Here is a 57,671-nt window from a genome sequence, read left to right as displayed (position 1 = left end):
CAAATATCCGACAGCGTTGCAATCCACCAATACTTGCTTGGATCAAGCAAAATGTTTTGCGGCTGCGAAATCAGCCCCAGAGCAAGCAATATTTCGTTGAACAGGCCGGATGTCGAGAACCAGGTAATGAGCATGCCGCCCAAAACGATCCAGGACAAGAAGTGAGGCAGATATGAGACCGTTTGGACGAATTTTTTGAATCGCCCCATGCCAACCTCGTAAATCATAATGGCCAGAATGATCGGAATGACAAAGCCGATCGCCAATTTCAAGAAGCTGATGCCCAGCGTGTTGACGACGGAGTCCCAGAAATACTTGTCAGACAAAATAATCTTGAAATTGTCCAGGCCAACCCACGGCGCGGAATCCAGCGTATCGATAACGGTGTAATTTTTAAACGCAATCGTCAAACCGTAAATCGGTATGTAACAGAAGATAAACATGAAGATAACGCCGGGAATGATCATCGATTGAAGCTCCCATTGTCGCTTGTAATCGATGAGGAATTCCTTGATCCTCTGCCCCATCGGCTTCTTCCCGGCGGGTTGAACCGGGCCCGTGCCGGTTGACTGAACTGCAGCTGTTTTGCTCACCTGCTTAGCCTCCTTTGATCAAAAAACGCATAAAAACGTTTTTATTTTTGGCGAAAAAAACCCCTGATTTTTTAAAATCATTTTAAAAAATCGACTTGGTGTGATTTCTTTTCTTCCCTTAACCCGATTCATTCCGATTCATCTTCACATGACTGGAGCCGCGAACGACCAGCTCCCCTGGAAGCTTCTGAATCTTGCCCTTCTCTTTCTTCTGAATCATACGCACCAGATGATCCACCACCAGAATCCCCTGTCTGGCAATCTGATTGCGTACGGTCGATAAAGGCGGCGTAAAATACTGCGCGATATCGATATCATCGAAGCCCACGACGCTGACGTCCTGCGGAACCTCGTAACCATGGGACTTCAACGCCCGAATGCAGCCGATGGCACTCACGTCATTACCGGCAAGAAAAGCATCCGGTACTTTCCCGGGGTGTAAGTGAAGAAACGATTTGACGGCGTTATAAGAGCCTTCTTCCTCAAAATAGCCCTGCAGTATGTAGTCTCCGTCGATCGGGAACCCGCACTCCCGAAGCGCAGCCAGATACCCTTCCTTCCGCTGCACGCTGTCAAACATCGTATCCACGCCGGAGATGTAGGCGATCTTTTTATGCCCCAGGCTGATCAAGTATTTGGTTGCTTCATAACCGGCTACGTAAGAGTCGAATATGATGCTGCCCATCGTTTCGTTCTGAACCTCTCGATCCAGGAAAACGGCCTTAATCTTGTCCTTCTCCATGGCGGCGATGTCTCTATCATCAATCTTCAGCTCTTCGAAGATAATGACGCCATCCACCCGGCCGCCCATAATATTGCTCATAATCACCTGTTTATCCTTGGTCACAAACACGTTCAAGCCATAACCCTGACGGTCACATTCCCGTGACATCGACTCCACCAGTGTATAGAAGTAAGGCCCTGATACGCTTGTCGTAAAGAAGCCCAGCATCTTGGTCTTCCCCGACTTCAACAGCTTTCCGTTCAGATTAGGTACATAATTGAGCCGCTCCGCCACCTTCAGCACATGGGATTTGGTCTCCGGGTTCAATACATCTACATCATTCAATGCATTTGAAACCGTAGAAATGGATACCCCGGCTTCTCTTGCCACATCCTTGATCGTTACTTTGCCCATATAACCATTCCATTCTTCCTTTGCGATAAAAACGTTTTTATGTACATAAGTTACCACATACGTGAGGTGAACACAATGCTTTTTTGGAAGGGGTTACAAATATTTTTTCAGTTATGCTCAACGACTATTGGGGGATGCATGAAAAAAAGCAGACACTCTTCAAATCGGTACCCTTCATCGGTACCACTCTTCGAAGTGAGCCTGCAGAAATCGAATCTCTTTTTCGTAATGGGCCACATGCCCCTCATCGATCATGTTTTGGTAAGCCTTGTTGCCTTGTGCCGCACCAGTTATAAGTGTATCGCATAATGCCTGGATGCGTCTTATCGTCCATTCTTTCAAGTTGGGAGGCGGTGATATGCCATAGGACTTAAAGAACAGCGATATTCTGTGCGTGCGATCCGCAGCATGTAATTCCGATTGATAAGGTATCGATGTCCCTGTAGAGTAATCTATTGCAAAGCTTGCCAGCGGGACTGAGGTATACAGCATATAAACGATGTCCCAGATTCTTGAACCTGGCGCAGCCAAATCAAAATCAATCAGTGCAACCGGCACTTCATCTTGAAAAACGATATTGTATGGCGCGGCATCATTATGACAGATCACTTCATCAGCCCACTCCTCCAGAGCCCGAAAGTTTTGTGCATCCTCCGGTTGGATCGAAGTTGCAGCAAAGCCTTGTACGGCGTCATGATAACGCCCTAACAACGCTGCGCTTTGGATAAGGGCATGGTCTGACCATATATAAGGTTTAAAATCAGGATATTGGTTACCCGGCACCTCTCCAGGAATAAAGGACAAGATCTCGCGACCGCTATGATCAATGCCTATGAACTTGGGGGCGCCTTCAAAACCCTGCTTATCCAAATGTCGAAGCAAGTCATGTACAAAAGAACTCCAGTTTGTAGTACGGTGAACGTTATTTCCGATACGTACGACTTCGTTCACATTGCCTCCAGGAAGTACTTCTTCCTTGTCACACATCCGTAGCCCCCCTTCCCGCTGCTCCATGTGCCATCCCCAGCACCTCAGCCAGTCCTTCCAGATCCAGTCCGTCGGCGGCAAAAGCGGTGCGAACGAGCTTCGGCGGAACGAACTCGTCATATTTGCCGAGATACGGCGCCTCATCCGGATCGAGGAGCGCGCCGGCATCCTCGCAATCCATCAGTTCCTTCTTGATTTCCTCCATCAGCGTCTTATTATCGACTTTACCCGCGACAACCATATAATACGGCTCCATCGGCACGATGGAGCGAAGAGCCAGCCGCTCGGACAGATTATGCTTCAGCAATCGCTCCAGCGTGCGGAACTGCTTGCTGCCCGCCCAAGGCAGAATGAACAGGGAGTCGCCGCCCGCCGGTAGGACCACCTGCTTCAGCAGTCCGCTTTCCCGGGCAAGACGGCGAGCCCGCTCCAGACGATTCACTGCCCCTGGTGCCAGGTACGGATAGATAGCGCTGTCGGCCAGCACCTCCCGCATCTTCTGCACCACGCGGGTATGCACATCGCCGCCTGCGCCAAGCCACAAGGTATCGACCTTGCCCTTGGCCGACTTCACATACAGGGCCTTATGCTTCGTATCGACTTCCTCCACCTTCCACAGCTTGCCTGCCAGCGAAAAGCAGTAACCCGGCGGCGGCACCGTCGTAATCGATCCGATTTCTTCCGACCCGTTATATACGACATGCTCTTCATCGTCCTTAAATACCGCATAGAAGCGGTAGTTGTTCACGATCTTCTCCCCGCCAAGGCCAATGATCAGACTGCCTTCTTCCGTCCGCTGGATATGATCGGTTTGGAGCAAATACTGCAGGAACTCCTTGTATTCCTCCGGCTCAATGCCGCGGAAAGCCGGCAGGGTCAGCACCGCTCTCGCCAGATCCGGCGGCTCAGCCTCGCCCATGCTCTTGAGCGTACTCATCGTCTGATGGTAAAGCACGCCAACGGGTTTCTTCCGCAGGGCCAGCGGTTCGACCCACTTCTCGCGGACATACAGCTCGATGACCGCAATGGCCCGGAGCAGCATCCATGGCATGCGCGCAGGCAGCATGGCCTCCTCGTCCTCATCCTCCGGACAGAGGAACATCATCTCGGAGGCCTGATCCCCGCGCCGGCCGGAGCGGCCCAGCCGCTGAACGAAGCTGGAGCAGCTGTACGGCGCGCCAAGCTGGATCACCCGCTCCAGCTCGCCGAGATCGATGCCGAGCTCCAGCGTCAGGGTGGCCGCCGCAACGGCTGGCCCCGGACCTTCGCGCAGCGCGGCCTCGGCTTCCTCGCGCAGCATCGCGGAGATGCTTCCATGGTGTACATGGAAGACATCCCGCTGCTCGCGCTTAGCCGCAATCCGCCGCAGCTCGAGCGTGGTCAGCTCGGCATCCGAGCGGCTGTTCGTAAAGACCAGCGCTTTTTTCAGATGCGTGTTGTCGTACACGAAGTCGTAATAGGCTTTGCGCGCAAGCTCCAGCTGCTCCGCCTGCTTCTCATCCCGCGCATCCGGGAAGGAGAAATGCTCGACCGACAGCCGCAGCTTCCGGCCTCCTTGCGGGGCAATGACTTCAACCGCGTTCTTCGTGCCCGCTCCCAGCCAGCCGGCTGCGGTCTCGTAATCGCTCAGCGTTGCGGACAGCCCGATGCGGCGAGGCGAGCAGGCAGCCATCCGCTCGATCCGGGTCAGCTGGCTCAGCACCTGGATGCCCCGATCAGCTCCCATAAAGGCATGGACCTCGTCAATGATGACATACCGCAGATTCTGGAACAGCGCCGGGATGGCGTTCGGCCGGTTCATGAGCAGCCCCTCGAGCGATTCCGGCGTAATCTGCAGCACGCCGGACGGCTTTTGCATCAGCTTGGTTTTCTCGGCCTGGGACACATCGCCGTGCCAATGCCATACCGGCACCTGGCCTTCCTTCAACAGATCGGTGATGCGTTCAAATTGGTCGTTGATCAGCGCCTTAAGCGGCCCGATATACAGAATCCCGACCGAGCTGGAAGGCAGGTTGTACAGCTCCGTCAGCGCCGGGAAGAACGCGGCTTCGGTCTTGCCCGATGCCGTGCCCGAAGCGATCAGCAGATGATTGGGCGTATTAAACAGGACGCGGCAGGCCTCCACCTGCGCCTCGCGAAGCGTGTCCCATCTTTTTTTATAGATAAACTCCTGAATGAACGGGGCCAGTCTGGAAAAAGGGTTCGCACTCATAATTCAAACTCCGCCAGCAGATCGTCCAAATCGTCCGAAGGAGCATCGCTTTGCCCTTTGCCCTGCGGCTGCACTGCGGCGCGCTCTCCTAACAGCTCCTCAAACGTGGCCTCCGGATGCTGATGCAGCGTGTGCAGCAGATCCATGAAATCCCGCACCACCTCACGGGTGGTCAGCAGCTCCTCAGCCCCCAGCCGATTCACGGCCGTCTGCATGAACGCGATGAGCTGATCATCCGTTAACTGCGCTTCATATTTGAAGTGCAAGGCGTGAATATCCCGCAGCTTTTGCAGGAGAATAAGAATCTCCTCATACGACAGCATGTCCAGCTTCAGGATGGGCGACGTATAGGTTCTCAGCGAACTGCTGCCGTAGCGTCCGTCGATCAGACGGGAGCGCAGCGCGTCATAACTGAACAGCCCCCGGCGCTCATCCTCGACAAACTGCGGCGTTCCGCCCATGTAGATGCCCAAATGCTCCGCTTTGCCCTGCATCGTGTCGTTGAACATGGTCAGCAGCTTCTCGTAGTTGCTCTGGCGGGACACGCTGTTGGTGATTTTGTAGAGGTTAACCCCTTCGTCAATAAACAGCAGCAATCCCTTATACCCGATGGCAGCTGTAAATTCCGACCACAGCTTCATGTAATCGTACCAATTGTCGTCATCGATTATGACCCCGACGCCAAGGTCCTTGCGGGCTTCCGTCTTCGTCGGGACTTCCCCGCGGAGCCAGCGCAGCGCCGCTCCCTTGCGGTCATCGTCACCAAGCTTATAGCCGTTCCAATAAGCAGCCAGCACCTTCGCAAAATCAAACCCGTGCACCAGATTCTGCATGCCGTTCGTCACTGCATAAATCTGCGTTTCCACCTTATCGTTCAAGGCAGGGTCATCCGGACGCAGGCCCGTCTCCTGCATGATGTCCTGCTGAATCGCCGCGATCCATTTTTGCAAAATGGCTTCCAGCGCGCCCCCGTCCGGACGCGTCCTCGTAGACAGATGGGTCATCAGCTCACGGTACGTGGCAAGCCCTTGCCCTTTCGTCCCCACCAGCCGCCGCTCCGGCGATAGATCCGCATCCGCCACCACGAAATCGCGGTCCATCGCGTAGTTGCGGATGATCTGCAGCAGGAAGCTTTTGCCGCTTCCGTAGCGGCCCGTAATCAGACGGAAGGCGGCCCCGCCCTCGGCGATATTATCCATATCGCGCAGGATCGACTCCACCTCCGGCTTCCGGCCGACGGCGATGAACTCAAGCCCCACCCGCGGCACCACCCCTGCCGTTAAAGAGTTCACGAGGGCGGTTGTGAGCCGTTTCGGTATTTTTAGTTCCGTCATAGTTCCACCTCTTTCAAGCATCTTCCAAACATCTCTCAAAACATAAAGAGCCAGTCTATTTCAACACGTCCGGTTATACGGACTTTAATGTTTCCAGCATATCTATATAATCATCCGCAATTGCCTCTCCATCGATCAAAAGATCACCGATGGTATCCATCGCGGCCTCGTTGATCTCATCGAGCAACAGCGCCGGCATAGAACCAGCCTTATCCGCAATCTGCTGCAGCCCCGAACGGTTCGGTCCCGCCTTGAGGGTGTGGAGAACTTCCAAGTGGATGGGATTGAGACGCTCTGCGAGCTCCTGCCATTCCTCATCCTCTACCTCCCATTGCCACGACTGCTCTCCTGCTGTAGGCATCCCTGTATAGATCTCTTCATCTACAACGTGCGGGTCCATAACATCGATACCCCCAACTTCAGATGAATGATCTTTTAGAGAACCGATGGATTGCATCAAGCTATCATCAGCGCTACCTGACGGCTCCATCGACCTTCCATTAGCTGCTTCTGACTCCGATTCTTCCCTGTTCACGGAACGAACGATGACATCTGCATCGTCAAACTGTTCACGCACCTCTATGGCGCCCGGCTCATAAGGATCCGCATCAAAATCCATCACCGCCTGGAACACGTCCGGTTTCTTCGCCGCAGATTTTCGCGAGGACTGACCCTTGGAAGGCGCAGCCATGTTAGTGTTTATTCTCGCAGCTTCGGCGTGGCCTGAAGAAGCTCCAACCGACGGAGCAGGCTCCAGTGTCGGCTGGCTGTAGATCGCTTCAGCCTGCTGCCCGGCTTCCTCCGTAAGCAGCATCTCGCGGACCTGGTCCGACTCCCGCTGTAATCTGCGCAGCTTCCCCGTGTCGATCTGAACCTCAGGTATCGCCTGTTTGCGCTGAGCCTCCAGCTCCTCCTGAATCTCTTTTTTCAGATAACGGGTGATGATCTCTTCCACTTCGGGCTCAACTGCATCCGCCCCGCGCAGCCGTCCCTTAAAGCCTCTCAATTCCCGCAGCTTATTCTCGGTCAAGCGAACCAGACCCGTTATATAGGAGCGCAGAGGAACGTACTCACTTAAGGACACCACCGTCAGCACGACGTTTCGCCCGTATAACCCATGATCGTACACCGCGCTGCGGAATAAATGCCGTTTCACCTGCCGAGGCCGTGGCTGAAAGCGGTCGATGAAGCGCTGCCCCTTCATTTTGGCTAAGTAGCTGTCCACGAGCGCAATCACCTTCGGGGCGTACTGTTCCAGGTCCTTGCGGCCATTCTCCTGGTAAAAACGACTCTTCTCCACGTCATAATCCAGCAAATCCAGCAGCAGCTCCCACGTCAGCTCCACGGGCTGGAGGGAGAACCGGCGCTTCCATTCCTTCTCCTTCAGCTCAGCGGATAAAACGCGCGGGAAGCGCTGGTACGTTTCCCGAATCGGCATATCCAAGCCATGCACGATCATAAAATCATATAACCACTCCCGCAGGTACGTATCCAGCTTGGCATATCGCTTACGGTAGGCCGTCCACGCCTGCTCCATCAATTCATAGCCCTGCAGGGGTTCGCTCCAGCCCACGCCATGGATCAGCTCGTAAAAATAGACAAACAAATAGGATAAGTCCGTATCCGGGTACCGCCCGGACCTGACTTCCTCCCGCCAGTAAAAATACCATTTGAACTGGTCGCTGGCCATCTGGTCGTAGGTCGGCCAATAGCTTTTGAAAGCCACAAAAGGGGCCTCTCCCTCCACATGCCATGCGAGCTCCCTTGCTTTCTGTACGAATTGCTGCTCCTTGGTCACGTAGCGGAAGTCCTCGCCCCAATTCATATCCAGCGGCTGCTGCGGCTTCACGATCAGGGATTCCTTCGCTGGTGCAGCAGAATCAACGGCTGCCTGCCCCTGATGATCCGATGGCTTGTCCGGTAATGGGACGTCCTGCTCGTCGCCGGCCAGCTCAAATTCGGCAAAACGAATTCCTTGGTCATTCACGAGCGTAGTATGTCTTATATGTTCTATGTGATTGTCGTTGTTAGGCTTATCGTTTTTCATCGAATATGAACCTCCGTCACAACTTCAATTATACCATTTAACCTATAGGGACTAACCGGTTTTCACATGTTTCTCATCTGTATTATAATGGACGGAATGATAGTCTAGCGAATGACTTTATGCTGAAAGGACCTTCGAATGAATAAATGGCTGAAAGCATTGTTATTTCTAGTGGGCGCGGCTATTCTGACAAGGCTGATCCCCTTCTCTTCCTGGTTCCGTATCCTGGATACGATGATCCATGAGCTGGGGCATGCCGTCATGACCCTTCTCATGTCGGGGCGGGTGCTCAGCATCGAACTGAATCCCGATCACAGCGGCGTGACCTATTCCATGCTGGCTTCCGGCGGCTGGAGTCCGATTGTGGTCTCGCTTGCAGGTTATATGTCGGCATCCCTGTTTGCCATTCTGATGTTTTACGGCTATGCCAAGAAAAAACAGGCCACCGGCCTGATCACCATTACCGTGCTTGCCCTCATTATGATCATCTTCTTCGTTCGCGCCGGCTATGGATTATGGTGGCTCATTATTTTTATGATCGTGAATCTGATCTTCTATTTCCTTGGCGAAAAGGTCCGGAATTTCTACTACCTGCTGCTCGCCTTTCTCGTACTGGAAGAGTCCGTGGTCGGTCCGCTAACCCTCCTGACCATGGCGCTGACCCAGCCCAAGCAAGCGGGCGACGCCTCCAACCTGGCCAACATGACCGTGCTCCCGGCCTTTGTCTGGGCGCTGCTGTTCCTTCTGTTCGCCCTATGGTGCGCGAAGATGGCGCTGCAGCTGTTCTGGAAGAAGCGGTGAAATAGGTTCGTCGCAAGACAGGCTATAGAAGCCGGTGTTATCCAACCATTTGGATGACGCTGGCTTTTTTATAACGGCTTGATTCTTATAAAAGAGTCCTTGCTTTTGCTATTCAGATTAACAGGAATCCCCGCCTCTCTGATCAAGAAGGAGAATATTCAGTCGCAGAGACTTCTAAAGAAGTTGGGATTTAGTCAAGTGAGTGAACTAAAGGAAAATTGTAAAAATAAACGACATCTATAAAAGCGTTATAAAATGAGGTATACTGAGGTAAGAATAAGTAAGGAGCCGTGCGGTAACACGACTCCAAAGTACAATAACTGCATAAATAGCAGTCGGCCACGTAAGATGGGTCGGAAATAGACCGTTATCCTAACCAGGGCGGTCTATTTCTTTTTCATGTAGGTGAGCAATGCCAAAATGAACATGCCGAACATGAACATTAAGGAAAGTGCATCTTTGACCTCCATGGGCATCACCTCCCTTCTGGGAGATTAGCCGACCGCCCTTACAGCCGTATATCGTACTAGGAAAATTATAACATATTGAGATATTAAAATACGAAAATCCCGTATGGAAACCCAATAAAAGAAGAAACCTCCAAAAAATGGGCAACCCGACAAGTAGTTATTTGCTACTTGCAGGCAGCCCATTTCATTTATATATGATCACCGACACCGCACCAGCAAATCGATCGGATAACGCCCTGCATTCCGACCATACAGACTGATGCCACCCTTCTCGGCCCGCAGCTCCAGTCGGAAGCTGCGCTTGCGGTCAAGCTCAGCCGCGAGTCTACCCGGAACCTGCGCCTGGCACAGGTATCCGTACGAACCGGCCTCTTCCAGAAGATTATGGACCGGCTGATAGTGCCACGACAGCACGCCCCGGCTATCGGCAGGATCATCCGCGAGCACAGCCTCACCGATTTGGACATCGTCCACCCACACGGAAATACGGGATTCATGCAGCTCTTCATCCGTCATATAGTAAGTGCTCGGGTTATACTCCACATCCGCCGAAGCCCCGTGCATAAAGTCGATTCCGTGCGTGCGATGCCGCGCGCCCTCGATATTTCTGGCCAATAAGCGTTTCGCGCCGGCCTCGAAGAAAATCTCGATATCGCGGATCAACCGCTGTTCGTCATGATCCGGCAGCTGCACCTCATAGACGAATCGGCCCTCTCCGCCGCCATTCACTTTGGAGCCTTGAAGCGCCTCCCACATGTAGCTGAAGCTTTGCTCACGGAATGTGTTAACCGGGATGCTTACGGTTCTGCCTTCCACTCCATCGTTCCCCTGTCCCTGTCCGCCACGCACATCAAACGTTGTAAAGTTGCGCGTTACCACACCGTTCGCTGCATTTAAGAGACGAACTCCGAGGATCGCAACTGCATCGGTCTTCGGCATGCGAAGCTTGAGTTCCGTTAGTGGCGCAACACCATAGCCGTCCCAGGCCACTTCCAGGGTCCCTTGATCAGTTACAACCTTCGTTCCGAGCTGATCATAGGATAATTCCCAAGCCAGAATAAGCTTCTGTCCATGGTACTGATCCGAATAACTGGAACGCAGCAGCGGTATGGTCTTCTCAGCCCCTTGGTCCAGCGTCTGGCAAGGCGGTGCATCGATCACGATAAAGTCCGGCGTGTGCAGATCGGCGATCGTCATGCCCGGCACAAAATCCTCATACCCGAATTTTTTGTCCGTCCCATCCAGACGGTAGTAGCCGTTGAATTCGTTTGTCACGTCGCGGAATTCCGTAAATACGAAACCGCACAGCTTATCATGGCGCCGGAATTCGTTCAGCATGTAACGATAGTGCCACGCGAGATCGCTGTCCCCGGCTCCTCCGTCAATTCCCCACACGTTTCCGCATTCGCTGTTCATGAGCGGAGCGTCGCCTTGCTGATTGCCGCCGATATAGTTATGTTCGGATCCCGGATGAGTCTTCTGGACAATCTCCTCGATATGATTGCGCAGCGGTTCATACCCATTGATGTAAAAATGCCACGTGTTGATATCCGTCTCCACATGATCGTAAGCGCATGGAGAATTGTCCTCTACAATCCGAGTCGGGTCCAGCTCCTTGGCCCATCTGTATTTCTCCCTTACCCACTCCTGCGTCTCCGGAAGATAATACCGATGCTGTCCTTCGCCGCCCGTCAGGCCGGCGGACTCGCTATCCGTACGGAGTCCCCAAGTTTCGTTAAACATGACCCAGGAAAAAATCGACGGATGATTCCGGTCCCGTTCAATCACTTCCAGCGCCTCGCGTTCATAGGCAGAACGTGCTGTTTCATCCGGATTACCCCAGAAGCATGGCATATCCTCCATCACCAGAATCCCGAGTTTATCCGCCCAATACAGCTTGCGGGGCTCCTCCGGCTTAATATGAATCCGCACGAAGTTCAGTCCAAGCCGTTTCATCAGATAGATCTCGTCCCGCATCTCCGTATCCGTCGGGTAGGTGAAGAATCCCGTCTGGTGGTAGGATTGGTCCAGCGTTCCGTTTAAATAGACCGGCTTCCCGTTGAGCGTAATCCAGCGATAATCCCGTCCGCCGAACTTCGCCGTTCCGATCTCCCGAATGCCAAAATAAGTATGGACAACATCTTCGCCGGAGGAACCCGCCAGACGCAGCTCCCCTTCGTATAAATGAGGGGTTTCGGGGCTCCACAGCCGCGGGTCGTGGACTTGGAACACCGTTGTCCGTTCGTTCGCGCCTTCTTGCAGCTCCCACTCCACCTGATGCGTAACCGAGCCCTCCGCAAACGAGAGCTGGAGTGTCACTACGCCTGCTTCTTGAGCCTGGATCTTGGATTTCAACTCGATCTGACCGTCAATGGAAGTCGTAAAAATAGCTTGCTCCATGTAGGTTTGCGGCCGGGCCTCCAGCCAAACCGGCTGCCAAATGCCCCTGATCTCGCCATACCCCTGCTTCCCTCGGGCTTGGTAATTATGGTCGAAGTCCTCTGCACGGACAACGATCGTATTGTCCTTTGCCGTATCCCAAACCGTTGTCACATCAAATTCAAAGGTCCCGTAGCCGCCTTGATGCGAGCCGACATGCTTGCCGTTGACCCATACATCACAGAGATAATCGACGGCGCCAAACCGCAGAAAGATTCGGGACTGCTTCCGGGTCGGCTCCCATTTCACGGACCGACGATACCAGCCTACCCCCTTCTCGTTGCGCTCAATCCCGGACAAGGGGCTGACCCAAGAGAACGGCACCGTAATCTCTGAGGTAAAAAGGCTGGCGTCTCCGCCCTGCAGGGCAGCAGCGTAACCATCGGTGCCCGTACCCGTTTGCTGTCGTACATCATCCGATCCTTCCGGGGCGAGCCGGAACGACCACTGGCCGTTCAAATTCAACCAGTCTTTTCGTTCAAAATCCGGCCTGGGGTACTCCGCGCGCGGAATTTCCGTATGAATGGAGGGTGCTACAGGAGTCTTCATGAAGTGAACACAACCTTTCCTTTTTCTGAATTTGCCCCTATTCTAGCACCTATATATAATAATTGCAATGTACATTATACTTTTACAATATACTAAATTTATTGTACACTTGGAGCTACTACAACTCTTCAGTAAAGGAAGGGGATTATGAACGAATCGAAGCTGGAAACCAACCGTTATCCGGCATCCCGGATCGTGGAAGTGGCCAAAGCCCTATCCAGTGATGTCCGTGTCCGCATCCTTGAAGCGCTCGGCGATAAACCGATGAGTGTCGGTCAGTTGGCGGAGTCGCTTGGGATTTCGCAGCCTACGGTATCCATTAATGTCCAGATGCTGGAGCAAGCCGATCTGATCGTCTCTTCGCAAGGAGCGAACCGGGAAAAAATCTGCGCCGTCACCTGCCGCTCCATTTTTCTCGAACTGCCCTCGAAGCCGGGCGAGGGGCTGCAGCGCACGGAAGAAATCCACATGCCGATCGGCATGTTCTCCCGCTGCTATATCGAGCCAACCTGCGGCATGGCAGCCCGGGACGGATCTCTGATCGGATCGCCTGACGATCCGCGCGCCTTTTATATGCCGGAACGGACAGAGGCTGCGCTGCTCTGGTTCTCGGGATCAGGATATATCGAATATTATTTTGCGAACCCGATGCCTCCCGGAGTGGCTCTCGATGAACTGAGCGTCCGTGCGGAGCTTAGCTCCGAGGCGCCTTCCTTCCAGCAGGACTGGCCATCCGACATCACCGTTAGCATCAACGACCTCCCTGTAGGCACTTGGACAAGTCCCGGTGATTTTGGTGATCGAAAAGGGAAACTCACCCCGGATAAATGGAGAAGCGGCAGTGAGTACGGCATGCTGACAGAATGGCGCGTAACCAAGCAAGGCAGCCAGGTCAATGGCCACGAGTCCAGCGCCACGACCATCGATTCGCTGGAGCTTGCCTTCAACCGGCCGATCCGCGTCCGCTTTGAAGTGAAGAAAGACGCCGAGCACCCGAACGGCCTGAATCTATATGGTTCGGGTTTCGGAGATCATCCGCAGGATATCATCCTGTCTTTTGTGCGGTACACGGAAGCCTAACAGCCGACCACAGCCAGAAGAAGCCAAGCAAGTCAAATCTGATAAATCACCGATTGAGTACAAAAAAAGGCTATCCCATGTCACCTCTCTTGGCGACTATGGAATAGCCTTTTTGGATAGTTCAACACACGACGGTTATTTCTTTTTCAGTTTATTGGTTTTCCCCATCAAATATAACAGGTACGGCGCACCCAGAAGCGCGGTCACGATACCCGAAGGCAGCTCCTTCGGAATCATGACCACCCTCCCGATCCAGTCTGCCCCAGCCAGCAAAATTCCGCCGAGCAGCGCAGCGATGACCATCGATTGCCGATGGCGGGCCCCAACCAGCATTCTGGCGGCATGCGGCGCAAGCAGTCCGATAAAGCCGACCGAGCCGACATTGGCTGCGGCGATCGAAGCCAACAGCACCGCAATGATGGCGACATACATCCGGGTATTCCGTACATGAAGGCCAAGACCGGTGGAGCTTTCTTCGCTGAACGTCAACAGATCTACCTTCCGTCCGAGCCATGCCGCCAAAGGCAGCAGGATGAGAATCGCCGGAACAATCCGCTGCACCTCCGTCCAGCCCCGGTTATACGTGCTTCCCGCCATCCAGGATAATGCCGGCGCTACGTCGACCTTGGCATGAATGATCATCAGATTGATGATGGCGGAACCTAGCGCGGCGACGGCAATGCCGACCAGCGTAAGAATCGTCGGATGAAGTCCTCTTTTCCAGGACACCGCGTATACCAGCGCGGCTGCAGCCAACCCTCCGAGAACCGCACCGGCCGGTACCCAGCCAGCCGACAATTGCGGAAAGCCGATCATCAGGAGCAGTGCGCCCGCACCAGCTCCGCTGGTTACCCCGATCACCTGGGGATCCCCCAGCGGGTTGCGGACCGCATTCTGCAGGAGACTGCCGCTAACGGCCAGCGCCATGCCGGACAAGCCGGCTGTGAGCAGCCTCGGCAGGCGGAACTCCAGCAGAATTTGGCGATACATCGCCTCGCCGCCTCCGGTAAGCACAGCCAGCACTTCCGTGAAGGGAATGCGCAGACTGCCGCTCATCAGGCTGAATACCCAGACCAGCACCAGCAGCACGCTGAACAGCGTTACCAAGACCGGGTACGGAATTCGGCGCAGGCTTGTGCCCGCCATGATCGATCCGCCGGAAGACCCGCGCCCTCCAATCAACGAGCGGGATACCCGCATGGCCAGCCAGATGAGGCACGGGGCTCCGATCATGGCCGTAATGGCCCCGACCGGAAGCTCACCGTAGGCGTTTATGAACATTCTGGCCACCGTATCGGCCCCGACGAGCAGAGCCGAGCCCCATAAGGCAGCCAGGGGAATTAACCCCGCATGCCGGACCACCCCGGATAGGCGGACCAAATGGGGAGCGACCAGCCCGATAAAGCCGATCGGACCGACCACGCTCACGGTCACGCAGGCCAGCACAATGGCTGCCCCCATCGCAAGCAAGCGGGTGGTGCCGACTTTTTGACCAAGGGAACGTGCAGACTCTTCATTAAGAGTCAGAATGTCCCACTGACGTACCGCCAAACACAGCACGATCAATCCGCCAATGATCCACGGCCATGAAAAAGCTACGCCATCCCAGTCATTCTGAATAAGCGAGCCGGAGCCCCACAGAAAAATCCCCTGGGTCGTTTGCTGGTTCAGCAGCACCAGCGCACTTGTAACGGAGGATAAAACCAAGGTGACAATCATCCCGGATAATGCAATCCGCAAGGGTGAACCTTGCGTTTTTCCCGCCAGCGCATAGACGGCGACAGCCGCCAGTGTTCCCCCTGCCACAGCCAAAGGAAGGGCATACTGATGCAGCAGTCCCGGCCAGAAGATCATCCCCGCCACAACGGCCAAATAAGCGCCGGCATTCACGCCAAGCGTCGTCTCCGATGCGAGCGGGTTGCGCGTGACGGTCTGCATAAGCACACCCGACACCGCCAAGGCGGCGCCCGATAATAGGCCCATCACCGTTCGGGGAAGGCGCACGCTGCGGATGAGATGATGGTCTGCAATATCCTGCGGAGACACCAAGGCCTGCACCACCGTTTTGACGGATATATCCGCTAGCCCTTGCGTCAAGCTGATAAACGTGAGAAATAGTAGAGCTACAAGGCCTCCAGCCAGCATCCATAACGGCTTCCAGCCCCTACCTGAGGAAACGGGTGGGGCTGGATGGATGCTCACCGGCGCGGAGCCCTGTGCCAGTTTCCTGCCGAGACTCATTTTGTGAGCAGATCAGCTGTCTTCTGGGCCATGGTTTGGGCAGACAATGGGCCGCCGTATGGCCACATGTCACCGCCAAGCGCATACACGCGGTCTTCTTTAACAAAGTTCAAACCTTTCCATACCGGATTGTCCTTCAATTGGTTCTCGATGACGTTATCGCTATCCTGAATAATATGCAGGAAATTGGCATCCTGAAGAGCCGGCAGCGACTCTACGTCCGCAGTGGTGAATCCGTACACCTCAAATTGATTGGGCTTATGGGCGTTGGTCAGCCCGATGTGCTCCAAAATTTTGACCGCCAGGGAATTGTCCGTCGAAATCCGGAACGTCACCGCATTCTGGTTGCTGTAAGCCATCGCGAGTGCAAACGGCTTTTCTGTCATGCCCGCAGCTTCAAGCTTGGCTTTGGCATCGGCATAGGTTTGATCCAGATCGCTAAGCACTTTCGCGGCTTCGTCTTTTTTGCCAAGCACGTCAGCGATCGTATTGAAGGTATTAACCATCTCTTCATATTGATCCCCTTGTCCCTCGACCGGATAAGGGTCAAACACCAAGGTAGGCGCGATGCTGTTATAAGTTTCATAGCCGGCTTCAAGATTCGATTTCAAACCGATGATCAGGTCCGGCTTCAAGGAAGCGATAAGCTCCAGGTTCGGCTCTTGACGAGTGCCGACATCGGTCACGTCCGAACCGATCTCCACCGGAATGTTTACCCACTGGTTCATCCCCTCAATATCTGCAATGCCGACAGGCTGAACGCCGAGCGCAAGGACATCCTCCGCGTAAAGCCATTCCAGCGACACGATACGCTTCGGAACGCCCGTAATTTTCGTCTCGCCCAGGGCGTGCTTGATGGTTCGGGTCTCCGGCGTGGCTTCGGTGTTATCCCCGCTCTGGGCGGCCCCTTGATCCGAATTCTGTGCTGCGGTGGAGCCGCCTCCCTCATTGGATGCCGCGCCCCCGCCACAACCGGCTAAAACCAAAGCAAATATCAATACGATAAACACGAGCCCCTTCATACTGCGCATTGAATTTCTCCCCCTCTTACCCTCTATGTATTGTAGATATTGTTTATTAATAATAATTATTGAGAACAATTATCATTATCAACACTCAGCACAATGATAATTATTCTCATTAAGAATGTCAATAGAATTTATGAAGATTGTCTGAACCATCCATGAATCTGTCGATCTATCATGAACATAGGATTTAAACTTTACAGAACATTTGATGTATACCATAATCTTACTGATTATTCCTACAGATTCAGCCTCTACTATTCATTCATTCTTGTGCCTTGTATCCGCATTAACAAAATAACCGAAAAGAGAGGGATCCCCATGCGTGAAAAAATCCCCGCTCCTACTGCAGAGAGCGACTTTCCCGTTAAGGCCGGCAAACCTGCACGGCAAGCCCTTATCGTTGCAGGCTATCGTCAGCTTGCCGACCTCACCCAAGCATCCGAGAAAGAGCTGCTGGCGCTTCACGGCGTAGGACCCAAAGCGATCAGAATACTGCGCGAAGCCCTTGCCGAGAAGGGCCTAGCCTTCAAAGAATAAATAAACACGGCTCAAGTTCTTCATGTAGAATAAAGCAGCGCACCAATCCTGGGATTGGTGCGCTCATTGATGTTCCATATTCCATATCATCTTTGACATTGGGACTTCGACTAAATGATGTTATACCGTTTCAGTAAATCTTCGATGACGGTTCCGGAGACTTTTTTCAAAGCCTGCTTTTCTATTAAGTTCATGATCAACGGAAGCTTCAAATCGGTTAGCTTTTTACCATCCATCATTTTGGAAGTGGAGTCCAGCAGTACACGGACATCGTAGCAGGAGCCAAATACTTCAGGCACGCCGCGGTCCACATTTAATAAGGTGTACACGGCTTCCATTGCCGTTCTGACCGAATATTCGGTTGTAAATACGGTGTCGCGAACCGTGTCGGCAAACTGCCCGATAAAAGCGAAGTTGACGCAACCGTCCGGAACTACTTTCGGCCGGTCTCCTGCTGTTCTCGGCATGAAGAATGCCGTAATATAAGGCATCATGGTGGGGATGCAGCGTGCAGAGTTCGCAGCCATGTCAGGAATTTCATGAACAGGCACACCCAGATGGTACAGCCACTCCATCGTAATTTCCTCGCCTGTGCATTCTCTCATCGGCTTCTTGACATAATCGCCCGGAACATCAGTGAATAAACCGTATACCCATACCACAAGCTGATCTTTTGGCTGCTCTTTGAAATGCGGTTGGCGATTTAACGTATAACTCATCATCCACTTGGAATCCTTTACGGACACGATGCCGCCTGTAACGACCTTTCCGCTGAACGGGTCGCGTTTACATACTTTCTCGATATAAGGCGGGATTCTGTCATCAAGTGTCGTAACGGTTGCCGATTCCCAGTTCGTCGCTTCCGTATTCGTGCAGAATTTATCGGGACGCCCAAAGGATGGATCCTGCCTGGCGATATTTCTCCAGAGCTCCCAGCAGCCGCCTGCGGAACGATTGAATGCAGCCGCGCGGTGATGGTCGCCTGAAGCGGAATTTTCCGTGCAGCTGCCGTTTGTTACAAACACCAAATCATCTTCCGTCAAATCGATATATTCCTCTTTGCCGCCACGGAGACATACGATTTGCTTGGCAACCTTCTGATTGCCTTGAATATCAAATACGACATTCGTAACCGTCGTATCATATTGGAAATGAACGCCATGCGCCTGCAAATATTTCATCATGGGCAGAATCAATGACTCATATTGGTTATACTTCGTAAATTTCAACGCTGAAAAATCAGGCAGTCCGCCAATATGGTGAATGAATCTTTGAATGTAAAGCTTCATCTCCAAGGCGCTGTGCCAATCTTCAAAGGCAAACATCGTTCTCCAGTAAAGCCAGAAATTCGAGGCAAAGAAATCCTCCGTGAATACATCGGTAATTTTCTTATCATACAAATCTTCGTTTCGAGTAAAGAATAACTTCACGATTTCCAGCGAAGCTTTTTCGCTCAGAGCGAATTTCCCATCCGTATGGGCATCCTCGCCCCGGTTAACCGTGGCTCTCATTAGAGAGTAGTTCGGATCCTTCTTGTTCAGCCAGTAAAACTCGTCCAAAACCGATGCGCCTTCAATTTCAAGAGACGGAATGGAACGGAACAAATCCCACAAGCATTCAAAATGATCTTCCATTTCCCGACCACCGCGAATAATAAAACCTTTATCGCTGTCATGAATTCCGTCGCAGGCACCTCCGGGAAGACTAAGCTCCTCCAGAATGTGGACCCGCTCTCCCTTCATTTGGCCGTCGCGCACGAGGAAGCACGCAGCTGCCAGAGAGCCTAAACCGGCTCCAACCAGATACGCTGATTTTTTGTCGACATCGACCGGTTTTTCCGGGCGGGCAAACGCTTCATAATTTCCATTGCTATAATACATTCCCGTCACCTCCGAATTGATTCTAGCAACTACATCATAAAAAAATATTCGGAGGTCTCCCATAGACAATGTCCGCCTAATGTCGAAACTTTCGACACAAGGCTAATATTGTCTAATGAGAGTGGTGCAATTTAAACTTTTCCAGCGCGAAAAAGATATCGCCTTGAATCAAAATGCTCAGCCGGTCCACAATCGCAGAGGGCTCTTCCTTCATCCCTTTAGCAATCCAATCCAGCATCAGCCCTACAAACGCATATTTATAAAAGTCAGCGATAAACGACTTATCCTCATCCCTGATCGACATCGTAACGGCCTTTTCCTCAATAACCCCTATCAAAAGATGATACGTTACGTTAAATAGGTACCTTTCCAGCTGCTCTCGTTTAATAGAATGATAGACGCTCGTCACAAACGCCTTGTTTTTTAGCACATACTCAAATATTTGCAATAGGCCCTGCTGCCACGTGTCATACGTTTTCTTGCCATCCAGCGCTATGGTAGCCTCGCTTGTGCAAATCCACTCCACAAGATCATAAATATCCCTGAAATGATAATAAAACGTCTGCCGATTCACTTCACAGTCCTCGACAACATCAATGACGGTAATCTTATCAAGCGTTTTTTTCTCAAGCATTTTTTTTAGCGATAGGGCAAGCGCTTTTTTTGTTGTTTGTGCCATAAAACTCCTCCAATCCAGAGCGTAATCATTCACAAAGGCCATTAGTCAGACGATACACCTTCATTATAAAGGAACTCAACGCGAAAAAGCGGTGACCCTATGAAGGCAAATAGATTGGGAATGCGCAGAAGTCGAGAAAATCGCAACCCGATGGCATCGTTGTAAATAAAAATTAAGTTTATATTGTGAAATAATTCACCACTTAATTAACAGCCCTATATTAAAATGAAGTGGACCTAACGAGGCTGACGGAGGGAGGCAACCGGGGAAGATCTGAGATTCGAAGAATAAAGGCCACGCTCGCATACCCTTTCGTTTCTCGTTTTTCTACGTTAAACCTCCTTTTTCGTTTGACTCTTTATGGTCAACTAAATAGATACAGAGAAAGTGGAGGGCTACACAGTGAAAAAGAAGGTTGCAGCAACGCTTATACTCATTCTCTCTTTCATGCTCACCATCGCGGGATGCGGCGGCGGGACCCAGGATCAGAGTCAGGACAACGCCAAAAAAGAAGAAGCCCCAGATACGGCCGTTTCGGGTGCGTCCCAAACCAGGTATACGCCGATCGATCAGCTAAAAGAAAAGTATGATATCATCATCGTCGGTGCAGGCGGAGCCGGTATGTCTGCTGCCCTTGAGGCAAAAGAAAAAGGCATGAACCCGGTCATTTTTGAAAAAATGCCGATTGCCGGCGGGAATACCATAAAATCATCCTCGGGCATGAATGCTTCCGAAACCAAGTTCCAACAAGAGCAAGGCATTAAGGACAGCAACGATTTATTTTATGAAGAGACTTTAAAGGGCGGTCATGGAACCAACGACAAAGACATGCTTCGTTTCTTCGTTGATCATTCGGCAAGCGCAATCGATTGGCTGGATTCCATCGGGATTCGGTTGAACAATATCACCATTACGGGCGGCATGAACGAAAAGCGCACGCACCGTCCTGAGGACGGCTCGGCGGTAGGACAATACCTTGTCAACGGTCTGGTGAAAAATGTACAAGAACAAGAAATTCCGCTATTCGTCAACGCCAAGGTAACGGATATTACGGAAAAAGAGGGCAAAGCAAACGGCGTCAAAGTCATCTTCAACGGGAAAGACGAGAAATCTATTGCAGCGGATGCCGTCGTTGTGACAACCGGCGGTTTCGGAGCCAACATGGACATGATCTCCGAAGTTCGGTCCGAGCTGAAAGGTTACGTGACCACCAATCAAGAAGGCAGCACCGGTGACGGCATTACCATGATTGAAAAACTCGGCGGCACTACGGTCGATATGGATCAAATCCAGGTTCACCCTACGGTTCAGCAGGAGAAATCTTATCTTATCGGGGAAGCCGTTCGGGGAGAAGGGGCCATCCTCGTTTCCAGCCAAGGCAAACGTTTCACAAACGAGCTGGATACTCGGGATAACGTCACCGCCGCCATCCATAAGCTTCCTGAAAAATCGGCTTATCTTGTGTTCGATTCCGGTGTAAAATCCCGCGTCAAAGCCATTCAGCAATATGAAAAAATGGGCTTTGTTATTCAGGGCGATACCATCGAGGCCTTGGCCAAAGAAATGGATGTTCCGGCCGATCAGCTCCAAGCTACCCTGGATACATGGAACAGCTCGGTTAAGGATAAAGAAGATGCCGAATTCGGCAGAACGACAGGCATGGATAACGAATTGTCCGGCGCACCGTACTATGCCATCCAAATCGCCCCCGGTATTCACTACACCATGGGCGGCGTAAAAATCAACACGAACACGGAAGTGTTGAACAAAGACGGCAAGCCAATTCCCGGATTGTTCGCAGCTGGCGAACTAACAGGTGGATTGCACGGTCAAAATCGAATTGGCGGTAACTCCGTTGCCGAGATCATTATTTTCGGCCGCCAAGCCGGCATTAAATCGGCTGAATTTGTAGGAGCACGGTAAGCTGTAGCCGGCATCTTTCATTCGGCAAAACAACAAACGCTCGGTCTCGTCCTGATCCTCCGGTAGCCATCATTTTCAAAAACCATATTTACATTTCTATAAAAATAGATATAATAAGCGTATGGATACCTTACAAACCATCAAAGCACTATCAAACGAGTCCCGATTTAAAATCCTGGAGTGGCTGAAACATCCGGAGGTACATTTTGATCCGCAGGATCACATGCCTTCCAAATGTGATTTTCAGGGCGGTATCTGCGTGGGCTCCATTTCAGAAAAAACAGGACTCGCTCAGTCGGTCGTTTCTGGCTACCTCGTCAAATTGCAAAAGGCTGGTCTACTGGAATCCCATCGAGCGGGCCAGTGGACGTATTACAGACGTAATGAGGAGGGCATTCAGCGTTTTATCGAACAACTCAAGGAAGAGCTTTAAGCTTAAAAAGCAAATCAACCTGAAGATTAGGCTTAAAAGCTCTTTCTTTTTATCATATATATCTATTTTTATGAAAATACAGAAAAGCATATTAAACATATTGGAGGATTCCATACATGAGCAACCAAAATCAAAGCGTCCGATCTACCGCATCCCTATTCGAGCCCTATACCATCGGTAACCTTACCCTTCCTTCCCGCGTGGTGATGGCTCCCATGACCCGAGGCTTCTCCCCGAATGGCGTTCCGGGCCCGGATGTGGCCGCTTACTACCGCCGGCGTGCGGAGAACGGCGTCGGATTGATCATTACCGAAGGAACGCTGATTAACCACCCGGCGGCTACCGATAACCCTAATATACCTAATTTCCATGGAGAGGCCGCATTGAACGGCTGGGCTGAGGTGGTCCGTCAGGTCCATGAAGCCGGCGGTAAGATCATGCCGCAAATTTGGCACATCGGCATGACAAGACCAATAGGAGCCGAGCCAAATCCGGAAGCACTTCCGATCGGACCATCCGGACTTGACCTGGACGGCAACATCGTCACGAAACCGATGACCAAGGATGAAATCGAGCAGGTTATTCAAGCCTATGCCGATGCGGCTGCGAATGCCAAACGCCTTGGCTTTGACGGCGTAGAAATTCATGGTGCCCACGGATACCTGATCGACCAATTCCTCTGGGAAAGAACGAATCAGCGTACCGATGAATACGGAGGCGACATGCTGAAGCGTGCCCGCTTTGCGATCGAAGTGGTAAAAGCAGTCCGTCAAGCAGTGGGTCCTGACTTCCCTGTTGCCATCCGCCTATCCCAATGGAAGACGACCCAATATGAAGCCAAGCTGGCGGATACGCCTGAAAAGCTGGGACAGTTGTTAACCGCGCTGTCTGACGCTGGTGTCGATATATTCCACTGCTCCACCCGCCGCTTCTGGGAGCCTGAATTCGAAGGTTCTGACCTGAACTTTGCTGGGTGGGCCAAGAAACTGACTGGAAAAACGGTCATCACCGTCGGTTCTGTCGGCCTCGATGAAGTGTTTACCAGCCTCTTCACCCAAGGTAAGGGTGCCGGCCAGAGGGACCTCGGGGAGCTGCTGAGCCGCCTTGAGGAACATGAATTTGACCTGGTTGCCGTAGGTCGTGCCCTGCTGGCCGATCCGGAGTGGGCGGCTAAAGTTCGAGACGGACGTTTCGACGAGTTGGCACCATTCACGCCGGACTCCTTGAAAACCCTGGTTTAATGCGATATCAGTCCTCCCCCCTGGACTTAAAGCCGCATTGAATCTTTAAATATAAGAAAAACGTCTATCGACGTACTTTCACAATAGACAGACCGCATTTAGTGGAAGTTTTTCATGCGAGATAAGGATGCTAAGCCTCGGATGATTATACTTACTTATCTCTTAAATCAAAAACCGGAAGAAAGACTTCAGTCTTCTTCCGGTTTTTTTGCTGTATAGTAACTAGCTCTTACCGCTGACTTGGAAGACAGGCCGCTCATGGAACGGCCCCTGCCAGCTCAATTCAACGGACCGTTCCGAAGAATCAACGTGGCAAATGTATCGTCCAAAATAACGATGGCTGAGATGACGACACTGCTGGTGCTCTCGGGCCGGCTTCATCCATACTGTTCAGTGCTATTCGTCCCGCAAGGCGGCTTGACGCTTGTAATGATCCTCGAGGACCATGCAAGCCATCGCTTCAATCACGGGTACGACGCGGGGACAGATGCATGGATCGTGCCTGCCGATCGTCTCAATCTCCCGTTCGTTGCCGTCTACATCGACCGTCTGTTGAGGGATAGAAATGGATGAAGTCGGCTTTACGACGACTCGGAACACGATGTCCGCCCCGGTGCTGATACCACCGATGATCCCGCCGGCATGGTTCGTCTTGAACCCTCCCGCGTCCATCTGATCGTTGTGTTCGCTTCCCCGCATAGAGGCCGCTTGGAAGCCAGCCCCGAATTCAATGCCCTTAATCGCGCCGACAGACAACATCGCCTTCGCCAACTCGGCATCAAGCTTGTCGAATACGGGTTCCCCCAGTCCCGCCGCAATGCCGCTAATTCGGCATTCGACAATCCCCCCGCAGCTGTCGCCCTCTTCGGCCAGTCGTTCTATCCTCTCGATCATGCGAACGGCCGCTTCGGGATCACACGCGCGAACGGCATTCCGTTCGATAGCATCGGCGTCAAATTGCTCGCATCGGATGCCGCCAATCTCCGTCGTATAAGCCATGATGGAGACGCCCCGACGTTCCAAAAGCCTGCGCGCCACGGCTCCGGCTGCCACTCGCGCAGCCGTCTCCCTTCCCGAAGCTCTTCCGCTGCCGCGATAGTCGCGGATGCTGTATTTTTTCTCATACGTGAAATCCGCATGCCCGGGCCGGTAGGTTGATTTGATTGTATCGTAAGCCGACGGGCGCATGTCGGTGTTGTTAAGCATAATGCACAGGGGCGTCCCGGTCGTTCGCCCCTCGAAAAGACCAGATAAAATGCGGATCTTATCGTATTCCTTGCGAGGAGTCGTAACGGAGGACTGCCCGGGCCTTCTTCGATCCATCTGAATCTGAATATAGGTCTCGTCCAGCTCTACACCCGGCGTGACACCCTCCAAAATGACGCCTACCGCTTCTCCGTGTGATTCCCCGAACGTAGTCATTTTCAACCGCTCTCCAAACGTACTTCCTGCCATGTCCATTACCTCCCGAAAACTTTCGATTCCTTCTCCTTCAGTTTAAAGGTATATTTGAAATAAATGAAATCGCAATATTGAAGAGTTGCCATAGAGAGGATTGATAACATATGATCGCAAACACGGAATGGTATCGAGTGTTCCTACATGCTGCAGAGACTTCCAATCTGACGAAGGCTGCGCAAAACCTCCATATGACACAGCCTTCGGTGAGTTATGCCATCAAGCAGTTGGAAGAAGCGCTCGGTGTGGGGCTGTTCGACCGGTTATCCAAGGGCGTCCGCTTGACGCAAGAAGGTCAGGCCTTGTATCAGCATGTCCGGCAAGCTTTCGAAGAACTTGATTCAGCCGAGCGCCGCTTGAAGAAGCTGAAGCAGTTCGGCGAAGGCAGGCTGAGGATCGGCGCGAACGGAGCTATCGTTAAGGACTTTCTCCTCTCCCTGCTCGACCGATTCCATGCCCGCTATCCCGACATCCGCATTCAGCTGTCACAGGAACGAACAAGCAGCATCGTGGAGCGCTTAAAGAAAGGATCGTTGGATCTCGGCTTTGTTCACCTTCCCGTATCGGACGAGGAAATCCATATCATCGACTCCCGTACCTCGCCTTATTGCGCCGTGGTCGGAGCGGCCTTCGCAGATTGGACCCGCAGGCCTCTACGGACGGAAGAATTGACGGAGCTTCCCCTCCTGTTGCTATCCCCTGGCAGCTCGACGCGGTCCTTCATCGAAGGATGGTTCCGATCGCAAGGGGTAGAAGTGGAAGCCGATTTCGAGTTAAACAGCCTAGACATGTTAGCGGAATTTGCCGAGCGCGGTTATGGAACAGCCTTCTTGCCGCGGGCCTTTGTCGCGTCTCGTATCTCGGACGGTTCCTTGCTAGAGCTTCGGACAGAGACGCCGTTACCGGATCGATATATCGGTGTCGCTGTTCAGAAGCAGGTGTCGCCCTCGCTGGCTGCAGGAGCTTTTTTGGAGATGCTGCAGCAGAATTGACGATTTTCCGCCCTACATTCCCCAACTGAACAAGGCAGCCGGATGAACGGCTGCCTTTGCTTCGTTTGTATCGACTAACGGTTTAGCAGATATAAGATAGCTCCTCATCAAATCCTGTCCAGGCTGGCACCCGTTGAATACACAAGCAGCTGTTAGCTTTGAAAAACTAACCGTAAGCCCTCACTTCGATAACCTCGGCATAATCCGAGCCGTTCGTGCGCTCCACCGTCAATCGAAGCGCCGCGCATAGAACGGGTTCCTCCAAACGGTGGACTCTCCTCCGGCGGCGGTTAAATGCCTCAGAGGCAAGCGTGATCCAATTTCCTTCCGAATCCAACGCTTCTAGTCTGTAGGCACGGACCAGCTCAGGAATGATGTCGAACGGCGTACGATGATGGTGCAGATTGATCAGATCCTCGTTAACATCATCGTTGAAGATCAGGTGAATCTCGCGGACCGTCTGCACTTCCCCCCATTCCAGCTTCAACCAAGGCGTCTCCCCGTCTGCGATTCGCTCCGATACCCACATATGCGGACCGCCGAACGGACGTTTATAGCCGTCAATGACATGCTCCGGAAGATACGCCCTCGAGTCGATCGCCGATCTCAGGCAGAACAGCTTGCGGACCAGCCCCTTCATGCTCCATTCCACTACCGGCTGACTGTCATCATGGTCTTCCAGCTCCTTGGAGACGCGGGCTGGCGTCCCCCGTTCGAAGGAAAGCAGCCCGCTCATCGGCTTAGACGACAAATACAGCGTCAGAACCGGATTTTTGCGCACGATGATCAAGGCGTTTTGCGGCTCTCCCGGCTGCCAATCCAGCGGGACGGGGACCCACTGTCCCAGCCCCGGCATGACGCGGACAGAGGTGCGGAATTCCAACGCGGCCGGCACGTAATTCTCTGGACGTCCCGTGCTCCAAACCTCCACCGTCATGTCGGTCTCCTGCTCCGCATCCACCAGCCATGCCACCTCGCCCGCCAGCCCCGGCTCGGCCGGCATCAGCACGGCGATATCCCGCTCCAGCGGATAGGGCGCCTCCGCCTCCTCGATCGCGATCCTGGACAGGTGGGACGATGCACTGACCTTGGCGCTTTGGGCCAGATCCAGCGGATCGCGGTTTACTGCCCCGAGTACGGAGGCATCCTGCTTCAGCAGCGTCTGCTGAAGCTCCCCGCTCCGGCTGCGCGACAGCTCCCGCGGCGTGATGCCGTGCTGGACGCACAGCGCCGCAGCCGTGCCGGCCGCTTCGCCCAGGACGGCGCAGGTCGCCATCACCCGCGTGGTGCCAAAGGCCACATGGGTGGCGCTGATGTTGCGCCCGGCGAACAGCAGGTTGGTCACGTTTGCCGAATACAGGCTGCGGTACGGGATATGGTAATTCCCGTCCGCATGCATATGCTTCGAGCCGCTCTCTTCGGCGTACATGCCCTGCGGCGGATGCAGATCGATCGACCAGCCGCCGAAGGCCACCCGGTCCCCGAACGGCTCTTGGGCCATAATATCGTTCTGCGTGAGCACATAGTCGCCGACAAACCGGCGGTATTCCCGCTTGCCCGGCTGGGCGCCGACCCACTCCAGCGTCATATTGGCGGCATCGAATTTGCCGGAATTTTTGATATAGTCCCATATGCCGTAAATGACCGACCACAGCTCATCGCGGATCCGCTCATTGTCATGCACGGTGTCGAGCTCCCCGCCCCATTCGATCCACCAGTAATGGCAGCCCGAGTCGCCGCTGCGGATGACCCGCTTGATCGGGATCGGCGTCTGCGTAATATCCTTCGCAAAAACGGGCGGCACGAATTTCACCGGATGTCCGGCGTCCTTGGTGTAGAACAGCAGCGTGCTGCCGAGCGTCACATCGTCCGCCGTTTCCGGCGCCCATTCCTCCCCGTATTCGCTGCGGGCTTCCCGCCCGAGCCGGTATTTCGCTCCCGCCAGGAAGCCGACCAGCCCGTCCCCCGTGCAATCCAGGAACACGGGACTCTCAAACCGGATGCGCCGCTCCGAGCCCATCATCCAACCGGTAACCGATCGGATCTGCCGCGCGTCAGAATCACCATCCGCTTCTACCTCATGCACGTCCGTATTCAAGAACAGGGTGATGTTCGGCTCGGCCCGCACGGTCTCCAATACGATCAAATCCCATAGATACGGATTGCCGTCCGGATTCCGGTACTGGTTCTCCACGAACATCTCGCCCATAATGCCGGTTTCCCGGGCATAGCGGTTGATCCCGTGAGCCGTCGCGCCGCATACCCATACGCGCACCTCGCTGCTGGAGTTACCGCCCAGAACCGGGCGGTTCTGCACGAGCGCTACCTTTTGTCCGAGTCTGGCGGCGGCCACCGCCGCGCATACCCCTGCCAAACCGCCTCCAATCACCGTAATGTCGCTTACTGCCGTTTCGTTTCTCATGCTCCGACTCCTTTCATTTTCGTCCAGCCCATCTGTGGACCTGGATTATGGGCTATCCTTTAACAGCCGAGCTTGCCACGCCCTGAATGATATATTTCTGACCGATCAGGAACACGAGAATCATCGGAATAATGCCTGCGGTCGCCGCCGCCATCATGCCGTTATAATCCACCGTATTTTCGAGGATGAAATTTTGCAGTCCCAGCGGAACGGTATACAGATCCTGATCGATCAAAAACACCAAGGCATTCTCGTAATCGTTCCAATGCCAGGAGAAATCGATAATGGCCAGCGTGGCCAGCGAAGGCTTTGCCATCGGCAGAATGATCCGCGAAAAAATGCGGAAATGCCCTGCTCCGTCGATAAAGGCAGCTTCCGAAATTTCATAAGGCACGGAGAGGAAGAACTGCCGCATCATGAACACCCCGAATATCGTAAATACGCCCGGTAATATAAGAGCCCAATGCGTGTTATAAATGCCGACCCAGTCGAACATGATGAACTTCGGCACAAACAGCACCTGAGGAGGGACCATCATCATCGACAAATAGATCATGAACAGGGCATTCCGTCCCTTGAACTCGATCCGAGCAAAACCGTAAGCGGCTAAAGCGGACAGCAGTACCGCTCCAACGGTGCTGATCAAGGCGACTTTAAGTGAGTTCAGGTAGTAGTGGCCAAAACTGTTCGCTCCGGTCCACACTTTCACATGATGATCCCACATGAATTGGGCGGGAATCCACTGAATCGGATATTGGAACACTTCCGCCGGCATCTTGAACGAGGTGCTGATCATCCAGAGGAAAGGAACGATCATAATCACGCTGAAGAACAGCATAATGAGCGTAATGATTATTTTAGTATAAAAGGCTTTGGTCATATTCCTTCCTCCTTAATAGTGAACCCAGCGCTTCTGACCGATCCATTGGATGACGGTGAAGATCATGATGATCAAGAACAGCGCCCACGAGATCGCGGATGCATAACCCATTTCGTAGTAGCGGAAGGCGTTCTGGTAAATGAACAGGGACAGCACGGTGGTGCTGTTGCCCGGGCCTCCTTGCGTAATGGCTTGAATGATCCCGAACTGCTTGATGGTCATGATGAGCCCGGTGATCAGCAGAAGGAAGGTTGTAGGGCTGACGAGCGGCCAGAGAATGGTGCGAACCGTCTGCCAGGCGCGAGCCCCGTCGATTTTGGCGGCCTCCAGCAGTTCCGTTGAGACCTCCTGCAGCGCGGCCAGGTAGATGATCATGTTATAACCGAGCATGAACCAGATCCAGATGATGTCGACGGCATACATGGAGGAATCCATGGTGGACAGCCATCCCGGGGGATTCGTCATCCCGAACGACTTGAGGATTCCGTTGATCGGCCCGTTATTCGGGTGGAACAGCAGCATCCATACGAAGGCCACGGCGACGCCGCTGGTGATGTAAGGCATGAAATATAAAGCGCGGAGCAGCTTTTTTAAATACACCGAGCGGTTCAGTACCACGGCGACGATGAAAGCCAGTCCGATCGATATCGGCACGGATAACAGAAAGAACAGCGTATTTTTGATCGAAATGTAGAAGACCTCGTCGCCCAGCATTTTTTGAATGTTGGCCAGGCCTACGAACTTCGTCTCCGAGCTCATAAATTTGTAGTCCGTAAACATGAGATAGAACGAATACAAGGCCGGCACAATAAAAAACAGCATCACGCCGACCATGTTTGGCCCTATAAACAGATAGCCGAGATACTGCTGCCGTTTCATCCAGGATGTTTTCACATAGCCCCACTCCTCTTGGTCTTTTTCATCTCAAGCATAGCAGTCGGGACCGAGCGGGGATAAGGAACAAAACCTTCGAATTTATGCTACAGAAGTATGCAATTGCAGTGCCGGGGCCGTTTGGTCGCTTCGTAGATTTGTTCTATGTTCATATGCAAAAAGGGGACCTCCCCGAAGCGATAGTCCCCTTCTATGATTTTCTGTGACTTGGAGAAAGGATGACCGAGCATTAACGCCGCGGGAGCTTGAAATTTTACAGTTCGTGTCCAAAGGGCTGCGATATAAAAGCATTGCTCCCTGGCTTTTTGCACCGCTTGTTCCTGTATCCGTTGCCATCTGAGGACGCAACGTTTCCAATCCCATAATGAGCGAAGTGTAGGCATGACCGACGGTATCATGAAGCTCTTTGGACAGCCGGCTACGCTCTTCGGCAAGCGTAATACGCTCGATTTGGGACAGGTACTGCTCCAACACCGCATTTTGCTAACGGATCGTTTCGCCTTGACGATGATTGAGCACGAGTAAATGGAAGGAGAATCCGAAGATATATGCCATCCCGATGTGAACGGCCATGACCCAGTATTACTCTGCTCTGCAAGCTGCTTGATTATGGCGGGCAGGAGCAATATGGATATAGGCCCTGACCAGAGATAGGCCCTTTGCGCGCTGTGGGCAGCAATGAAGAAAGCATACAGCAGGAATGCTAAGTAGGCTTGCGGAAAAAATGAAGCCAGATACAAACACAATCCGCCCGAGATCACGATTTCGGTAAACAGGTAGTATTTATAATCGAGCTGCAAGCAAAACCATGGAACGGAAAAAGCAATCAGCTGCCATAGTACAAGGACCACAATCGGCAGCGTGAAATATTGTTGCAGACCTATGGTCGTAAACGCGAGAGAAATGCTGAATATCAGGCGGATTATAAACATGAGCCAGTCGTACCAGTACCATTGCTTGACCAAATCGAACAAAACCATCATCCCCTAAAGACTTTCAGTATGACATTACGTAACTATTATAAAGTAAACTGCTATAGAGTAAACTATCCTCCGACGACCTACGAGGCGAAGCGGGGCATTCGCCTACCGGTTCACATGCTTGATCATTTGAAGCGTGTAGCCGCCTATCCAGCGCGCCAAGCGGTCCGCAAGCCAGTAGCTCACCATCATCAGTACGACCCCTGTGGCCGATACCATCACGGCTTTGGCAAACGTGTCTACCGTCGCACCCATAAAGGAAAGGTTGATAAACGGATAGAGGAACGGGACCGCAATCAATACAGGCGGCGCCACGTAGAGCAAGGTCGCACTGATCAGACTTAAAATCCCTACCGGAAACTTCAACATCAGCCAGCCAATAGCGATCCAGTTACGTCGGTTCAGCAACTCCTTTTTCGCTTGGAGCCAGTTGGACACATTCGGGTTGACGGCTTTAACACAAGGATCGGTGGTGATATCCACATAGATCTTGGTTTGTACTCGTTCGAATTGCAGGAAGGCAGTTGTCGTTCGCAAAACGTTAGCCAGGAGAGGAACGCCCACGACAGTAAACGACAGACTCAACCCCAGAATAATGGCAACCAGATAAAAGCAGATGTGACGAAAGTAAGCAACAGGAAATAGCCGTTTTGAACAAAACGAGCGACAGTTCTTGCTATCAAAGAGTTCACATCCTTTGCAAGTAGTAAACGTATCCTACTGCTTTTGATGTCAAATCTGCCAGTGTCATAATGTCATATGACACAAAATGAACGGAGCGTGAGCGCGCTTTTTCAAGTTTTTCGAGGGAAACGGCGTCGACAACGATCTGGTAATTTGTTAACTTATACAAGCCTGATTTTGTAAACTTCCGATTTGCCGGTCACGCTCCGCTTTGTTCCTACAAGATCGGCGACGCATAAATTTGGAAAGATAAGGTACAAATAAGAACTGGCAATTTTCCAGATCCCGCAAAGAAAACTTCAATGGTTTTTGACAAGAGCATTCATCTTTAAAACAAAAAAAGCCGCAACTAAGCGACTTTTAAGCATACATGTTCTTGTCTCTATACAAATCAATAAATCCAAGGACTTGATCGTGGACTAGTCTTTTTCTTTTGCTTCTTCAAAACTCATCCATTTGTACTTTAATTAAGATTTTATTGATTCAGTTGAGATGGCTTCACTTTCTGAATTTGAACGATGATGTCAAATGTTTTACCTAATGATACATCAACAGTTGTTGGGAAATCTGGACCTACCGTTGTTACTCCAGCAAAGATGGGATGTTGCTCGTTTAGCCAAGTTTTAGTCATTCCGCTTGCCTTACGTAAATCAACAAAAAACTGGTCGTATTTTACTTGTCCAAAGGTATAGTTGAAACTATTCGGGTCATCTAATTTTAATGTTCCATAGGCACCGAATTCTTGGTTAATGTTGTAAACATTGTAACGTCCTTTATAGACAGATGTTCCAATGGATACATACCGTTTTCCATAATGTTCTGCTAAATGCTGCCCAGCTACTTTAGGGTACACGAATGGGATCATATTTGTTTTCGAAACGTGCCCATTATGGCCCCACACGATTGTTTTTCCAATATGTTCTTCTGTCCATTTCGCATTCTCATACATGGCAATATCGTGTTTCAAATAAAAGTCTTCCAGGTTATCAGGAAATGCGGCTGTCATTGTCGTAAATTGCTCGATAATACGGGCATTTTGTTTGATCCATGCGAACTCTGGGGATTTTCCATTCAGTTTATTTTTATTTTGCTCTAATAAAGCGCTGATTTGTTTCGCATCTGAAACATATCGTGCTTTCGTTTCTTTCTCAAGACCGCCAAAGGTATCTAAATCCTTGGTTACAGGAATAAGGCCTTTCATCTTTTGTTCGAAACGAATGACAAGTTTCGGATCGTATTTCTTTACATACGCGAGGATATTGTTATAAACACTCTTGTCTACGGTTTGTATATCCATGCCAATAATCCGTATTTTGGATTTATGCTTTGGATCCGCATTATATTGGCGTATCGATTGAAGCAGATCTATGATTTCTTTTGTGTTAAATACAGGACTTAGATATTGGCTTGGGTCCCCTTTTCCCGTAAGAACATAACGATCGAGTCCTAAAGCTTTATCCCATCCCTCTTCTAACACTAAGGCCTTAAAGCCCATTTCAGCTGTCAAATACTTAACCATGCGATGTTTCATGGCAAAAACTTCGTGAGCTCCATGCATCGCTTCGCCTAAACCAACAATTGTCGCTGATCCGATCATATCCTTAAGCGGTCTTAAATCCTGAAGCGATGCTGTTGAATCCGTTGTCTTTAATGGTTTTGCATTGTCTTCTAACCATTTTATCTGTTCAGCTTTTTGATTTGAGTTGTAGGGAGCTGTAACAGAAGCACCTACTATTGGAGTTGCATTAGTACTTCCCGTAAAACTAGTCAGTGTGATCATCGAAGCAGCAATGGCTATAACCATTTTCTTTTTCATAAAATCCTCTCCTTAAATACTTTGTCATTTGGTTTGATGAGATATATTCTAGTTCCCAGAACTCTTCTGTATCCTACTGCACTCGTTGTCATGTGTAACAGTGTCAAAATGTCATATGACACGCCTTCCCAAAGAAGTGATCAACCATACTGTGGGAGATCAAGCCGTTCGCTCATTGCTAGGACTGCCGGAATGAAACATGAGGACGAGCTTTATCCAATCACATCACTAAGGAGTGTGATATCAATGAAATGGACCTCTCCCCGTAAGCTTAATAAAAAGGCGTCTGCTGCCTCGATGAAATCATATCGGGAATGTTATCAACATAAATATAAAAAGCCGCATAATCAGCGGCTTCTATTGTTACTATGTTTTTGTCACGTTTTTCATTCTGAAATTAACTTGCGCCGCCTCTGTAGGGACTAGGCATCAAGGAACATAATGCCTCGGAACGAAGTAGCTGTTGTATAGTTAACCAAAATCCGATTAACAATGAACGTACCCCCACCACTTGTTCCACCTGTTTGTTGGATAATACCACCTTCGGTGACGTAGTACCCAATAGGGTAGCCAAAATGTGGATGGCTCGAAAGCGATGAATCTCTGGCCGCAAGACCGTTCTCCTTATTTGCCCTCTTTTAAAAACGTATTATGCCGGTTCACCATGGCCTCCAGCGTTTGATCGAGCGTTTGGGCGTTAAGGAAATACTTCTCATACTCTTGCGCGCGCATATCCATCACCTCTTGCGGCAAGCTCCTTACATACGTAGGTGTTTTGTCTTCGAACATGACATGCATAAGGGAATCCAGGTCATATGTGTCTTTCTTATCGCCGAGCAGGTTGTTTAACGCCTCTTCCTGATCGGCGTCCTTCGAAGCAGGCAATCTTCCGCCCGCAGCCATAGGAGCCATGCCTCCGTCCGCATACCATTTCAGGAATTCCCAAGCTTCCGCTTGTTTTTTGGATTTGGCATTAATGGAGATGTAATCTCCGAGGCCGCCCCTTGTCACGTAGCTATCCGCACTGTCCGTTAATCTCGGCACTTGGGCGAACGCGATGGTAAAGTCGCGCGGGAAATCCGTAAAGTTATTCGAGCTTCGCAGCAGCCAAGCCCCGATATTCAGCATAGGCACTTCCCCGCTCAGGAACACTTGCTCCACCGGCATTTTGGAAGTCAGCTGCTCTCCGAGCGGCGGCGTGGTCTTGTCCTCCTTCATCATGACGTTCAGGGTTTCCAGCCATTTTTTGACCAGCGGGTGGTCCAGGTTCGAGGTTCCGTCTGCCTTGGTGTACCCCTCTTGCGATAACACCGAATCAATCGGATCAACGAACGGCTCCATATTTTGAATAAATCCGTAGTTATTGCCGACTTTGAGCTTCTTGGCATATTCGCGCAGTTCATCCCACGTCCAGTCCTTCGGAACGGGCAGGCCGGCCGCATCAAGGGCATCCTTGTTCAGCGCGACGAAGAAGGCGCTTTTCGTGGTCGGCATCCCGTAATACTTCCCGTTGATTTTCCAGCCTTCAGCATCAGGACCCATCTTCTCGTCGATATTGTAATCGTCGAATTGGCTCAGATCCAAGGCCAGGTTGGACTCCACCCGTTTGGACGTTTGGGAAAGCGTGTAATTCACGAACAGGTCCACATCCTGGCCCGTAATCATCGCGGTATCGAGCTTCAGATTCCCGTCATCGTCATTGACGTAGCGGACATATTCAACTTGGACATCCGGATGCTCAGCATTCCATGCGTCAATGACCTCTTGCGGCCCCGCTTCCGGCGGTACGCCGCCCCACATGGTTAGTTTGACCGGATCGCCGGATGAAGGCGCTTTCGAATTATCCGTTCCTTGTCCCTCAATCGCGGATGATGCGGTTTTGCCGCCGCAGCCTGCAAGAAGACCCATTAGCAATACGCCGATGAGAAGCATCGCCCATCCTTTTTTATTTCTCACATTAGTGACCTCCCCGAGAATCATATTGGTGTGATGCCCTCTCATCGTAGCAGGGAACGGGAGCCGCTTTTAAGCTACATATCCATTCAGATGATGGAACAAAACGATGGAATTCCTGTATCGGCGAATCCTATGTCCTGCATAGAATCGTTCTATTTAGGGTCTTTGCCGTGCTGTCTGTATTTACTCGGCGTGAAGCCGGTCAACCGCTTGAATATTTTAATAAAATAATTGTCGTTCACGAACCCCACCCGAAGGCCGATCTCGTGAACAGGGAGGTCGGTTTGAAGCAAATACGCGATGGCTTTGTCCACCCGGACCTGGTGCAAATAATGAATCAAGGTGCGTCCGGTCTTTTTCTTGAAGAGCGCGCTGACGTAATTTTCGCCCATCATCACGTAGCCCGACATCGATTTTACCGTAATGTCCTGCTCGTAGTGCTCATGGATGTACTGCAATATTTTCTGTACTTCCGGGTGCGTCGTGATTTCCTTGGGGGAGGCATGATGCCCCGGCTGCGACGGCATCGTCGTCTCCATGGACGCGACCGGAATCGAAACAGGTTGGCTTAGGTTCGGGCTCGGGTTATTCTTGGTCAGCTCGGCATTCATTTTGTGCAGTGTTTCCCGCAGCGTATTCACGCTCATCGACAGCTTCAGAATATAGTTGGATGCCCCGTATTCCATCGCTTGCCGGACATACTCGAATTCACTCATGCAGGTCAGCATCACGAACTTCGAGGCATACCCTTCTTCCCGGGTTCTGCGGAGGAGCTCCACGCCGTCCATCTCCGGCATCACGATATCGGTCAGCACGAGATCGGGCGGATTGCTCCGGATCATCTCCAGCGCCTCGGCGCCGTTGCCTGCCTCTCCTGCCACCTTGAATCCGAGCTCCTCCCACGCGATGATCTCCCGCACGGACTCTCGCACAAACACCTCATCCTCAACCAGCAGCACCTTCCACATAGGTCTCCCCTCCTCGAAGCTTTTTAAAATCCAATTCCAAGCCTACACAAGCCAGCGACGAATCATCTGCCCGTTATGATGAAATCAAGTGATCGTTCTGATAAGGCGTTGAAATTAATAACGGGATGGAGAATCGAATCCGCGTTCCCCGCTCCGAAGAAATAATCTCCATGCTGCCCTCTTCTTTAAATAGCAGCCGAAGCAGCTCTTGCACATTGCTGAGTCCGATGCCCGGACGTTTACGCATCCCGCCCGCCTGCCGGGACTGCTCCATGCCGACGCCGTTGTCCTTGATCTCCACCGCCAATCGGCTCGGCCCCTCCCGGGTAACCGTAATTTCAATGAGTCCCTCCTGCTCCGGCAGCGGCCCGATTCCGTGTAGGATGGCATTCTCCACGAGCGGCTGCAGACAGAGCTTGGGTACAAGCGCATAGAGGATATCCTCATCATACGCAAAGGTCACGTCAAAACGGTGATTATAACGCACCTGCTGAATATGGACGTAGGCCTGCACCAGCTCGATTTCGTCCTTCAGGTGCACCAGATCCTTCTCCGTATTCAGGCTTGCTTCCAGCAGCTTGCCGAGAGACAGGGTGATATTCGTGATATCCTCATTCCCGTGACGAATGGCACTCCACTTGACCGTATTTAGCGTGTTGAGCAGAAAATGCGGGTTCATCTGAGCCAGCAGCATATGGAAATGCACCGCTTCCTTCTGCCTTTCCTCGGCCTTCAATCGCTGAATCAGCACATCCATGTCGTTGAGCATGGAATTGAACGTCTGCGTCAGCTCCAGAATCTCGCCTCGGAACTTGTGCTCCGGCAGTCGGATTTTCAGATTGTTGCGGACAACCGCCTTCATCTTATTCTGCAAATGGGATAACGGCCGGGTAATCGTGGCGGCAATAATGAAGGTCATGATGAGAAAAGCGCCGGTCAGCAGGAAAAAGGTCATGAAATATTGGCGCTTCAGCTCCTCGATCTCGTTAAAAAGCACCGTCAGCGGAATCCGGTTCACGATATACCAATCCAGCGATTCCACGTAAATGTAATTCACCAGGGTATTGGAAGCTTTGTCGATAAAATACTTCTGCCTGGGCTCGGCCGCAATCCTGGCTTTCACCTCACCGGTCAGACTGCTGTTCAAGATCGATTGGGATACGTTCTCGCCGGCGCTCGTAATCAAAAAGTATTCCTGGCGCAGCGTCGACTGCTTCAATACCGATTGAAACCAAAAGGAGTAATCGATGCTGATCCGGGCCATGCCGTACGGCTTGTTGCGTGGAGTTTCCATGTAGGCGTACAGCGACAGCAGGTAAGGACTCGTGGAGATATCCCGCAGCACGTAGTTCGCATCGCTCGAAACCCAATGATACGACACGCCCTCCATCTGTTCCCGATCAAAGCCAGGGTTGTCCCGCAGCTTCCTGTAATCGAGCGCCTCTCTGGGAGAATACGAAGTGTAAGCGTTGCCATGAAAGTCGAGAATCGTGAAGTATACCGACGGATTATACAGGAAAAAGCTGTTGTTCAAATTTTTGAACTTTTCCTCCATCAGGTTTTTGTTCTCGAGTCCCTGCCGCTGTCCGGGATGGGTCAGCACGGAGGCCACCGTTGAATCCTGCTCCAGAAATATCAGCGTTTTGAAGGCTACGCTCAACTGATCCTCCAGCGTTCGATACATCTGCTCCAGCTGACTGTGGCTCTGCTGGCTGATTTTCTCCTGGACCAGGGTCTCGATCCGCTGGTAGTTGTACAAATTCAAAATGCCGAAAGGCAGCAGTATGACCAGAACGAACGCGGCAAACAGACGGTATTTCAGCTTATGTGGAAACAGGGATCGTATTCGGTTCAGCACCCTCCCGCACTCTCCTTTTCGCTCGCTTGTTCTTCAATTATATCAGCACCGGTTCGCTTGAGAATGACAATGCCTGAAATTGCATGGATATGTGCGGTCGAGCCGGGGGCATGCGCAGTGGATGTGTAGATTTGTTCTATTTTTATCAGACAAAAAAAGACCAAACTCTCCGTAAGAGAGCTTGGTCCTCATCTATTGCATCAACCCATTTCGCGCTCAAGCGAGTTAACGATCACGCCCGCTAACGTCGAGGTCAGCATCGTGGATACATTGCTTAACACGATGACCGCGGTTCCCTGATCCAGCAGCTTCAGATAGGAAGCCGTATAACCGTTATTCCGGCCATGATGGAAGGCCATGGGCCGGTTAATGTGTACCGACAAGTTCAACCTCTACGGCTGAATCAATGTATTCTGCTTGCAAGTAATACTTGGATCCTTTTTGATAAATAATCGCTTCCGGACTTGAGGCATAATTGAAAAAAAAAGTATACTCCACTTGCTTCCACATTTGTCCGTTAGCCAATTCGTAAATATTCCCGTAATCGTATCCAGTAAATTCATTTTCGATATGCGACTTCGTGACATAGTCATTACCCGGAATTGACGGAGTAGGCGACGTTAAGTCATTCCTCTTCTTGTTAATTGTTGTATAAGCCACTTTAACATCCACGTATCCCTCGGAGAGAGGTGCAACTTCGTCTGGATCGAAGCGGATCACGATGCCATGATCATAATAGTAGAATGAGGGGTTTGATTGCGTAAGGTAAAAATGAATCATATCCGTGAATATTGAATCTCCTTTAGACTCTCTCTCTACAAGTTGCGCTTTTACAGCCTCTACCAAATTAAGCATTTTACTCTCAGTCTCAATTACATCATCTAACCACAACCGTTCGCCTGTTTCTAGATCGAAATTATAGGTTGTTGAGAAGGTGAGTTGGTTACCCTCTTGGGTTAAGCGGTCGTTATAAACAATCGATAACTTTCCGCTTTTATTGAATTTGGTACTGGCTTTAGATCGAAAGGATGCATTTTCACTGCTCTTTTTATATTCCATATTCCAGGTAGCCGAAATAATGGCATGCGCTTTAAGTATCTTATTGATTTTACTGACCACTTTTTTATTTTCTCCGCTAATTTGCATATATTGCTGGCCATGGTAATAATGTATGCTTGTCTTAACATGTGTTACGGCTGCATCAACATTTGCTTCGAAAAAGATCAGGCTGATCAAACACACGATCAACCATCCTGAAATAACTTTTCTCATTATGTTCCCCCTAGTTCAACATACTAGGATCCATTATACGGCCGAAGAATTCCCTTGTATATTATAAAAAATGGAATTTCTTCCTCATTCAACTGAAGCATAGCTGAGCATGTCCTGCCATTCGCTCTCTCCTCACCCCACACCCAAAAGCCCCAGCTCATCTCATCGGACATGAGTTGGGCTTTCTTTGCACGACTACGAGATGCCCCCCAAGAGGCTGCACACCACTTCCCCGCTCAGGTGCGTAGATCGGTGGAGGAGCAACGCGTTCGCCTTTAAAATCGGGAAGCCTCCTCAGCCTATTTCCTTCCGGCTTCCCAATTTTAACAGCGACCGGAGCCGATATACGCACCGCCCCTCAGCTCCCAGTCCAAGGTGCAGCCCCTCGATCCCTAAAACCAATGCAAAAAAAGCCCAGCTCCCTCTAAAGCAGGAGCTGGGTTTTCTCTTATTTCAATTACTTGCGCTTCAAGTTGTAGAACGACTTCAAGCCGTTGTATTGAGCAAGCTCGCCCAATTGGTCTTCGATGCGAAGCAATTGGTTGTATTTCGCCACACGGTCGGTACGGGAAGGAGCACCCGTTTTGATCTGACCTGCATTGGTAGCCACTGCGATATCAGCGATCGTGCTGTCCTCGGACTCACCGGAACGGTGGGAGATGACAGCCGTGTATCCTGCGCGTTTTGCCATTTCAATCGCATCGAACGTTTCCGTCAATGTACCGATTTGGTTTACTTTGATCAGGATGGAGTTACCGATGCCTTCGTTGATGCCTTTTTCCAGACGCTCGGTGTTGGTAACGAACAGGTCGTCACCCACGAGTTGAATTTTGTTACCCAATTTCTCGGTGAGCAATTTCCAACCTTCCCAATCGTCCTCGGAGCATCCGTCTTCGATGGTTACGATTGGGTATTTGTCTACCCAAGAAGCGAGCAAGTCCACGAATTCTGCTGGTGTGAAGGATTTGCCTTCGCCTTCCAGAACATACTTGCCATCTTTGAAGAACTCAGTTGAAGCTACGTCCATACCCAGCAATACATCTTCGCCTGGCTTGTAGCCGGCTTTTTCGATTGCTTCGATGATGGAAGACAGTGCATCTTCGTTGGATGTGAAGTTAGGAGCGAAGCCGCCTTCGTCACCAACCGCCGTGTTCAGGCCTTTGCCCTTCAGAACGGATTTCAGGTTGTGGAAGATTTCAGCGCCCATGCGAAGTGCTTCTTTGAAGCTAGGTGCTCCAACAGGCAATACCATGAACTCTTGAACATCAACGTTGTTGTCCGCGTGAGCGCCACCGTTCACGATGTTCATCATAGGTACTGGAAGTTGTTTGGCGTTGAATCCGCCAAGGTAAACATACAGTGGAAGATCCAATGCATCAGCAGCAGCGCGAGCTACAGCCATGGATACGGCCAGGATTGCGTTCGCACCCAATTTGCCTTTGTTCGGGGTACCGTCCAAAGCAATCATCAGCTTGTCGATGCCGAGCTGGTCCAGAGCGTCCATGCCGATCACTTCAGGAGCGATGATTTCGTTCACGTTCTCAACAGCTTTCAGAACGCCTTTGCCCAGGTAACGGGATTTGTCGTCGTCGCGAAGCTCAACAGCTTCGTGAACGCCAGTGGAAGCACCGGATGGAACGATCGCGCGACCGATTGCACCGGATTCCAGGTATACTTCAACCTCTACGGTTGGATTGCCGCGGGAGTCAAGGACTTCGCGTGCATATACATCAGAAATAATAGTCATGTGTATAGTCTCCTTTGATATGTTATGTTTATGTTCCATTATGAACCACTTATTTACGTGCTGCAATCATCGAAGTTCCGGTCATTTCGTCCGGCTTCGGCAGACCCATCAGGTCGAGAATCGTTGGCGCGATGTCGGCAAGAATACCACCTTCACGCAGCGTGACATTCTCATCCGTTACGATGAACGGAACCGGGTTCGTGGTATGTGCGGTGAATGGACGTCCATTCTCATCAAATACCATGTCCGCATTTCCGTGGTCAGCGGTAATCAGAACAACCCCGCCTTTTGCCAAAACAGCCTCTACAACCTTGCCGACACACTCATCCGTCGTCTCAACGGCTTTAATCGTCGGCTCCAGCATACCGGAATGGCCGACCATGTCCGGGTTCGCGAAATTCAAGATAATCGCGTCATGCTTATCCGCTTCGATTTCTCTCACACAAGCATCCGCCACTTCATAGGCGCTCATCTCCGGCTTCAGATCATACGTCGCCACTTTCGGTGAGTTGATCAGTACGCGTGTTTCGCCTGGAAGCTCAACATCGCGTCCACCGCTGAAGAAGAACGTGACGTGTGGATACTTTTCGGTTTCCGCAATACGAAGCTGCTTCTTGTTGTGCTGAACCAGCACTTCGCCCAGCGTGTTGTCCAGATTCTTCGGTTTGTAGGCGACGAAGCCTTCCACCGTCTCGCTGAACAGCGTCAAGCAGACAAAATGCAAGTTTTGCGGGAACTTCGGTCCACGTTCAAAGCCACGGAAATCATTATTCGTAAACACCTGGGACAGCTGAATCGCACGGTCAGGACGGTAGTTCAGGAAGATGACGGAATCTCCGCTCTCCACAAGACTAACCGGCTCGCCTTCACCATTCACCATTACGGTCGGTTCAACGAATTCATCGTAAACCGATTTCTCGTAAGATTCAGTGATGGCTTTCAGCGGATCCGTATATTTAGGTCCTTCGCCATACACCATGGCACGGTAAGCCTTCTCGACACGGTCCCAACGCTTGTCGCGGTCCATCGCATAATAACGACCGGAAAGCGTAGCGATTTGGCCAACGCCCACTTCTTCAATCTTCGCAATGAGATCCTTAACGAACTGCTTGCCGCTGTCCGGTGCCACGTCGCGTCCATCCATGAAGCCATGGATGTATACGTCATGGAAATCTTCCTTTTTGCAAAGATCCAGCATGGCGAACATATGCTCAATATGACTGTGAACGCCGCCGTCGGATACCAATCCGTACAAATGCAGCTTCTTGTTGTTGTTCTTGGCAGCGCGAACGGCTTCCACCAACGTTTCGTTCTCGAAGAATTCTCCTTCACGAATCGACTTCGTGATACGGGTCAAGTCCTGATACACAATCCGGCCTGCGCCGATGTTCAAGTGACCCACTTCGGAGTTCCCCATTTGGCCTTCCGGCAAGCCTACAGCTTCACCGCAAGCGGTCAACGTGGTGTTCGGGTATTGCTTCAAATACCGGTCGTAGTTAGGCTTGTTCGCTTGAGCGACCGCATTGCCCACCTCGGTGTTGCGAAGCCCGAAACCGTCCATGATGATCAGAGCTACGGGTTTTGGAGCAGACATTTACTTCGCCCCCTCAACGAGTGCGATGTAGGAAGCCGGTTGTAGACTTGCACCACCAACGAGCGCGCCGTCGATGTCGCTTTGTCCCATATACTCCGCTACATTTTCAGGCTTCACGCTACCGCCGTATTGAATGCGAACTTGCTCTGCAACGGTTTCGCCGTACAGACCTTTAACGAGTTCACGAATATAAGCGATGACTTCGTTCGCATCCTCTGCCGTAGAGGACTTGCCCGTTCCGATCGCCCAGATTGGCTCATAAGCAATAACAACATGAATCGCTTGATCAGCCGGAACACCTGCGAACGCAGCTTCCGTTTGTACTTTGCACACGTCTTTGGTTTGGCCGGCTTCGCGTTCTTCCAGCTTTTCGCCAACGCATACGATCGGAAGAAGACTATGACGGAATGCCGCATGTACCTTCTTGTTCACGATCTCATCGGTTTCGGCAAAATACTGACGGCGCTCGGAATGTCCAATAATGACATAGTCCACGCCCAGATCCTTCAGCATCAAACCGCTGATTTCACCCGTAAAGGCGCCATTATCTTCAAAATGAAGATTTTGTGCACCGATTTTGATGTTCGTGCCCTTGACCGCTTCAACCAATGCAGGAAGGTTGGTAAATGGCGCGCAAATCACGCTTTCCACGCCTTCTACTTCCGCTTTGCCTTTCACATCTTCAATAAATGAAGCTGCTTCCGGAACGGTTTTGAACATTTTCCAGTTACCAGCTATGATAGGTGTTCTCACACGATTCACTCCTTTATTCCCCCGAAGAATCGGGGTCCAAACTTCATCCACTTGCTATCCAATTGTAGTGCCTATTTCTATTTATCGTTCAGTGCCACAACACCAGGAAGTGCTTTGCCTTCCATGAACTCAAGAGATGCACCGCCGCCTGTCGAGATGTGATTCATCTTGTCGGCAAGGCCGAATTTCTCCGCTGCTGCAGCCGAGTCGCCGCCGCCGATAATCGTGTAAGCTTCCGTATCCGCACAAGCTTGTGCCACTTCACGAGTACCGTTGCTGAACGGAGCGATTTCGAATACACCCATAGGACCGTTCCACACGACAAGTTTGGAGTTCTTGATCACTTCTGCATACTTGGCGCGAGTCTTAGGACCGATGTCAACGCCTTCCCAATCGGCTGGGATGCCGTCGATATCAACGATCTTGGTATTCGCGTCTGCACTGAACTCGTCCGTAACGACGATATCTTCCGGCAGGTAGAAGTTTTTGCCCAGCTCTTTAGCTTTCTCGATAAAACCGAGTGCAACATCAAGCTTCTCTTTATCAAGCAGAGATTGACCAATTTCATGGCCTTGAGCTTTGAAGAACGTGTAAGCAAGTCCACCGCCGATGATGACATTGTCAGCAAGCGTAAGCAGGTTGTCGATCACGTCGATTTTGTCCTTAACCTTCGATCCACCGATGATGGCGGTAAAAGGACGGTCCGGATTCGAAAGGGCTTTGCCGAGAACGGACAGCTCTTTCTCCATCAACAATCCCGATACAGCCGGAAGATGATGAGCGATACCTTCTGTCGAAGCGTGCGCACGGTGAGCAGCACCAAACGCGTCATTCACGAACAGATCGGCCAGTTCAGCGAATTGCTTCGCAAGTTCCGGATCATTCTTCTCTTCACCAGCGTAAAAACGAACATTTTCAAGCACGAGCACATCGCCGTTTTGCAGCTTCTCTACCAGCGCTTTAACCGCTTCTCCTACGGCTTCATCCGCTTTGGCTACCGGTTTGCCGAGCAGCTCGGACAGACGCTGACTTGCCGGTGTCAGGCGCAAAGATTCTACGACCTCACCTTTTGGACGGCCCATGTGGCTGGCCAGGATGACTTTCGCTCCTTGCTCTACCAGATATTTAATGGTCGGCAAAGTCTCGCGAATACGAGTGTCGTCTGTAATTTTACCATCTTCGAGCGGTACATTGAAATCGACGCGGACAAACACCCGTTTGCCGCTTACTTCTACATCACGTACACTTTTCTTGTTCATCTCCACGTTCCTCCTAAGAAAACTATTCTCCTCACCGACAGCATGCAGTTGCTCTCGTTTCTCTCTCTATCGCTAACCAGCGCCCGGATCTTGTCTATTCTTCCCAGTGCTCTGGCATGAAAACAAGGAAAAACCATGAACCAAAGAGGAGACCCGTGAAACGGAACTCCTCTTCGATTGTATGGCTAGATCAATTACAGACCTTTGCTTGCGATGTAAGCAGCGAGGTCAACGACACGGTTGGAGTAGCCCCACTCGTTGTCATACCAAGAAACAACTTTCACCATGTTGTCGCCAACTACCATAGTGGAGAGCGAATCGATAGTGGAAGAAGCTGGGTCGCCATTGTAGTCGCTGGATACAAGCGGCTCTTCGGAGTAGTTCAAGATGCCTTTGAGCGGGCCTTCAGCAGCAGCTTTCAGTGCTCCGTTTACATCTTCAAGCGTTACGTTTTTGGACAGCTCAACTACGAGGTCCGTTACGGAAACGTTCTTTGTAGGTACACGCATTGCCATACCGTTCAATTTGCCTTTCAATTGTGGCAGAACGAGGCTAACCGCTTTAGCAGCACCTGTTGTGGATGGAATGATGTTCTCAGCAGCTGCACGAGCACGACGCAGATCTTTGTGCGGAAGATCAAGCACTTGCTGGTCATTCGTGTAGGAGTGAACTGTAGTCATCATACCTTTAACGATACCGAACTTCTCGTCAAGAACTTTAGCAAAAGGAGCCAAGCAGTTTGTCGTACAAGAAGCGTTGGAGATTACAGTATGGTTAGCTGCATCGTATTTGTCTTCGTTAACGCCCATAACGATCGTGATATCTTCGTCAGTTGCTGGAGCGGAGATGATAACTTTCTTAGCGCCGCCTTTCAAGTGAGCGGAAGCTTTGTCTTTCGCTGTGAAAATACCAGTGGATTCTACAACGATTTCTACGCCATACTCAGCCCAAGGCAATGCTTCTGGGTTACGCTCAGCGAATACTTTCACTTCACGGCCGTTTACAACGAGTGCGCCTTCTTTAGCTTCAACCGTTGCATTAAGTCTGCCGTGAGTTGTGTCATATTTCAAAAGGTGTGCCAGCGTTTTTACATCCGTCAAATCGTTGATTGCCACGATTTCAACTTCGCTGTTGTTCAGCGCAGCGCGGAACACGTTACGTCCAATACGTCCAAAACCGTTAATACCTACTTTAACCATGAGTAGTTCCCTCCATATTTGTAAAATTTATATATTCAAGATTGGCCGTTAAGCCAATCAAGACAACAATAATGAAAAATCAATTGTACGCCCGTGGATTCAAATACCGGCGTCAATCTCCTTCTCGACTTCCAGTGCCGCGGCTTCATCGGTAACGAGAATATCCTCATGTCCGAATTTCAGCACCGCGTGAATCGCCTTGCCCTTGCCTTGACCCCCAGCAATGCCGATGATCGTCTCTGTCCGCATAATATCCTCAAGCCGCAGCCCGAGGGTAAGCATTTTGTGGACAACTTCGCCATCTTCACTAAAGTAGTAGCCGAAGGATTCCGCAATCGCGCCATCGGCCTGCAAGTTCTGAATCGAGTCTTCATCCAGCTTGCGTCTTCTTGCCATTTCCATGGCATCTCCGATGCCGTGAATAATGACTCGGCAGCGCCTGATCACATCCACAATCTCTTGGATATGCTGATCCTGCACCAAAGACTGGTAGGCATCCTCGCTAAGCAGATCCGGTACGTGCAGCAATCGGTACTCAGCTCCCACGCGCTTAGCCATCTTAGAGGCAATGGTGTTCGCTTGAATCTCGACACTCTCTCCGAGACCGCCCCGGGCAGGCACAAACCATGTGCTTGTCAGCGGTTCGCCACCAGGCAAAGAGGACATCTGCTCTGCTACTTCGGCAAGCGTGGAGCCGCCTGTTACGGCAATCGTATCTCCATCCTGTACAAAGCTTAGCAGCGTTCTTGCTCCGGCACGGCCAAGCTCGCGTTTGACTTCCGGAGATGACTCACTGTCACCGGGAATAATGACCACTTTACGAAGCCCGTAAGCCTGACGGATCTTCTCTTCCAGTTCAACCAGTCCGAATAACTCATTCATAACCGGTTCCAGTTCCTCCAGCAAACATACCCCTGAACTGCTGATCCGCATGCCAAGCGTTTCAATCTCGATTAGCCCTTGCGCTTTCAGAAGATCCGTCTCTGCTCTGAGGACACGCTCGGTCATCGAGAGTGATGAAGCCAGTGTTCTTCGGCCAACAATTCCGGACAACTTGATCTGATGAAGGATGGAATACCTTCGTTTAAGAGTGTCCATCAGATCCGGCAGAAGCTGCTCTTGTATTTCTAATAGGTTACGCATGCATTCCACTCCTGCAAACTTCGTCTCGGCTCTCCTCTGCCTGGTCGTAAAATGTCCCAGTCAAACTTTTTAAGTCCCACCCTTATTCTAACCAATAATCAGACCGGTTGCAAGTGTCCGAAAGTATATTTCTCTGCCCCAGGCATTCTTATACATTATGACCAACTACAGGCTTGTCTATATAATAGGAACAAAGTTTTGCCTGCTATTGTATTTTTGAAAAAGATGCGGTATAATCAACTTCGTTGCTAATTTTTTTAGATATCAGAAAGTGTCAACTTCGTGGAGTCAGCTTCCTGATATCGCAAGAAAAACTACTGCTAAATGCGGTTTGTCTTCTTTGAATGTACGTCGATAGACGTTTCTCTTATGCGCCCGTGGTCCAATGGATATGACGTAGGCCTCCGGAGCCTGAGATCGAGGTTCGATTCCTCGCGGGCGCGCCATTTTATCTTTATTCTCTATACTGATTACCCTAAAGTGCCCATGACGGCTCTTTTTTTTACCCAATAGTTTGACTATCTTTGACTTTTTGATTTAAATTGTTTATCATGTGGGTAATACGGTAACAGTATTTATATGAGGTACTTAAGAGGAGGTTTTCCACGTGAGTTTTATACCTATGGTCGTTGAACAAAGCAACCGCGGTGAGCGGGCATACGACATCTATTCCAGATTGCTGAAAGACCGCATTATCTTCCTCGGCTCCGACGTAAATGACGTGGTCGCCAATTCCATCATTGCTCAAATGCTGTTCTTGTCGGCTGAGGATCCTGAGAAGGATATTCATCTTTACATCAACAGTCCTGGCGGTTCCATTACCGCAGGTATGGCGATATTCGATACGATGCAGTTCATCAAGCCGGACGTTTCGACGATCTGTGTCGGCATGGCTGCTTCCATGGGCGCATTCCTGCTCAACGCAGGCGCTAAAGGCAAACGTTACGGTCTGCCTAACAGCGAAATTATGATTCACCAGCCGCTCGGCGGCGCACAAGGTCAAGCCACGGATATTGAGATCCGTGCTCGCCGCATTCTCAAAATGCGCGACAAACTGAACCGCATCCTGTCCGAACGCACGGGCCAACCGCTGGAGCGCATTGAGAAGGATACCGATCGTGACTACTTCATGACGGCTGACGAAGCTAAAGAGTATGGCCTGATCGATCAAGTACTGGAAAATACACCACCGCAAGGACTATAAAAGAAATGAAGCAAAGGGCAGGCGCCGTTATCCGGTGCCTGCCCTTTGCTATCCTCTGGATTCATTGAAAACTTCGAGTACTAAATAGTGAGTGTATCCCCTCCGGTCGCTGTTGAAATCGAGAAACATGAATGAATGGATATGGAGGTTTCCCGATTTCAAAGGCGAACGCGTTGCTCCTCCAAGGATACTCTCACTTCGGTACGATTTTTTCAATAAAACATAAAGACGGTAAGGGCACTCCCCTCCTAAAAGGCCTCCCTTAACTTGAGGGGAGGGGAATACAGGAAAACCCATTTGCCTCGATAAACACAAAAAATCCCTTGATCGCTGGAAGGGAGAATACACACTCTCCACGTTCCATGATCAAGGGATTTATCGCAATTGGTTCCAGCACAGTGTTACTTCAGGACAGCATCATATATCTCAACAAGCTATGGTATGAAATTAAATGATCACAGTTTACACAAACCGCTTATCATATACTCTTACTTCCACTCTTTCAGCTTCAGCTCAAACTCCGGAAATCCATAAGCATACGCCGTGTACTCATAAAGCTGGAAGTACAGCACCGCAGCATTATCTTTCACATAAAAATCAGCATCGGCAGGCACGCCCTCAAATCCGCCGAGATAGCCTCCTTCTTTCTTCATCTTGCTCAGCACGAGGTTGTTCAGCTTCTGCTTGTTCTTGCCCTGCATGTTGATGAAATCGCCCAGCTTCATCTGCTTGCCATCCTTCAAGGAGAACGTGAAGCTTTTACGGAAGGTCATGCCATGGGCGCCGCCGGTATACGAGTAATCGTATGCCGTAATGCTCAGGATGTCGTTCTGGTTGTAATGGACCACGAAGTCACCACTGAATTCGTAAGGGAAACTGGATTCCGACGGCGGGAATTCCTCAGCATTCCCTTCGGCAACGGTGATTACGCCGGACGCATTTTCTTTCAGCACTTTGTTGATCTCGGCTTGAACCTCTGCATTATCGAGTCCGCTGATTACAGGATAGTTCACAACGGCATCCACGCCCTGAATCTTCTTCTTCAGCGCTACCGATTTAATGGTGATGTCATTCTGCTTCTTCTGTGTCATGCTGAGTGTTTTCAGGGAAGGATTCCATTGCCCCTGAACGCCCATGTATTCGCTGATCGTTTTGAACGGCACATAGAGACGACCATTCATGATCTGTCCGCCAGGCTCGCCGGCATACGAACCATTCACCAGAATACCGATTTCAGTTGAATCATATACGATAGCGCTCAGTTTGTTATAACCGTTACCCAGTGTATACGTACGGTTTTTTGCATCATATTTAAGAGGCATCCCCAGGCCGTCCCGCAAAGCGGTTGCCGGCACATAAGTTACCCCGTGCAGCACGAGACCTTTCTGTGACAGGGTCTTGCCATTCCATTTCAGTACGACTTCATTCTTTGAGGATTTTTGGCTGGCGGAAACGGTTGCCTTAGCGGCGCTTGCATCGATGACCTGTCCGCTCAAACCCAGACTGCCAAGCAGGACGCTAGTTGCAATTAATGATGCACATACACGAAATTTAGGATTCATATCAGAATTCCACCTTTGTTAAATTAAGTTTCCGTTAGTTGTTAATCTATTACCCTTAATCATTATAAGGAAAGCTTTCAATGTATTGGTAACAAAGCCAGTGACAATTTTGATTCCAGGCCGTAGGGCCTATATGTTTTCATTATTCTTTCCGTACGCACGCCGCTACACTAAGAAACACACCGAACAAGAGAGCACATGAACCCGCAAGCAGCAGTAATTCACTGCCTTGGACAACGTAAGCAAGAAAAATAAAACCGATGCCAACGAGTGCACTGTGAATACTCAATAACAGCAGATGCAGCGCGCTTTTCCTGAAGAAGTTCAGAAGCAACCCCGCTCCAACACCAGCCACGATTCCCGCAATAACCAACAAGCCCATCACATCGCTCAAGCCGCTTTCTCCTTTTCTGATTAAACGCATAGAAACCTCGTTTATGTCATTTGCGTCCTTCCCTTATATATAACAACGAGACGGGCTCCAAAGTTGTGGTTCAATTCGTATAAATCGGCTATTTTTTCCTATTCCGGGTCTTAGGACCTATTCTTCGCAAACAAAAAAAGAGCCTGCCCCCAATGGGGCAGACTTTTTTATTACAAAAATATGAAAATGTAAGCTATAATTAACGACCGCTTTTCAGTTCGGTCCATAGACGATCATAGATTGAGAGCGAGTCGCCGACATTATCGAGCCACTCGGTACGGCCCAGCTCTTCATCTGTCAGGTTGATCATCGTATTGGTGCGGTATGCCTCGCTATGGAATTCCATCGCCTTGGTGTTCGGATTGCTGTATCCGATGAATTCATAGTTTTTGGCGCTGACCTCAGGCTCCATCATGAAGTTGATGAATTTCTCGGCCAGCTCTTTATTCTTGGCACCCTTAGGAATCGCGTAGTTATCAGAGAAGATGGTAGCCCCTTCTTCTGGCACGACATACGCCACATCCGGATTCTCCGCTGCAATAAAGGCCGCATCTCCGGACCAGACCGTGGCAATCCAGCCTTCTTCTTGGATCATCTTCTGCTTGATATTATCCGTATCAAACGCGAGCACATTGGGCAGCAAGGTCTTCAGGTCATCCGTAGCTGCGGTGATTTCCGCTTCATCCGTACTGCTGTTTGATTTCCCCTGCTTCTTCAGCGCCATGCCGATCATTTCGCGGTTGTCGTCCAGAAGCAGGACTTTCCCCTTGTATTCCGGGTTCCAGAGGTCTTCCCAGCCGTTGATCTCGTCCTTAACATACTTCTTGTTATATGCAATTCCCGTTACACCGGACGTGTAGACAATCGAATATTTATTGCCCGGGTCATAAGAAGGATCTTTGAAAGTATCCGTAAGATTGACGAAGTTCGGGATATTATTCATATCAAGCGGCTCAAGCAGCTCCGATTCAATCATCGTTTTCACCATATAATCGGACGGCTGAATGAGGTCATATCCACTGCCGCCAGCCTTGATTTTAGCCAGCAGGTCTTCATTGTTTGCGTAATTGTCGTAGGTTACCTTCACGTCGAACTTCTCTTCAAAGTCCTTCAGCACCTCGGGATCAAAGTTATCCGCCCAGCTGTAAATGTGAAGCGTCTCCTTATCTGAGCCGCAGCCAGCCAGCAGTCCTACAGACAATACCGCAACCATACCTGCCGTCAGCAGGCGGGTCCATCTTGATTTTTTCAATTCAATATCTCCTCTCTTTCCGGTTCCATGTTTTATTTCGAAAAAAGCGTTTCTATCGCTTAAATCGGTAATGTTTTATGTTTCTTTTCCCCGCTGCCGCGGTTAAGAATATATTGCGCTAACAGAATCAGCGTGATGCTGACCAGAATGAGCAGCGTACACAGCGCGTTAATCTCTGGCGAGATACCGCGCTTCACCTGAGCGTAAATATAGATCGGCAGCGTCGTTGAGCTTGGACCGGCGACAAAAAAGCTGACCATAAAGTCATCTAATGACAGCGTAAAAGCAATCAAGGCGCCGGAGATAATGCCCGGTGCAATCTGCGGCAGCGTGACGTACCGGAACGTCTGCCAAGGCGTAGCTCCCAAATCCTGCGCCGCTTCACCGAGCTGTTTGCCCATTCCAGACAATCTGGCCGTAACTACAACATATACATAAGACATACTGAAGGTGATATGGGCTATAATCACGGTCGTTTTACCGAGCGGCATATTAAGTTGACTGAACAAAACCAGCAGCGACAGCCCCATAATGATATCCGGGATAATGACCGGCAGATACAGCAGCCCATTCATGCCGCTGCGACCTCTGCGCCCCATACTCCGAAGCGAGAGCGCCGCTGCGGTTCCGAGCAGGGTGGAAACGATCGTCGATATGACCGCCACCGTCAAACTGTTCATCAGCGCTTCCATCACGTGCCGGTTCTCGAACAGCGACACATACCAATCCAACGTAAATCCTTCCCAGTTGCCGCTAAGCCGCGTGTTGTTAAAGGAATAGATGATGATCATGATGATCGGTACATAGATGAAAGCCATCATAAGGAAAGAGTGAATCCCGAGGAGCGGGTGATTCTTCTTCTTCACTTATCTCCCCTCCCCTACGCGTTGATGGCGGGCTTGCATCGCCCGGTTAAAGAGCAGGATCAGCACGAGGGACGTAATCACAAAGATCACCGACAACGCCGCTCCAAAGGGCCAGTTACGTGCACCCAGGAACTGCTGCTGAATAATATTGCTGATCATGGAGGACTTCGCGCCTCCCAAAATATCCGTAACTACAAACATCCCGGAAGTCGAGACATACACCAGAACCGCTCCCGTCATGATGCCGGATTTACTTTGCGGGAAGGTAATGTGCCGGAATGCCTTCCATCTGGAAGCGCCCAGATCGCTGGCCGCATCCAGCAGACGCTTGTCCATCTGCTCCAGAGCCACGTAAATCGGCAGCACCATGAAGGGGATGAAGTTATAGACCATGCCGAGAAGTACGGCGCCATACGTATACAGCATCTGAATCGGCTCGTCGATCCATCCCATCCACAGCAGCAGACTGTTCACCACGCCTTGCGTCCGGAGCAGGAGAACCCAAGCATAGGTCCGGATCAGAAAGTTAATCCAGAACGGGACCGTGATCAGAATTAATCCCCAGGTTTGGATACGCGGGGAAGCGTTGGCTATATAATAGGCCAAAGGGTAGCTGACTAACAAGCAAATCACCGTAGTCAGCAGCGACAATACCAGGGTATCCCAGTAAATCCCCAAATATAAAGGGTCAAAAAAGGTTTTATAGCCTTCGAGACTAAAGGAAAAAACGATATTCCCCAGCGAATCCCGCGAGAGCAGGGAGATGCCGACCACAATCAGCATCGGAACGATCAGGAACAGGGATAACCACAGCAGCACCGGAGTCAGCAGGAACCTTGATTTCCTCATGGCCCGATGATCACCTCATCTTTGGTGTTCCAGTTCACCCCGACCCGTTCACCAACCTCCCAAGGATGGTCATCCGAGATGTCCAGGGCAATCGTGACCTTCATCGGTTCATCATCCAATTGGACCAGCAGCTTATGAACACTGCCGAGGTACTGCACATCCTCGATCACGCCGCTCTTCCTGGCACCCGATTCCCGCTGCGGAATAAGTTTCTCCGGCCTTACGGCAAAAAGACTCTCTGGCGAGGAGAAGACGTTATTCTCCCCAACAAACGTGGCGGCAAACAGCGTTTGCGGTTTCGCATAGATCTCGCGCGGCGTGCCGATTTGCTCTACCCGTCCGTGGTTCATGATGACGATCCGGTCGGAGAGCATCATGGCTTCCTCTTGGTCGTGGGTTACATATACAAACGTAATCCCGAGCGTCCGCTGCAAATGCTTGAGCTCGGACTGCAGGTTCTTCCGCAGCTGCAAATCCAGCGCGCCAAGCGGTTCATCCAGCAGCAGTACCTTCGGTTTGTTGGCGATGGCGCGGGCGATGGCCACGCGCTGCTGCTGTCCGCCGGACAGTTGGTGCGGGAATCGTTCCCGCAGGGGGGTCAGCTGCGTCATGGCAACGGCCTCGTCCACCCGCTCCTTGATAAGCTGACGCGGCATTTTTTTCATTTTCAACCCAAAAGCGATATTGTCTTCTACGGTCATATGCGGAAACAGAGCATAGTGTTGGAATACCAGATTCAAGTCCCGCTTGTTCGCAGGCATTTCCGTCACATTCTGACCCGCCAGCCAGACCTGTCCTTTGGTCGGCTGTTCGAATCCTGCTATCATTCGGAGAATCGTCGTTTTGCCGCAGCCGCTGGGGCCCAGCAAAGTCAGGAATTCCCCTTCTTTAATGGAGAGCGACAGCGGATGCACGACCGCTTGTCCCTGAAAATGCTTCTCGATCTGGACAAGTTCAATCACATGCATCAACCCCTTCTTCAAAATGTGACCTAATCCATGTGTACATTCCTGCTAACCAGTATGCACAAAAACGTTCCCCACTAAGAAGAAACGGTCATACTGCCTATCGTGCTCAGGTTGGCAGAATCCGTTTCTTAAGGGTGGAAGCGTCTAGAAGTCTCTACTAAGAAAAAAAAAGCCATATCCATGGGTATGGCTTTAACGTTTAACATAAAGTTCAGTTTTTCGCATATTCACTATACCTCGTTTTCCCCCCATACACAACACTTTTCTGCGTATTTCGACAGGGGAAGGCACGGATATAGGACCGGATTATGGTATTTCATTTTCCGAATTAGGGATGCACAAAAAACCGTTCACCCGGAAAGACCAGGATGAACGGTTTTCAGTATTCTTAGTCGAAAACAGCTGCTATTTCAGCTCATATTGCACGTACAGCTGCGTCGAGATTTTGATTTCGCCCGGCTTCACGGATGTGTTGGCGCCCGCGTCCGCTGCAGTAGACTGTGCTTCCATCGCCATTTTTTCGAGGCCATAGATGTTATCTACACCAACTGAACCTTCCACAATGTTTAGCACGATACCCAACTGGCGCTTGGAGGCCTTTGCCATAGCTTGGGCTTTCAGGTCCGCATTCGCCATGGCTTTATCTATCACTTGAGCTTCGAAGGCATCGCGGTTCTCGACCGAGAAACGGGCGTTACCAATGGAATTGGCGCCGGCATCGGACGCTGCATCAAGCAGATCGCCCACTTTGCTCAAGTCGCGAAGGGTGACTTCCAGGGAATGATAGGCGCTGTAATTCTTCACTTTACGCCCATTATCATCGGAATACGTATAGTTAGGTTGGACATAGAACTGTTCGGTTTTGATATCCTTGTCATCAATCTTCCATGTTTCTTTCAACAGCTTCGTAATCTTATCCATTTTCTGTGCATTGCTCTTCTGTGCGGATTTTGCGGTTTCCGCATATGATTCAGCCCCGATGGAAAGATATACGATATCTGGCTTCACCGAGATCTCGCCTTTACCGAGTACGGTAAGAAGGTTTTGCTGTGCCGCCTCCGCCGCATGCACCTCGGTTGCCCCGCTCAATCCTACTAAAGCCGTACTTCCAGTCAACAGTGCACCTGCAATCATGATGGAACCTACTTGTTTGACCCATCTTTTCATTATTGTCAGCCTCCTTCAATATTGGCATCGCTGCCATGCTTGCCTTACCCTTCTAACGTGGGGGCATTGGTAAATGTTGCATCCGGAACGGAGCGTTTTGAGATTTTTCTTTAACTTTGTTGATACGCCCCTGTTAATTGGTATATCTAGGCATGATTGGTGGATCAGCACAATAAGATACCCAATGAAGATGACGGCAACTGTTTAATAAGGAAGCCTTCATGGGTAACTAACTACATCGGTGTTAAAAAGAGGAGGTCACTATGAAATCATTCCGGATGTTATACGCGTGCATGTCACTGCTGATACTCATGGCAGCGGGCATGCCATACGGGGCGGCAAGCGCCGCGGCAGAGCCAGCCTCCGGTAAAACCTATCAGATCGGAACGGACGTAACGTTTGCTCCGTTTGAATTCCAGGATGCAAGCGGCAAATTTGTCGGTATCGACATGGATCTGCTGGATGCGATCGCGAAAGATCAGAACTTCAAATATGAAGTCAAGCCGCTCGGTTTCAATGCGGCGGTTCAGGCGCTGGAAGCCAATCAGGTGGACGGTGTCATTGCCGGCATGAGCATCACGGATGAGCGGAAGCAGAAATTCGACTTCTCCGAACCTTATTTTAACTCAGGTGTGGTCATGGCCATTCGCCAGGATCAGGAGTCCATCAAAGGGTATGAGGATTTAAAAGGGAAAAAAGTCGCCGTCAAAACCGGTACGGAGGGCTACAGCTTTGCTGAATCCATATCCTCCAAGTACGGATTCACCATCGTACCTTTTGACGATTCGGCCCAGATGTATGACGATGTCAGGACCGGCAATTCCGTTGCCTGTTTTGACGACTTCCCCGTATTGGCTTATGGAGTCGAACAGAACAACGGACTGAAGATCGTCACGGATATGGTCCCTGGCGCCTCCTACGGATTTGCCGTTAGTAAAGGACAGAACCAAGAGCTTCTGGAGAAATTCAATGCCGGCTTGATTAACTTGAGGGCAAACGGGGAGTATGACCGTATTAAGGCAAAATACATTGGCGAAAATGCCGTAGGCGCGGCGACTCAAAGCCGCTGGGAGCTGATCGTGGAGTCGCTGCCTTCGCTGCTGAAGGGCCTTGGCAATACACTGCTGCTGACCATCGTATCGCTGTTCTTCGCGTTTTTCTTAGGGTTGATATTCGGCTTTATGAAGGTCGGACGCAATAAATGGCTCCGAGGCATCGCAACCGTATTCGTGGACATTTTCCGCGGCATACCGCTGCTAGTCCTTGCCTTCTTCATCTACTTTGGTATTCCGCAGGCACTCGGCTTCACGATGTCGCCGATCGTGGCAGCGGTCCTGACACTTAGCCTGAATGCCGGTGCTTATGTAACGGAAATTATCCGGGGCGGTATCCAATCCATTGACCCTGGACAGCTGGAGGCTGCCCGCTCGCTCGGTCTGCCATACCGCAAAGCCATGATGAAAATCATCATTCCCCAAGCCATCAAAGTCATGATTCCGACCTTTATTAACCAGCTCGTGATCACGCTCAAGGATACGTCGATCCTGTCGGTAATCGGTCTGGTCGAACTGACCCAATCCGGGAAAATTATCATTGCAAGAACGTTCGCTTCGTTTGATATCTGGCTCGTGGTCGCCATCATGTATCTGGTCGTGATCACGATTCTGACCAAAATTTCGGGCCGTCTGGAAGGGAAGGTGCGTCATGGATAAGATCCGCGTAGAAGGACTGAAGAAGAACTTTGGCACGAATGAGGTGCTGAAGGGCATTAACATGCAGGTCCAGGAAGGCGAAGTTGTCTGTGTCATCGGGCCTTCGGGCTCCGGCAAAAGCACCTTCCTGCGCTGCATCAATCGTCTGGAGGACATTACGGCAGGCAGGGTATTCGTGCA

General features: G+C 51.0%; 47 protein-coding genes, 1 tRNA gene and 1 pseudogene (2 of these 49 cut by a window edge). 12 read left to right on the top strand and 37 right to left on the bottom strand.

The window, feature by feature from the left end; genetic code table 11:
- The 6 genes from OHJ21_RS21215 to OHJ21_RS21190 all read right to left on the bottom strand — a co-directional run.
- Nucleotides 1-593: the 5' portion of an ABC transporter permease gene (locus OHJ21_RS21215; RefSeq protein ID WP_486021093.1), read on the bottom strand. Its footprint begins 397 nt before the window's first position; 593 of the gene's 990 nt are visible here — the first part of the coding sequence; its start codon is at nt 591-593; its stop codon lies beyond the left edge, outside the window.
- 118 nt (nt 594-711) lie between these two features.
- The gene (locus OHJ21_RS21210) at nt 712-1,731 is read right to left on the bottom strand and encodes a LacI family DNA-binding transcriptional regulator (protein WP_100539630.1); all 1,020 of its coding nucleotides are present in this window, start codon (nt 1,729-1,731) and stop codon (nt 712-714) included.
- A 174-nt stretch (nt 1,732-1,905) separates the two neighbouring features.
- Complete coding sequence (locus OHJ21_RS21205; protein WP_486021092.1) at nt 1,906-2,745, bottom strand: phosphotransferase; 840 nt, start codon at nt 2,743-2,745, stop codon at nt 1,906-1,908.
- The gene (locus OHJ21_RS21200; RefSeq protein ID WP_486021091.1) at nt 2,711-4,930 is read right to left on the bottom strand and encodes a DEAD/DEAH box helicase; all 2,220 of its coding nucleotides are present in this window, start codon (nt 4,928-4,930) and stop codon (nt 2,711-2,713) included. The genes OHJ21_RS21205 and OHJ21_RS21200 overlap by 35 nt, the downstream gene beginning before the upstream one ends.
- Nucleotides 4,927-6,264 carry an ATP-binding protein gene (locus OHJ21_RS21195; protein ID WP_100539627.1) on the bottom strand — a complete coding sequence of 446 codons (1,338 nt, stop codon included), beginning with the start codon at nt 6,262-6,264 and terminating at the stop codon, nt 4,927-4,929. The genes OHJ21_RS21200 and OHJ21_RS21195 overlap by 4 nt, the downstream gene beginning before the upstream one ends.
- 73 nt (nt 6,265-6,337) lie before the next feature.
- A complete protein-coding gene (locus OHJ21_RS21190) occupies nt 6,338-8,311 on the bottom strand; it encodes a TerB N-terminal domain-containing protein (RefSeq protein WP_100539626.1) in 1,974 nt (657 codons plus the stop codon).
- Between the two features lie 138 nt (nt 8,312-8,449).
- On the opposite strand from OHJ21_RS21190, the gene OHJ21_RS21185 reads away from it, so the two are divergent.
- A complete protein-coding gene (locus OHJ21_RS21185; protein WP_100539625.1) occupies nt 8,450-9,112 on the top strand; it encodes a M50 family metallopeptidase in 663 nt (220 codons plus the stop codon).
- 386 nt (nt 9,113-9,498) lie between these two features.
- Here the strand turns inward: OHJ21_RS21185 and OHJ21_RS21180 are convergent, their stop codons facing one another.
- Together OHJ21_RS21180 and OHJ21_RS21175 are read right to left on the bottom strand one after the other, a co-directional pair.
- Nucleotides 9,499-9,582: a putative holin-like toxin gene (locus tag OHJ21_RS21180; RefSeq protein WP_220687457.1), complete on the bottom strand. Its 84-nt coding sequence runs from the start codon at nt 9,580-9,582 to the stop codon at nt 9,499-9,501.
- Between the two features lie 198 nt (nt 9,583-9,780).
- Nucleotides 9,781-12,570: a glycoside hydrolase family 2 protein gene (locus tag OHJ21_RS21175; protein ID WP_100539624.1), complete on the bottom strand. Its 2,790-nt coding sequence runs from the start codon at nt 12,568-12,570 to the stop codon at nt 9,781-9,783.
- A gap of 147 nt (nt 12,571-12,717) precedes the next feature.
- Here OHJ21_RS21175 and OHJ21_RS21170 point away from each other — a divergent pair, with 147 nt between their 5' ends.
- Entirely contained in the window at nt 12,718-13,650 is a 933-nt protein-coding gene (locus OHJ21_RS21170) for an ArsR/SmtB family transcription factor (RefSeq protein WP_486021090.1), read from the top strand.
- A 135-nt stretch (nt 13,651-13,785) separates the two neighbouring features.
- Here the strand turns inward: OHJ21_RS21170 and fhuB are convergent, their stop codons facing one another.
- Both fhuB and OHJ21_RS21160 read right to left on the bottom strand, forming a co-directional pair.
- Nucleotides 13,786-15,891: a Fe(3+)-hydroxamate ABC transporter permease FhuB gene (fhuB, locus tag OHJ21_RS21165; protein ID WP_100539622.1), complete on the bottom strand. Its 2,106-nt coding sequence runs from the start codon at nt 15,889-15,891 to the stop codon at nt 13,786-13,788.
- Nucleotides 15,888-16,922, bottom strand: a complete 1,035-nt coding sequence (locus OHJ21_RS21160; protein ID WP_100539621.1) for an ABC transporter substrate-binding protein — start codon at nt 16,920-16,922, stop codon at nt 15,888-15,890. The genes fhuB and OHJ21_RS21160 overlap by 4 nt, the downstream gene beginning before the upstream one ends.
- 315 nt (nt 16,923-17,237) lie before the next feature.
- Here OHJ21_RS21160 and OHJ21_RS21155 point away from each other — a divergent pair, with 315 nt between their 5' ends.
- On the top strand, nt 17,238-17,456 hold the full coding sequence (locus OHJ21_RS21155; protein ID WP_100539620.1) for a helix-hairpin-helix domain-containing protein: 219 nt from the start codon (nt 17,238-17,240) through the stop codon (nt 17,454-17,456).
- A 110-nt stretch (nt 17,457-17,566) separates the two neighbouring features.
- On the opposite strand, the gene OHJ21_RS21150 is transcribed toward OHJ21_RS21155, so the two are convergent.
- Entirely contained in the window at nt 17,567-19,336 is a 1,770-nt protein-coding gene (locus OHJ21_RS21150; protein WP_100539619.1) for an oleate hydratase, read from the bottom strand.
- A gap of 112 nt (nt 19,337-19,448) precedes the next feature.
- Nucleotides 19,449-20,015, bottom strand: coding sequence for a TetR-like C-terminal domain-containing protein (locus tag OHJ21_RS21145; RefSeq protein ID WP_100539618.1), 567 nt, complete (start codon nt 20,013-20,015; stop codon nt 19,449-19,451).
- A gap of 402 nt (nt 20,016-20,417) precedes the next feature.
- Here OHJ21_RS21145 and OHJ21_RS21140 point away from each other — a divergent pair, with 402 nt between their 5' ends.
- From OHJ21_RS21140 to OHJ21_RS21130, 3 genes are all read left to right on the top strand, one after another.
- Nucleotides 20,418-21,938, top strand: a complete 1,521-nt coding sequence (locus tag OHJ21_RS21140; RefSeq protein WP_100539617.1) for a flavocytochrome c — start codon at nt 20,418-20,420, stop codon at nt 21,936-21,938.
- Between the two features lie 121 nt (nt 21,939-22,059).
- Entirely contained in the window at nt 22,060-22,371 is a 312-nt protein-coding gene (locus tag OHJ21_RS21135) for an ArsR/SmtB family transcription factor (protein WP_100539616.1), read from the top strand.
- Between the two features lie 116 nt (nt 22,372-22,487).
- On the top strand, nt 22,488-23,612 hold the full coding sequence (locus OHJ21_RS21130; protein WP_100539615.1) for an NADH:flavin oxidoreductase: 1,125 nt from the start codon (nt 22,488-22,490) through the stop codon (nt 23,610-23,612).
- Between the two features lie 396 nt (nt 23,613-24,008).
- Here OHJ21_RS21130 and aroC read toward each other — a convergent pair whose 3' ends face one another.
- On the bottom strand, nt 24,009-25,067 hold the full coding sequence (aroC, locus tag OHJ21_RS21125) for a chorismate synthase (RefSeq protein ID WP_486021089.1): 1,059 nt from the start codon (nt 25,065-25,067) through the stop codon (nt 24,009-24,011).
- Nucleotides 25,068-25,177: 110 nt separating this feature from the next.
- On the opposite strand from aroC, the gene OHJ21_RS21120 reads away from it, so the two are divergent.
- Nucleotides 25,178-26,062: a LysR family transcriptional regulator gene (locus OHJ21_RS21120; protein ID WP_100539613.1), complete on the top strand. Its 885-nt coding sequence runs from the start codon at nt 25,178-25,180 to the stop codon at nt 26,060-26,062.
- Nucleotides 26,063-26,228: 166 nt separating this feature from the next.
- On the opposite strand, the gene OHJ21_RS21115 is transcribed toward OHJ21_RS21120, so the two are convergent.
- The 4 genes from OHJ21_RS21115 to OHJ21_RS21100 form a co-directional block, all read right to left on the bottom strand.
- Entirely contained in the window at nt 26,229-28,484 is a 2,256-nt protein-coding gene (locus OHJ21_RS21115) for an FAD-dependent oxidoreductase (RefSeq protein ID WP_486021088.1), read from the bottom strand.
- Between the two features lie 52 nt (nt 28,485-28,536).
- Nucleotides 28,537-29,364, bottom strand: coding sequence for a carbohydrate ABC transporter permease (locus OHJ21_RS21110; RefSeq protein ID WP_100539611.1), 828 nt, complete (start codon nt 29,362-29,364; stop codon nt 28,537-28,539).
- 12 nt (nt 29,365-29,376) lie between these two features.
- Nucleotides 29,377-30,258: a carbohydrate ABC transporter permease gene (locus OHJ21_RS21105; protein WP_100539610.1), complete on the bottom strand. Its 882-nt coding sequence runs from the start codon at nt 30,256-30,258 to the stop codon at nt 29,377-29,379.
- Nucleotides 30,259-30,339: 81 nt separating this feature from the next.
- Nucleotides 30,340-30,672: a histidine kinase gene (locus tag OHJ21_RS21100; RefSeq protein ID WP_486021303.1), complete on the bottom strand. Its 333-nt coding sequence runs from the start codon at nt 30,670-30,672 to the stop codon at nt 30,340-30,342.
- Here OHJ21_RS21100 and OHJ21_RS21095 point away from each other — a divergent pair.
- Nucleotides 30,640-30,783 (top strand): hypothetical protein, encoded by a 144-nt coding sequence (locus OHJ21_RS21095; RefSeq protein ID WP_486021321.1) that lies wholly within the window; start codon nt 30,640-30,642, stop codon nt 30,781-30,783. The genes OHJ21_RS21100 and OHJ21_RS21095 overlap by 33 nt on opposite strands.
- A gap of 560 nt (nt 30,784-31,343) precedes the next feature.
- Here OHJ21_RS21095 and OHJ21_RS21090 read toward each other — a convergent pair.
- The 13 genes and pseudogenes from OHJ21_RS21090 to OHJ21_RS21030 all read right to left on the bottom strand — a co-directional run bounded on the left by OHJ21_RS21090 (nt 31,344) and on the right by OHJ21_RS21030 (nt 47,487).
- A pseudogene (locus OHJ21_RS21090) lies at nt 31,344-31,918 on the bottom strand (sensor domain-containing protein).
- Nucleotides 31,919-32,397: 479 nt separating this feature from the next.
- Nucleotides 32,398-33,738, bottom strand: a complete 1,341-nt coding sequence (locus tag OHJ21_RS21085; RefSeq protein WP_100539609.1) for an erythromycin esterase family protein — start codon at nt 33,736-33,738, stop codon at nt 32,398-32,400.
- A 624-nt stretch (nt 33,739-34,362) separates the two neighbouring features.
- The gene (locus OHJ21_RS21080; protein WP_100539608.1) at nt 34,363-35,694 is read right to left on the bottom strand and encodes an ABC transporter substrate-binding protein; all 1,332 of its coding nucleotides are present in this window, start codon (nt 35,692-35,694) and stop codon (nt 34,363-34,365) included.
- 152 nt (nt 35,695-35,846) lie between these two features.
- The gene (locus tag OHJ21_RS21075) at nt 35,847-36,662 is read right to left on the bottom strand and encodes a response regulator (protein WP_486021087.1); all 816 of its coding nucleotides are present in this window, start codon (nt 36,660-36,662) and stop codon (nt 35,847-35,849) included.
- A 73-nt stretch (nt 36,663-36,735) separates the two neighbouring features.
- A complete protein-coding gene (locus tag OHJ21_RS21070; RefSeq protein WP_394057556.1) occupies nt 36,736-38,520 on the bottom strand; it encodes a sensor histidine kinase in 1,785 nt (594 codons plus the stop codon).
- A 200-nt stretch (nt 38,521-38,720) separates the two neighbouring features.
- Complete coding sequence (locus OHJ21_RS21065) at nt 38,721-38,903, bottom strand: hypothetical protein (RefSeq protein WP_486021086.1); 183 nt, start codon at nt 38,901-38,903, stop codon at nt 38,721-38,723.
- The gene (locus OHJ21_RS21060; RefSeq protein ID WP_486021085.1) at nt 38,887-39,792 is read right to left on the bottom strand and encodes an RsiV family protein; all 906 of its coding nucleotides are present in this window, start codon (nt 39,790-39,792) and stop codon (nt 38,887-38,889) included. Before OHJ21_RS21060 ends, OHJ21_RS21065 begins: the two co-directional genes overlap by 17 nt.
- A gap of 457 nt (nt 39,793-40,249) precedes the next feature.
- A complete protein-coding gene (gene eno, locus OHJ21_RS21055) occupies nt 40,250-41,539 on the bottom strand; it encodes a phosphopyruvate hydratase (RefSeq protein WP_071219501.1) in 1,290 nt (429 codons plus the stop codon).
- A gap of 49 nt (nt 41,540-41,588) precedes the next feature.
- A complete protein-coding gene (gene gpmI, locus OHJ21_RS21050; RefSeq protein ID WP_100539594.1) occupies nt 41,589-43,133 on the bottom strand; it encodes a 2,3-bisphosphoglycerate-independent phosphoglycerate mutase in 1,545 nt (514 codons plus the stop codon).
- A complete protein-coding gene (tpiA, locus tag OHJ21_RS21045) occupies nt 43,134-43,886 on the bottom strand; it encodes a triose-phosphate isomerase (RefSeq protein ID WP_100539593.1) in 753 nt (250 codons plus the stop codon).
- A gap of 77 nt (nt 43,887-43,963) precedes the next feature.
- Nucleotides 43,964-45,145, bottom strand: a complete 1,182-nt coding sequence (locus OHJ21_RS21040) for a phosphoglycerate kinase (protein WP_486021084.1) — start codon at nt 45,143-45,145, stop codon at nt 43,964-43,966.
- Between the two features lie 194 nt (nt 45,146-45,339).
- Nucleotides 45,340-46,344, bottom strand: a complete 1,005-nt coding sequence (gene gap, locus OHJ21_RS21035; protein ID WP_098741346.1) for a type I glyceraldehyde-3-phosphate dehydrogenase — start codon at nt 46,342-46,344, stop codon at nt 45,340-45,342.
- A 99-nt stretch (nt 46,345-46,443) separates the two neighbouring features.
- A complete protein-coding gene (locus OHJ21_RS21030; RefSeq protein ID WP_486021083.1) occupies nt 46,444-47,487 on the bottom strand; it encodes a sugar-binding transcriptional regulator in 1,044 nt (347 codons plus the stop codon).
- Nucleotides 47,488-47,858: 371 nt separating this feature from the next.
- On the opposite strand from OHJ21_RS21030, the gene OHJ21_RS21025 reads away from it, so the two are divergent.
- Nucleotides 47,859-47,933, top strand: a tRNA-Arg gene (locus OHJ21_RS21025).
- Between the two features lie 161 nt (nt 47,934-48,094).
- Nucleotides 48,095-48,691 carry an ATP-dependent Clp endopeptidase proteolytic subunit ClpP gene (gene clpP / locus OHJ21_RS21020; RefSeq protein WP_009593635.1) on the top strand — a complete coding sequence of 199 codons (597 nt, stop codon included), beginning with the start codon at nt 48,095-48,097 and terminating at the stop codon, nt 48,689-48,691.
- Nucleotides 48,692-49,179: 488 nt separating this feature from the next.
- On the opposite strand, the gene OHJ21_RS21015 is transcribed toward clpP, so the two are convergent.
- The 7 genes from OHJ21_RS21015 to OHJ21_RS20985 form a co-directional block, all read right to left on the bottom strand.
- A complete protein-coding gene (locus OHJ21_RS21015; protein ID WP_326111831.1) occupies nt 49,180-50,253 on the bottom strand; it encodes a PdaC/SigV domain-containing protein in 1,074 nt (357 codons plus the stop codon).
- Nucleotides 50,254-50,395: 142 nt separating this feature from the next.
- On the bottom strand, nt 50,396-50,677 hold the full coding sequence (locus OHJ21_RS21010) for a hypothetical protein (protein WP_486021082.1): 282 nt from the start codon (nt 50,675-50,677) through the stop codon (nt 50,396-50,398).
- Between the two features lie 199 nt (nt 50,678-50,876).
- Complete coding sequence (locus tag OHJ21_RS21005; protein WP_486021081.1) at nt 50,877-51,929, bottom strand: ABC transporter substrate-binding protein; 1,053 nt, start codon at nt 51,927-51,929, stop codon at nt 50,877-50,879.
- 59 nt (nt 51,930-51,988) lie between these two features.
- Complete coding sequence (locus OHJ21_RS21000; protein ID WP_100539587.1) at nt 51,989-52,795, bottom strand: ABC transporter permease; 807 nt, start codon at nt 52,793-52,795, stop codon at nt 51,989-51,991.
- On the bottom strand, nt 52,796-53,644 hold the full coding sequence (locus OHJ21_RS20995; protein ID WP_100539586.1) for an ABC transporter permease: 849 nt from the start codon (nt 53,642-53,644) through the stop codon (nt 52,796-52,798). It lies immediately after the preceding gene.
- Complete coding sequence (locus OHJ21_RS20990) at nt 53,641-54,612, bottom strand: ABC transporter ATP-binding protein (protein ID WP_486021302.1); 972 nt, start codon at nt 54,610-54,612, stop codon at nt 53,641-53,643. The genes OHJ21_RS20995 and OHJ21_RS20990 overlap by 4 nt, the downstream gene beginning before the upstream one ends.
- Nucleotides 54,613-55,017: 405 nt before the next feature.
- On the bottom strand, nt 55,018-55,779 hold the full coding sequence (locus OHJ21_RS20985) for an SIMPL domain-containing protein (protein WP_100539584.1): 762 nt from the start codon (nt 55,777-55,779) through the stop codon (nt 55,018-55,020).
- Between the two features lie 323 nt (nt 55,780-56,102).
- On the opposite strand from OHJ21_RS20985, the gene OHJ21_RS20980 reads away from it, so the two are divergent.
- Both OHJ21_RS20980 and OHJ21_RS20975 read left to right on the top strand, forming a co-directional pair.
- Nucleotides 56,103-57,491: an amino acid ABC transporter substrate-binding protein/permease gene (locus OHJ21_RS20980; protein ID WP_486021301.1), complete on the top strand. Its 1,389-nt coding sequence runs from the start codon at nt 56,103-56,105 to the stop codon at nt 57,489-57,491.
- Nucleotides 57,484-57,671, top strand: the start of a protein-coding gene (locus OHJ21_RS20975; RefSeq protein ID WP_486021080.1) for an amino acid ABC transporter ATP-binding protein. It continues 541 nt past the right edge of the window; 188 of the gene's 729 nt are visible here — the first part of the coding sequence; the start codon lies at nt 57,484-57,486; its stop codon lies beyond the right edge, outside the window. The genes OHJ21_RS20980 and OHJ21_RS20975 overlap by 8 nt, the downstream gene beginning before the upstream one ends.

Source organism: Virgibacillus sp. LDC1, from assembly GCF_025792345.1.
GTDB lineage: Bacteria > Bacillota > Bacilli > Paenibacillales > Paenibacillaceae > Paenibacillus_AQ > Paenibacillus_AQ lautus.
The sequence above is the reverse complement of the archived record's forward strand: the minus strand, read 5'-3'. Positions and strand labels throughout refer to the sequence as shown.

Coding starts and splice junctions, on each gene's coding strand:
- OHJ21_RS21150 (WP_100539619.1), bottom strand. CDS start 19,336: ATGTATTATAGCAATGGAAATTATGAAGCGTTTGCCCGCCCGGAAAAA.
- OHJ21_RS21160 (WP_100539621.1), bottom strand. CDS start 16,922: ATGCGCAGTATGAAGGGGCTCGTGTTTATCGTATTGATATTTGCTTTG.
- OHJ21_RS21180 (WP_220687457.1), bottom strand. CDS start 9,582: ATGGAGGTCAAAGATGCACTTTCCTTAATGTTCATGTTCGGCATGTTC.
- OHJ21_RS21015 (WP_326111831.1), bottom strand. CDS start 50,253: ATGAATCCTAAATTTCGTGTATGTGCATCATTAATTGCAACTAGCGTC.
- OHJ21_RS20985 (WP_100539584.1), bottom strand. CDS start 55,779: ATGAAAAGATGGGTCAAACAAGTAGGTTCCATCATGATTGCAGGTGCA.
- OHJ21_RS21040 (WP_486021084.1), bottom strand. CDS start 45,145: ATGAACAAGAAAAGTGTACGTGATGTAGAAGTAAGCGGCAAACGGGTG.
- OHJ21_RS21095 (WP_486021321.1), top strand. CDS start 30,640: ATGACCGACGGTATCATGAAGCTCTTTGGACAGCCGGCTACGCTCTTC.
- OHJ21_RS21185 (WP_100539625.1), top strand. CDS start 8,450: ATGAATAAATGGCTGAAAGCATTGTTATTTCTAGTGGGCGCGGCTATT.
- OHJ21_RS21135 (WP_100539616.1), top strand. CDS start 22,060: ATGGATACCTTACAAACCATCAAAGCACTATCAAACGAGTCCCGATTT.
- OHJ21_RS21130 (WP_100539615.1), top strand. CDS start 22,488: ATGAGCAACCAAAATCAAAGCGTCCGATCTACCGCATCCCTATTCGAG.
- OHJ21_RS21145 (WP_100539618.1), bottom strand. CDS start 20,015: ATGGCACAAACAACAAAAAAAGCGCTTGCCCTATCGCTAAAAAAAATG.
- OHJ21_RS20990 (WP_486021302.1), bottom strand. CDS start 54,612: ATGCATGTGATTGAACTTGTCCAGATCGAGAAGCATTTTCAGGGACAA.
- aroC (WP_486021089.1), bottom strand. CDS start 25,067: ATGGCAGGAAGTACGTTTGGAGAGCGGTTGAAAATGACTACGTTCGGG.
- gap (WP_098741346.1), bottom strand. CDS start 46,344: ATGGTTAAAGTAGGTATTAACGGTTTTGGACGTATTGGACGTAACGTG.
- OHJ21_RS20980 (WP_486021301.1), top strand. CDS start 56,103: ATGCCATACGGGGCGGCAAGCGCCGCGGCAGAGCCAGCCTCCGGTAAA.
- OHJ21_RS21195 (WP_100539627.1), bottom strand. CDS start 6,264: ATGACGGAACTAAAAATACCGAAACGGCTCACAACCGCCCTCGTGAAC.
- OHJ21_RS21155 (WP_100539620.1), top strand. CDS start 17,238: ATGCGTGAAAAAATCCCCGCTCCTACTGCAGAGAGCGACTTTCCCGTT.
- OHJ21_RS21190 (WP_100539626.1), bottom strand. CDS start 8,311: ATGAAAAACGATAAGCCTAACAACGACAATCACATAGAACATATAAGA.
- fhuB (WP_100539622.1), bottom strand. CDS start 15,891: ATGAGTCTCGGCAGGAAACTGGCACAGGGCTCCGCGCCGGTGAGCATC.
- OHJ21_RS21075 (WP_486021087.1), bottom strand. CDS start 36,662: ATGTGGAAGGTGCTGCTGGTTGAGGATGAGGTGTTTGTGCGAGAGTCC.
- OHJ21_RS21110 (WP_100539611.1), bottom strand. CDS start 29,364: ATGACCAAAGCCTTTTATACTAAAATAATCATTACGCTCATTATGCTG.
- eno (WP_071219501.1), bottom strand. CDS start 41,539: ATGACTATTATTTCTGATGTATATGCACGCGAAGTCCTTGACTCCCGC.
- OHJ21_RS21210 (WP_100539630.1), bottom strand. CDS start 1,731: ATGGGCAAAGTAACGATCAAGGATGTGGCAAGAGAAGCCGGGGTATCC.
- OHJ21_RS21120 (WP_100539613.1), top strand. CDS start 25,178: ATGATCGCAAACACGGAATGGTATCGAGTGTTCCTACATGCTGCAGAG.
- OHJ21_RS21205 (WP_486021092.1), bottom strand. CDS start 2,745: ATGGAGCAGCGGGAAGGGGGGCTACGGATGTGTGACAAGGAAGAAGTA.
- OHJ21_RS21030 (WP_486021083.1), bottom strand. CDS start 47,487: ATGCGTAACCTATTAGAAATACAAGAGCAGCTTCTGCCGGATCTGATG.
- OHJ21_RS20995 (WP_100539586.1), bottom strand. CDS start 53,644: ATGAGGAAATCAAGGTTCCTGCTGACTCCGGTGCTGCTGTGGTTATCC.
- OHJ21_RS21200 (WP_486021091.1), bottom strand. CDS start 4,930: ATGAGTGCGAACCCTTTTTCCAGACTGGCCCCGTTCATTCAGGAGTTT.
- OHJ21_RS21170 (WP_486021090.1), top strand. CDS start 12,718: ATGAACGAATCGAAGCTGGAAACCAACCGTTATCCGGCATCCCGGATC.
- OHJ21_RS21010 (WP_486021082.1), bottom strand. CDS start 50,677: ATGCGTTTAATCAGAAAAGGAGAAAGCGGCTTGAGCGATGTGATGGGC.
- OHJ21_RS21060 (WP_486021085.1), bottom strand. CDS start 39,792: ATGAGAAAAGTTATTTCAGGATGGTTGATCGTGTGTTTGATCAGCCTG.
- OHJ21_RS21085 (WP_100539609.1), bottom strand. CDS start 33,738: ATGAAAAAGAAAATGGTTATAGCCATTGCTGCTTCGATGATCACACTG.
- OHJ21_RS21115 (WP_486021088.1), bottom strand. CDS start 28,484: ATGAGAAACGAAACGGCAGTAAGCGACATTACGGTGATTGGAGGCGGT.
- OHJ21_RS21175 (WP_100539624.1), bottom strand. CDS start 12,570: ATGAAGACTCCTGTAGCACCCTCCATTCATACGGAAATTCCGCGCGCG.
- gpmI (WP_100539594.1), bottom strand. CDS start 43,133: ATGTCTGCTCCAAAACCCGTAGCTCTGATCATCATGGACGGTTTCGGG.